Genomic DNA, 44,601 nt, shown 5'->3' with positions numbered 1-44,601 from the left:
CCCCCCCCCCCCCCCCCCCCGCGTCCCGACCTCAGCGGACCAGGACGCCCGCGTCGCGCATGTGCGCCTTGACGTCACCGATCGTCAGGGTCCGGAAGTGGAAGACGCTCGCCGCGAGGACCGCGTCCGCCCCCGCCTGCGCCGCCTGCGCGAAGTGCTCCGGGGTGCCCGCCCCGCCGCTCGCGATGAGCGGGACGCTCACCTCGGGACGCACGGCCGCGAACATCTCCAGGTCGAACCCGCTCGTCATGCCGTCGGCGTCCATCGAGTTCAGCAGGATCTCCCCCGCACCCAGCCCCGCCGCGCGCGCGGCCCACTCGACCGCGTCGATGCCCGTGCCGCGGCGACCACCGTGCGTGGTCACCTCGTAGCCCGACTCGGTGCGGGTCTCGCCGCTCACGCGACGCGCGTCGACCGAGAGCACGAGCACCTGGCTGCCGAACCGGTCCGCGATCTCCGCGATGAGCTCGGGGCGGGCGATCGCGGCCGTGTTGACGCCCACCTTGTCCGCGCCCGCGCGCAGGAGCTTGTCCACGTCGTCGGTGGTCCGCACGCCGCCCCCGACCGTGAGCGGCACGAAGACCTGCTCGGCCGTGCGCCGCACCACGTCGTACGTGGTCTCACGGTTGCCCGACGAGGCAGAGACGTCGAGGAACGTCAGCTCGTCGGCCCCTTCGGCGTCGTAGCGGGCCGCGAGCTCGACCGGGTCGCCCGCGTCCCGCAGGTTCTCGAAGTTGACCCCCTTGACGACGCGACCTGCGTCGACGTCCAGGCAGGGGATGACACGGACCGTGACCGACATGAGCTATTGACCTTCCGTCTGACCTTCGGAACCCGGGGTCTCGTCGACCACCGGGAAGTGTGCGTCCAGGATGTCCACGACGTAGACCAGCGTCTCGTCCGCGAACGGCTTGGCGGTCCCCGCGTAGGCGAGCGACGGGGGGACGACCAGCAGCACCTGGCTGCCGACGCTCTGCTCGAGAAGCCCTTGTTCCCACCCCTCGATGATCTGGCCGATGCCGACCATGGTCGAGGCGGGCAGGGACCCGGGCGCCCAGTTCGAGTCGACGACCTCGCCCGTGGACCACGCGACGCCCGTGAAGCGGACCGTGATGACCTGGCCCGCCTCGATCTGCACGCCGGCGCCCCGCACGAGCGGCTGGACGATCAGGTCGCCCGGTGGGGCCGTGTCCGCGGGCACCTCGACCGACGGGACGCCGTCGGCGTCGAGCGTCACGACCGGGAGCCCCTCGACCGGTGCCACGGCCTCGCCGGTCGCCCGGGAGGGCAGCACGTCGATCACGAGCACGACCGGGACGTCGTCCGCCTCTTCGAGGAACAGGACCCGGGCACCGACGCGCTGGCCCACCAGGGCGTCGACGACCTCCGAGCCGAGGGACTCGGCGGTGAGCCGGTGCGCCGCAGGAGCGTCGACGAAGGTGCTCTGGATCACCGACCCGTCGCGCCCGTCGACCCCGTACATGTTCAGGAGGACCGGCTGTCCCTCGACCAGGGCCTCGCCCGTCCCCGGTACGAGGACCTCGGAGCGGGTCTCGGGAATCGTCAGAGGCTGGTCGAACGTGACCACGGGGGGCTCGCCGAGCAGCCCGGAGACCGCGACCTGCGTGTTGGCGGGAGCCGCGTTCCCCGTCGGTTCTGCGCAGCCGACGGCGGACACCGCGACCACCAGGGCCAGGACGACGGCCGCAGGCCGGCGGGACACACGACGCACGACGCTCCTCGGGCAAGACGGGACAGGGAGCCACCACCTTAACGGTGGAGGCTCCCCGGTCACTGCTCGGTCCGGCCCGCGGGCGGGAGTCCCGTCACATCGACTCGATGAGCCGCTCGACCCTCTCGTCGACGTTCTGGAACGGGTCCTTGCACAGCACCGTGCGCTGCGCCTGGTCGTTGAGCTTGAGGTGCACCCAGTCGACCGTGTAGTCGCGGCGGGCCTCCTGCGCCTTGCGCACGAAGTCGCCCCGCAGCTTGGCACGTGTCGTCTGCGGCGGGACGGCCGTGGACTCGAACACCTCGAGGTCGGTCGTGATCCGCTCGACCATGCCGCGCGCCGCGAGCATGTTGTACAGGCCCTCGGTGCGCGAGATGTCGTGGTACGCGAGGTCGAGGCGCGCGATGCGCGGGTCGTCGAGCTCCAGCCCGTGCTTCTCCTGGTAGCGCCTCAGGATCTTGAGCTTGATGACCCAGTCCAGCTCGCGGTCGACGAGCGAGAGGTCGTCGGTCTCCAGCGCCCGCAGCCCGCGCTCCCACAGGTCCAGGACCTGCTTGACGACGGGCGTGGGCGTCTCGTTCGCGTCGACGTACTCCTTGACGCGCTGGAGGTACTCGCCCTGCAGGTCCACCGCGGTCACGGTGCGCCCGTTCGCCATCTGCACGGGGTGACGACCCGTCATGTCGTGGCTGATCTCGCGGATCGACCGGATGGGGTTCTCGAGCGCCATGTCCCGCATGGGCACCCCTGCCTCGATCATGCGCAGGATCAGGTCGGTCGCCCCGACCTTGAGCATGGTCGTGGTCTCGGCCATGGACGAGTCCCCGACGATCACGTGCAGACGCCGGTACTGCTCGGCGTCCGCGTGGGGCTCGTCGCGCGTGTTGATGATGGGGCGCGAGCGCGTGGTCGCGCTCGAGACGGACTCCCAGATGTGGTCCGCGCGCTGCGACAGCGCGAAGATCGCCCCGCGCGGCGTCGCGAGGATCTTGCCTGCCCCCGTGAGCACCTGGCGCGTGATGAGGAACGGCACCAGCACGTCGGAGAGCCGCGAGAAGTCGCCCTGGCGGCGCACGAGGTAGTTCTCGTGGCAGCCGTAGGAGTTGCCCGCCGAGTCGGTGTTGTTCTTGAACAGGTGGATCCGGCCGGGCAGGCCCTCGTGCTCGAGCCTCTCCTGGGCGTCCGCGACGAGCCCCTCGAGGATGCGCTCGCCGCCCCGGTCGTAGGCCACGAGCTGGCGCACGTCGTCGCACTCGGCCGTCGCGTACTCGGGGTGGGAGCCGACGTCGAGGTACAGGCGCGACCCGTTGCGCAGGAACACGTTCGACGACCGGCCCCACGCGACGACCTTGCGGAACAGGTAGCGCGCGACCTCGTCCGCGGACAGGCCGCGCCCGTCGTCGGACGCGCACGTCACGCCGTACTCGGTCTCGAGGCCGAAGATCCTACGGTCCATGCGGAGCCTCCTCTGGCTTCTCCTCGAGCAGACCGGCCAGCACCGTGCCGGTGAGCCGGCGGAACGCCCGGCGCGGGCGCGTGCGGTCGAGCACCGCGACCTCGAGCTGGCTCGCGGGGATGGCCTGCTCGCCCTCGGGAGCGTCACGTGCGTCGGCGCCGCCGAGCGTCGAGACCGCGAGGTGCAGGACCTCGGGCAGGGTCATCCCGGGACGCCACGCCTCGCCCAGGTCGCGCCCGAGCTGCTCGGCCTGACCTCCCATGACGACGAACCCGGTCTCGTCCGCGACCGACCCGTCGTAGGAGAGCCGGTAGATCTGGTCCTGCGCGGGGCTGGGCCCCACCTCGGCCACGACGAGCTCGACCTCGAGCGGCTTGGACTCGGTCGTGAAGACCGTGCCGAGCGTCTGCGCGTAGGCGTTCGCGAGCCCGCGGGCGTTGACGTCGGCCCGGTCGTAGGAGTAGCCGCGCAGGTCGGCGTAGCGCACGCCCGCGACGCGCAGGTTCTCGAACTCGTTGTACTTGCCCACGGCCGCGAACGCGATGCGGTCGTAGATCTCCGAGATCTTGTGCAGCGACCTGGACGGGTTGTGCGTCGCGAACGCGATGCCGTCGTCGTAGGCGAGCACGACGACCGAGCGACCGCGGGCGATGCCCTTGCGCGCGAAGTCCGCCCGGTCCTTCATGAGCTGCTCGGGCGAGACGTAGAACGGCATGCTCACTGTGCGTCACCTCCCTGTCCTGCGGTCCGCGGTGCCCGGGGGCGCGCGGCGCGGTTCCCGTCGGCCTGCTCGGTGCGCTCGGCGACGATCTGCGCCGCGACCGCGGCGAGCTCGTCGTCGGGCACGCGCCGGTACCCGTCGGCCGTCACCGTGACGACCACGGGCCAGATCTGCCGGACGGAGTCCGGGCCCCCCGTCGCCGAGTCGTCGTCGGCCGCGTCGTAGAGCGCCTCGACCGCGACGTGCACCGCGCCCTGGGCGTCGAGCCCCGGGTGCCAGCGCTTCTTGAGCGAGCCGCGGGCGAAGACCGATCCCGAGCCGACGCTGTGGTGGTCGCGCTCCTCGTAGCGTCCGCCCGTGACGTCGTACGAGAAGATGCGGCCCGTCCCCCGGTCCAGGTCGTACCCCGCGAACAAGGGCACCACGGCCAGGCCCTGCATCGCGAGGCCCAGGTTCTGACGGATCATGGTCGAGAGGCGGTTCGCCTTGCCGTCGAGCGACAGCAGGGCACCCTCGATCTTCTCGTAGTGCTCGAGCTCGAGCTGGAAGAGGCGCACGAGCTCGACGGCGATCCCGGCGGTACCCGCGATGCCCACCGCGGAGAACTCGTCGGCCGGGAAGACCTTCTCGATCTCCCGGTTCGCGATCATCGAGCCCATCGTGGCGCGGCGGTCGCCCGCCATGACCACGCCGACCTCACCTCCCGCGCCCGCAGGCCCGGCGTCCCCGAAGGTCAGGGCGACGATCGTGGTCGCGTGCGGCGCGAGCTGGGCCCCCGGCCCCGCCGGGGCGGCGTGCCCCGCGGCCCCCGTGGTGCCGACCCGGTGGGACGGCAGGAGGTCGGGGGCGTGGTTCGCGAGGAACTCCACGAACGACGAGGAGCCCGGGGTGGTGAAGGCGTGCGGCAGACGCCCGGAGAAGTCCATGGTCATCAGCTCCCGGCCCCTCTCGGCTACTCGCCGCCCTTCTGGACGAAGCCCCTGACGAAGGACTCGGCGTTGGACTCGAGGACCTCGTCGATCTCCTCCAGGAGCGAGTCGACCTCCGCGTCCCGGCTCTGCGCCTGCGGGGCGACGGGCGCGGGCGCCGCGTCGTCGTCGGGACGGCGGTCCTCGTGCGATGCGCTGGTGCGTTCCTGGGCCATCTTCGCCTCCTGGGTGTGTCGATCCTGCTGACGTGCCGTGCTGACGTGCGGTGCGGACCGCCGTGACGGGGACCGCGTCTTCTCGAAGCCTAGGCTCTCCGGCCGGGTCCGCGCCGGAGCGCGCCGCGCGTGCGAGTCATCGCGACGTCCCGGACAGGCGTGTGAGCAGCGCTCCGGCGTCCTTGCTCGCCTCGAGCAGCGCGCCGATGTGCGCCCGGGTCCCGCGCAGCGGGTCGAGCATGGGCACGCGCTGGAGCGAGGGGGCGCCGGCGACGTCGAAGATCACCGAGTCCCAGCTCGCGGCCGAGACCTCGTCGCCGAACCGGGCCATGACCTCGCCCCGGAAGTACGCCCGGGTGTCCTCGGGCGCGTGGTGGACGGCCTGGGAGACCGCCCGCTCGTCGACGAGCCGCTCGGCGGCCCCTGCGGCGAGCAACCGGTGGTAGATGCTGCGCTCGGGGCGCACGTCGGACCACTGGAGGTCCATCGCTGCCAGCCGCGGGTGGTCCCAGTCGAGGTGGTCGCGGCGGCGCAGGCGGTCGAGCAGGCGCAGCTTGGCGACCCACTCGACTTCCCGGGCGCACGACGCCAGGTCCGTCCCGAGGCGGGCCAGGACCGAGTCCCAGCGGTCGAGGACCGCGCGGGTCTGGTCGTCGAGAGGACCCAGGTGCTCCGCGGCCCGGCGGGCCACGTCGGCGTAGGTCCGCTGCACCTCGAGCGCCGTCAGGTGACGCCCGTCCGCGAGCAGGAGCGGCGCCGTGAGGTCGAGGTCGCGGCTGACCTTCTGCACGTCGGACACCGGGTCGTGCAGGCGCAGGGCCGCGAGCTCGGCGCGCAGCGAGGCCCCGGAGGGGCCCTCGACCGCAGAGAGCGCGTCGAGCTGCTCGATCACGAACAGCACGAGGGACGTGGTGCCGAGCTTGAGGTAGGTCGCGACCTCGAAGAGGTTCGCGTCCCCGATGATCAGGTGCAGGCGACGCCAGCGCTGGCGGTCGGCGTGCGGCTCGTCACGCGTGTTGACGATGGGGCGGCGCAGCGTCGTCTCGAGGCCGACCTCGGCCTCCATGTAGTCGGCCCGCTGCGAGAGCTGGAAGCCCGGCTCCTGGCCCACCGAGCCCAGGCCGACGCGTCCTGAGCCCGTGAACACCTGCCGTGTCACGAGGAAGGGGGTGAGCAGCTCGACGAGCGTGGCGAACGGCACGGCCCGGTCCACGAGGTAGTTCTCGTGCGTGCCGTAGGACGCGCCCTTGCCGTCGACGTTGTTCTTGTAGAGCGCGACCTCCGAGCCCGGGACCGCGCCCAGCTCGCGCGAGGCCGCGAGCATGATGCGCTCGCCCGCGACGTCCCAGCACACCGCGTCGGTCGGGTTGGTCACCTCGGGCGAGGAGTACTCGGGGTGCGCGTGGTCGACGTACAGGCGCGCCCCGTTCGTCAGGATGACGTTCGCGGCGCTCGGGTCGTCGTAGTCCTCGTGCGTGGGCCGGGCGACCTCCTGGAAGGTCTCCGCGCCCTGTGCCCGGGCCGTCACGGGGCCCGACGGCGCCGGGCGGGTCGGGTCGTCCGTCAGGAGCGAGGGATGGGCCGCCGAACGCTGGAGGTGGAAGCCCCGGGCGTCCTGCAGGGGGTCCTCGTCGTCGTAGTCCCAGCGGGCCTTGCCCCGGGCCCCGTCCGCGCGGGCCGCGAGCGCCCGGTAGGTGGTCACGACCTGGCTCGACAGGAGCATCGGGTTCGCCTGCGGTCGCCCGGGCTGCAGCACGCCGTACTCGGTCTCGATCCCCATCACGCGTCGCACGGTCACGAGCACCACCCTATGCCGGGGTCCCGACGGCGGGGCGGGCTGTCCACGGCTCGGCTCCCACGGGCCGGGTTCCGCCCTGGGTGAGTCGTCCCGGACGCGCGCCAGGCCCGGCGGCGGGCTGCGCCGTCGGGCCTGGCCGTGCTGCACGGCGCCTCGCGCCGGCATCCGTGCCCGCGGGCACCTACAAGTACTGCCCCGTGCTCGTGACCGTGTCGATCGTGCGCGCCACGGCCCCCGCCCCGTCGCCCTTCTTCTGGACGATCGTGCGGATGAAGACGATGCGCTCGCCCTTCTTGCCCGAGATGCGCGCCCAGTCGTCCGGGTTGGTCGTGTTGGGCAGGTCCTCGTTCTCCTTGAACTCGTCGACGCACGCCGCGAGCAGGTGCTCGACCCGGATGCCGCGCTGACCGGTCGCCAGGAGGTCCTTGATCGCGGACTTCTTGGCGCGGTCCACGACGTTCTGGATCATGGCCCCCGAGTTGAAGTCCTTGAAGTACAGGACCTCCTTGTCGCCGCTCGCGTACGTGACCTCGAGGAACTGGTTCTCGTCCTCCTGGGAGTACATGCGCTCGACCACGCTCGTGATCATGGCGTCGATCGCACCCTGGGCGCTGCCCCCGTGCTCGGCGAGGTCCTCGGGGTGGATCGGCAGGTCGGTCGTCAGGTACTTCGCGAAGATCTCCTTGGCGCCCTCGGCGTCCGGTCGCTCGATCTTGATCTTCACGTCGAGACGACCGGGCCGCAGGATCGCGGGGTCGATCATGTCCTCACGGTTGGACGCGCCGATGACGATCACGTTGTCGAGGCGCTCGACGCCGTCGATCTCGCTCAGGAGCTGGGGCACGATCGTGGTCTCGACGTCCGAGGACAGCCCGGTGCCCCGCGTGCGGAACAGCGACTCCATCTCGTCGAAGAAGACCACGACGGGCGTGCCCTGCGAGGCCTTCTCCCGGGCACGGGCGAAGATCAGCCGGATGTGGCGCTCGGTCTCCCCCACGTACTTGTTGAGCAGCTCGGGGCCCTTGACGTTGAGGAAGTAGCTCTTGGCGCCGTCCGGGTCCGAGGTGACCTCCTCGCCCGCGAGCTCGCCCGCCGCGGCCCGCGCCTTGGCGACCGTGTGCGCGAGGGAGTTGGCCACGGCCTTGGCGATGAGCGTCTTGCCGCACCCGGGCGGCCCGTACAGCAGGACGCCCTTGGGCGGGCGCAGCCCGTGCTCGCGGAACAGGTCCGGGTGGCTGAACGGTAGCTCGACCGCGTCGCGGATCTGCTCGATCTGCGGCCCCAGCCCGCCGATGTCCGAGTAGTCGATGTCCGGGACCTCCTCGAGGACCAGCTCCTCGACCTCGGACTTGGGCACGATCTCGAACACGAAGCCGCTGCGCGTGTCGATCGTGAGCGAGTCCCCGATGCGCAGCGGCGCGTCGGCGAGCGAGCCCGCGAGACGGACCACGCGCTCCTCGTCCGAGCGCCCGACGACGAGCGCGCGGTCCGAGCCCAGGAGCTCCTTGACGGTCACGAGCTCCCCGACCTGCTCGTAGCCGCCCGCCGAGACCACGGTCATGGCCTCGTTGAGCTTGACCTCCTGGCCCGGGTGCAGCGTCGACAGGTCGAGGCTGGGGCTCGCGCCCACGTGCATCTTGCGGCCCGCGGCGGAGACGTCGACCGTCCCGTCCGGGTGGGCTCCGAGGAAGACCGCGTACGTCCCCGGCGGCTTGGCGAGCTCGTCGATCTGACGCTTGAGGTCGATGATCTGGTCCCGCGCCGCACGCAGCGCCTCCGCGAGGCGCTCGTTCTTGGCCGACAGGATCGCCTGCTGGCGTTCACTGTCACGGCTCGGGGTCTGTCCAGGTGTCAGTCCAGGTGTCTCGGTCATCCGGCTTCTCCCTCTCGCCTGGCGCCGTCAGGAGGTCGTGCGGTCGACCCCGTCACCGGCGCGTCACCGACCTCCGGCAGCCCGGTGATCGAGGCTCGACCTTACGCACAAGACCTGGGCGGCCGCTGCAGGGACACCCCTGCTGAGACCGTCGTTCCTCAATCGTTGTCGACGGCGTCCGAAACGTCCAGGGTGTCCGCGGCGCCCTCCACTGTGCCGGCGACGTCCGCGGCCTCGTCGTCGGGGACGGGCACGAGCGGCTGGCCCGTGCGCGGGTCGAGCTGCGGGCCCTGGCCGACGTCACGGCGCACGCGACGCACGCGCTTGTCGGAGACCGACCGCTCGCCCAGGTCCTCGGGCGTCCACTCCTCGGCGACGGGGTACGAGCCCTTGGCGGGGCGACGCTTGCGCAGGGGCGCGACCGTGCCGTCGGCCAGGCGGCGAGCGGTGAGCAGGAAGCCCGTGTGCCCGACCATGCGGTGCTGCGGGCGCACCGCGAGGCCCTCGAGGTGCCAGCCGCGGACAAGGGACTCCCAGGCCGAGGGCTCGGCGTAGCGCCCGTCGGCGCGCAGGTCCTCGGCGAGGCGCGAGAGCTGGGTCGCGGTCGCGACGTAGCAGATCAGCACACCGCCCGGTGCGAGCGCGTCGGCGACCGCGTCGAGGTTCTCCCACGGCGCGAGCATGTCGAGCACGACCCGGTCGATCGAGCCGTTCTCCGCGACCTGGGGCAGGACGTCGGACAGGTCCCCGACCGAGAGCTCCCACGCGGGGTGCTCCCCGCCGAAGAACAGCTCGACGTTGCCGCGCGCGATCGCGGCGAAGTCCTCGCGACGCTCGATCGAGTGCACCGAGCCCTGGTCGCCGACCGCGCGCAGGAGCGACATGGTCAGCGCGCCCGAGCCGACGCCGGCCTCGATGACGCGCGCACCGGGGTAGATGTCCGCCATCGCGACGATCTGACCCGCGTCCTTGGGGTAGACCACGGCCGCGCCGCGCGGCATCGACAGGACGTAGTCGGCCAGCAGCGGGCGCAGCGCGAGGTACTCGATGCCCGCGGTGTTGCGCACGACCGAGCCCTCGGGCAGGCCGACCAGGTCCTCGTGGTTGAGGTAGCCGCGGTGCGTGTGGAACGTGGCCCCGGTCGCGAGGGTGATGGTGTGCAGGCGACCGCGCGGGTCCGTCAGCTGGACCTTGTCACCGAGCCGCAGCGGGCCGCGGCGCACGTCGGCGCCGGTCGCCGTGGGGGCCGGCGAGGCGGGGGCGTCGCTCGGGGCGGACGGGGCGGGCGCGTCGTGCGTGGGCTCTTGGGTCACGGGCGACCATCCTAGTCGGGCTGCCCGGCGCGGGAGTCCCGTCCGTCAGCGGGGCCGGGGCCCTCAGCGTCCGCGCGCGGCCTGGAGCGCCGCGACGACGTGGCTCACGTCGAGCAGCCCGACGACGCGCCCGGCGTCCGTCACGACGAGCAGGGGTGCGTCGCGCGTCGCGGAGGCGACCGCGTCGAGCATGGCCTGGCCTGCGAGGTGCACGTCCACCTGCGCGGTGGGCGGCAGCCCGACGGCGACGGCCCCGACCGGGGTCAGCGGCGCCTGGGCGGGCGGCACGGCCGCGACGGCCGCGGGGTCGGCGTAGGCCACGGGGTGCCCGAGCGCGTCGGTGAGCACGACGTGCCCCGCGCCCGCGCGCTGGGCCGCCGCGACGGCGTCGGACACCGTGGTGGCCACGGGCACGGCGACGGCCGGGTACGCGAGCGAGGCCACCGTGAGGCCCGCGACCGCCTCGCGCGTGCGGCCGTTCGTGATCGCCGCCCCCGCCCCGGACCACAGGAACGCGCCGATCAGCGCGGCCCACGCGACCGTGAACAGGTCCACCTCGTACCCGTTGAGCAGGGGCCAGCCCAGGGCCCACGCCACGACGCCCACGGCCATGACACGCCCGACCCAGCCCGCGACGATCGTGCCCCGGGTCCGGGACCCCGTGACGGCCCAGACCGCGGACTCGAGGATCTGTCCCCCGTCGAGCGGCAGACCGGGCAGCAGGTTGAAGACCCCCACGAACGCGTTGGAGAAAGCCGCCGCGTACAGCAGCAGAGCGGGGACGGTCATGGTCGGCTGCGCCTGGAACGCGAACCAGCACACGACCGCGAGGAGCAGGTTCGTCAGCGGGCCCACGACCGAGATGAGGATCCCGTCGAGGGGACGTCGCGACGTGCCCGAGTAGGCCGTGTGCCCGCCCCAGATCGTCACCGCGAGCTCGGTGACCTCGTGCCCACGGGACTTGGCGACCACGGCGTGGGCGACCTCGTGCAGGAAGACCGAGACGAACAGCAGCAGCACGAACACGAACGAGACGAGATAGATCCCCACGCCCAGGCCGGGCGCGAAGCTGCGCACGGTCGGGGCGAACAGGAGCGTCAGGACGGCCGCGGCGAGGAACCACGAGGGCGTGAGGATGACGGGCGCACCCGACACCCGGCCGATGACCCAGCCCTTCGTCAGGCGCGGGTCTCGGGGGGCGCGACGGGCCGGTGCCGGGGTGGTCTCCACGTCGACACCCTATGTCGGTCACCTGTGCCGAACCCGTGCTGTGGGGCGTGGCGGCCGTGTGGGCGTCGACACGTAGGCTCGACGCATGACGTCCCTCGCCCCCGACCTCGTCGGCACCGACTCCACCGACATGACGGTCGAGCCCGTCGGCGACTCCCCCCGCGAGCGCCGGCGCCCGGCGCTGTCGCCGTCGCGGGCGAACGACTTCATGCAGTGCCCGTTGCTGTTCCGGTTCCGGGTCGTGGACCGGCTCCCCGAGCCGCCCAGCGCGGCGGCCGCGCGCGGCACCCTGGTCCACTCGGTGCTCGAGCGGCTGTACGACGCCCCGGTGGGCGAGCGCACGCTCGCGGCAGCCCAGGCCATGGTCCCGGGCGAGTGGGACCGCCTCCAGGAGGCCGAGCCCCGCTACGCCGAGCTCTTCGCGGACGCGGGCGGAGCGGGCAGCGCGGCGGAGGGCGCGGTCGAGGAGTGGCTCGAGGGTGCCGGGAACCTCCTGGGCACCTACTTCACGCTCGAGGACCCCAACCGCCTCGAGCCGGCCGAGCGCGAGATGTTCGTCGAGACCCAGCTCGAGGACGGGCCGCTGCTGCGCGGCATCGTGGACCGGCTGGACGTCGCCCCGAACGGCGCGATGCGGGTCGTCGACTACAAGACGGGCAAGACCCCCCGGCCCCAGTACCAGGGCTCGGCGCTGTTCCAGATGCGCTTCTACGGCCTGGTGCTGTGGCGCGAGCGGGGTGAGATCCCCAAGATGCTCCAGCTCGTCTACCTGGGCGACGGCCAGGTGCTGCGCGCCGAGCCGCAGGAGGCGGACCTCGTCGCGGTCGAGGAGCAGGTGCGGACGCTGTGGTCCTCGATCACGCAGGCCGCCCGCAGCGGGCAGTGGGCCCCGCGCAAGACCCCGCTGTGCGGGTGGTGCGCGCACCAGGCCCTGTGCCCGCAGTTCGGCGGCACGCCCCCGGAGATCCCCGAGGGTGCGATCGAGCTGGCGCTCGGGATCGCCCCGGAGGCGGCCGCTCCCTAGCCCGTCAGTCCTCGATGAGGTCGACCACGTCGCCCGCGAGGATGCGCGAGAGCGCGTCGACGTCGACGAGCGCGAGCGACGGCGTGCGGCTCAGTCCCGGCAGCACCGGGACGGGCACGACCGCCTCGACGCCGAGCGTCGCCGCGCCGGCAGCCCGCGCGGACGCGATGCCCGTGGGCGAGTCCTCGATCGCGACGCAGCGTGTCACGTCGACGCCCAACCGCTCGGCCGCCGCGAGGTACGGCTCGGGGTGCGGCTTGCCGTGCGTGACCTCGTCGCCGCACACCAGGGTCACGAACGACCCGACCGGCGCCATCTGGACGACCTGCTCGGCGAGCGATCGGTAGGACATCGTCACCAGGGCGCACGGCACGCCGCGCTCCCGGAGCTCCGCGAGGAGCTCTCGGGCTCCCGGCTGCCAGGGGACCTCGACGCGGACCTGCTCGATCACGCGCGAGATGAGGAAGTCGATGATCTGCTCGGAGGGCAGGTCGACGCCCGCGTCCTGGAGGATCTTGGCCGACTCGGTCAGGGGGTTGCCGACCATCTGCAGGGCCTGCTCGTGCGACCAGGTGCCGCCGTGCGCCTCGACGAGCTCGTGCTCGGCGGCGATCCAGTACGGCTCGGTGTCGACGAGCGTGCCGTCCATGTCCCACAGGACGGCTTGTGGCAGGGCGAGCGCCTCGCGCGGGGCGCTGTCGGTGCGGGTGAGATCGGGTGCTTCCAGGGGGTTCAACGCATTCTCCATGCTCGGGGGGACGGTTCGTGGCCGTCCCTGCCACCATAGCCCGCCCGCTCACGCGGCCTCCCCGTCGGGGGTGGTGCGCGTCGGCTGCCCCGCCCCGCCGCCTGCGCGGCCTAGGCTGGGACGATGAACGAGACCCCGGAACCGATCGACCCGGCCGACCTGCCCGAGCCGACCACCCCGGCACTACCCCCGTCGTCGGCCGACGAGCCTCGCCAGGCCGTGATGCTGGCGGCGTTCGAGGGGTGGAACGACGCGGGGGGCGCCGCGACCGCCGCGCTCCTGCACCTGCACGACGTCTGGGGCGCGGAGGAGATCGCAGCGATCGACCCCGAGGAGTACCACGACTTCCAGGTCAACCGCCCGGTCGTGACCACCTCGGACGACGGCCGCCGGGAGATCACCTGGCCCACCACGACCGTGACCGCGGTGACCGTGCCGGCCAGCGGGCGACGCGTGGTCCTGGTGCACGGGATCGAGCCGTCGATGCGCTGGCGCACGTTCTGCCGCGAGCTGCTCGACATCGCCGAGCGCGAGGGGGTCACGACCGTCGTGACGATCGGCGCGCTGCTGGCCGACGTCCCGCACACGCGCCCCATCCCCATGACGGCCACGTCGGAGAGCGTGGGGCTGCGCGCGGTCCTCGACGTCGAGCAGAGCTCGTACGAGGGCCCCACGGGGATCGTCGGCGTGCTCCAGCACGCGGCGGCCGAGCGCGGCATGCAGTCGGTGTCGCTGTGGGCGGCCGTGCCGCACTACGTCGCGAACTCGCCCTCCCCCAAGGCCACGCTCGCGATCCTGGCGCGGGTCGAGGAGCTCTTGTCGGACCCCGTCCCGCTGGGCGACCTGCCCGAGGAGGCCGTGGCCTGGCAGCACGGCGTCGACGAGCTCGCGGCCGAGGACGCCGAGATCGCGGAGTACGTCCAGCAGCTCGAGGAGGCCAAGGACACGGCCGAGCTGCCCGAGGCGAGCGGCGAGGCGATCGCGCGCGAGTTCGAGCGCTACCTGCGCCGCCGCGACAACGGGTCGGGTGGGCCGCTGCCCTAGCGAAGGGCCCGGGCAGGGCGACCCAGGACGACTGCGGCCCGCGGCGCCCCCCTCAGGGGAGGCGCCGCGGGCCGCGGCGTCCACCGGCCGGCTGCACCGGCCGTTCGACAGGTTCTAGAGACGCACCCCGAGCAGGGCGTTGACCGCCCGCGAGATCACCCCGGGGGCGCCCTCGGTGTCACCCGAGGTGTCCCGGCCCTCCGCGAGCGAGACGTCGGCCCACGCGTCGACGGCCGCGAGCGCCGTGGGCGCGTCGAGGTCGTTCGCGAGCGCCTCGCGCACCGCGGCGAGGGTCGCGTCGGCGTCGGGTCCGCCGTTGCCGGAGACGGCCGAGCGCCAGCGCTCGAGGCGCTCGACGCCGGCCGGGAGGTCCGCGTCGGTCCACTCCCACTCGGAGCGGTAGTGGTGCGCGAGGAGCGCGAGGCGGATGGCCATGGGGTCGACGCCCGTGGCGCGCAGGGCGGAGACGAACACGAGGTTCCCGCGCGACTTGCTCATCTTCTCGCCCTGGTAGGCGACAAGGCCGGCGTGCACGTGGTTGCGCGCACCGAACCCGTGGTCGAGCAGGCGGTCGTGCGAGGTCGACATCTCGTGGTGCGGGAAGAGCAGGTCGGCGCCGCCACCCTGGATGTCGAAGGGTAGGCCCAGCCCGTCACGGGCGATGACCGCGCACTCGATGTGCCAGCCGGGGCGCCCGGTGCCGAGGCTCGCACCGTCCCACGAGGGCTCGCCCACACGCTCGCGCCGCCAGAGCAGCGGGTCGAGGGGGTCCTTCTTGCCGTCGCGCTCGGGGTCTCCCCCGCGCTCGCCGAAGAGCCGCACCATGTCGTCGCGGCTGAGCCGCGAGACCGCGCCGAAGCGCGCGTCGGCGCTCAGGTCCGCGTACACGTCGCCGAGCTCGGGGGCGTCTCCGCCCGCGCCGGGCTCGACCGGGACGCGGTAGGCGAAGCCGTCCTCGATGAGCGCCTCGACGGCCTGGACCACGTCGGGGATGGCCTCGACCGCGCCGCGGTACACGTCGGGGGGCACGACGCCGAGAGCCGTCATGTCCTCGGCCAGCAGGGCCGTCTGCTCGACCGCGAGGTCCCACCAGTCCACGCCGGTCGCGGTCGCGCGCTCGAGCAGAGGGTCGTCGACGTCGGTCACGTTGGACGCGTGCGTCACGGTGTGACCCGCGTCGCGCCACGCGCGGTTGAGGAGGTCGAACCCGACGTAGGTCGCGGCGTGCCCGATGTGGGTCGCGTCGTACGGGGTGATCCCGCAGACGTACATGGTCGCGGTGTCCCCCTCCGCGGCGACGACGAGCTCCCCGGTGGTGCTGTCGTGCACCTGGATCGGGAGGCCGCGGCCGGGCAGGGACGGGATCTGGGGCATGGGCCAGGAGTGCACGCGACAACCTTAACCGCGAACGGTCCCGCGGGTTCCGCCCCGCTCGTCGGGCGAGGTGCCCGACGGCGAGGGCGCGCCCGCCCCGGTGGCGCGCCTGCGCCGTCGGGCCAGAATGCAGGGGTGAGCCAACCCACACGACCCGACGCCCCCCGCCCCACCGGAGGCCGGCCCGACGAACAGGGCGCCCCGCGCTCGGAGCCCACCCGGTACAAGGAGCTGTGGGTCGAGGGGCCCGACGGGCGCGTGACACCCGTGACGCACCCCGGGGACTGGTCGGGCCGGTGGGAGAAGGACGGCGAGGGGGCTCCGGCCGGGACCGACAGCGAGACGTCGGGCAGCGGCGGCGAGGGATCGGGCGGCAAGGGAACAGGCGGCACGCGCTGGTACGAGGTGCGCACGCTCGAGGACTTCGTGAGCGCGGCGGACGCGCTGGGCGTCGGGCTCTCGAGCCAGGTGGGCCGCGGGCACCTGCCCGTGCACGTGCGCGTCAAGCACCCCGTCGCGCACGTCGAGCACATCGGGATGGACTGGCTCCTGGTCGTCACGCCCACCGTGTCGTTCCAGGAGGAGGACCGCCAGGTCAGCACGGGCAGCTTCTGCCTCCTCGTGGGACCCGACGTGGTCGTCACGGTCGAGAAGGGCGCCGCAGGCGTCCACGACCGCATGCGCGAGCACCTGACCGGCCCGTCGCACGGACGCAGCACCGGGTTCCGCCATCTCGCCGAGGAGGCGCTGTTCGCGCTCGTCGCCACGGCCTCGGACGTCGAGCTCGCGCTCGGCGACGCGGTCGCCGAGGTCGAGAAGCTCGTGTTCGAGCGGCAACGGAACGTGGACCCGGTCGTGCCCATCTACGACCTCAAGCGGGAGATCACCGAGGCCCGCCGCGCTCTGCTGCCCATCACGGCCGAGCTCCCCGAGCTGGTCTCGGGCAGCGCCCGGTCCCGCATCACGTTCGACAAGCGGCTCATGGAGCGGCTCGTGTCGACCGTCGAACGGATCGACCGACACCTCGACGCGCACGACGACCTGCTCTCCGACATGCTCTCGGTGCACCTGTCCCAGGTGTCGGTGCGCCAGAACGAGGACATGCGCACGATCAGCGCCTGGGCAGCGATCCTCGTGTTCCCCACGATCGTGGGCGGGATCTACGGCATGAACTTCGACCACATGCCCGAGCTCCACTGGACGCTGGGCTACCCCCTGGCCATCGCGATCATGGTGGCCGGCTGCTTCGGGCTCTACGGCGCGTTCAAGAAGGTCGGCTGGATGTAGGCGCTCAGGCGAGCGGCTGGAGCACGCCCACCGTGAGCAGGATCACGACGACCGCAGCGAGCACGAGCCGGTAGATCACGAACGGCTTGTAGCTGAACGTCGAGACGATCTTGAGGAACGCGATGATCACGAGGTAGCCCACGACGAACGCGACCAGGGTCGCGATGAGGGTCGCACCGAAGCCCGGCGACCCCGGGACGGGCTCGCCCGTGACCGACTTGGCGAGCTGGTAGAACCCCGAGCCCAGGACCGCGGGGATCGCGAGCAGGAACGAGTAGCGGGCCGCGGCCTCGCGTGTGAAGCCCATGAGCAGGCCCGCCGTGATGGTGCCTCCCGACCGGGACACTCCGGGGACCAGGGCGAGCGCCTGCGCCAGCCCGAAACCGACGGCCTGGCGCGGCGTCAGCTCGTCGAGCGTGCGCGTCTTGGCACCGACCCGGTCCGCGAAGCCGAGCAGCAGGGCGAAGACGGTCAGGGTGAGGGCCGTGATGTACAGGTTGCGCAGCGACGCCTCGATCGCGTCCTGGAACGCCAGGCCCAGGACCACGATCGGGATCGAGCCGAGCGCGATGAACCATGCCATCGCGGCGTGGTGGTCGTGCTTGCCCATGCGCGAGCGCCAGTCGGTCCCGCTGTCACCGCGCAACGCCCGCCACCAGGCCGAGCAGATCGTGGCGATGTCTCGCCGGAAGTAGAGGATGACAGCCGTCTCGGTACCGATCTGGGTGATCGCCGTGAAGGCGGCCCCCGGGTCCGAGGAGCCGATCAGCTCTCCCACGATGCGCAGGTGCGCGCTCGAGGACACCGGCAAGAACTCGGTCAGGCCCTGGACGAGGCCGAGGAGGATCGCTTCCCACGCATTCACGAGCGGTCACGATACCTGCCCCGCCGCCGCCCTCCGGGACCGACAGGCGCCGCGGGGGCAACCGTCACCGAGCCGCCGCACGCCGGCCATCTCCCGGACACCGGCTGGACGCGTCGGCCCAGAGCGACGGACCTCACCCCGGCGACGCGCGCCACGTCCGGGCGGGGGGCGCCCCTGGCCGGTAATCTGCCGCGCATGGAACTTCGTCAGCTCGGTCGTACCGGCCTGCGCGTCTCACCCCTGGGCCTCGGGACCATGACGTGGGGCCGCGACACCGACGAGATCGACGCCGCGGAGCAGCTCCGCGACTTCGTCGACGCCGGGGGCAACCTCGTCGACACCGCGGCCTCCTACGGCGGCGGTGACAGCGAGTCCATGATCGGCTCGATCCTCGCGGGCAAGGTCGACCGTCGCGAGGTCCTGCTGTGCACCAAGGCGGGCATCCGGACCACGGCCGACGGCAACGCCGTGGACGCCTCGCGCGGTGCGCTGCTCGACTCGCTCGACGCCTCGCTCGAACGGCTGGGGACGGACCACGTCGACCTCTTCCTGGTCCACACCCCCGACCCGCGCACGCCGTTCACCGAGACGCTCTCGGCGCTGCGGCTCGCGGTCACGACGGGGCGTGCGCGCTACGTGGGGCTGTCCAACCACCCTGGATGGGCCGCCGCCCGCGCCGCGGCCTCGCTCGACGCGCACGGTGACGTGGGGCTCGCCGCGGTCGAGCTCGAGTACTCGCTGCTCCAGCGCGGGATCGAGCGCGACGTCGTGCCGGCCGCGACCGAGATGGGGTTCGGGGTCCTCGCGTGGTCCCCCCTGGGGCGGGGGGTCCTCACGGGCAAGTACCGCAGCTCACTGCCCGCGGACTCACGCGGTGCGTCCTCGCACCTGGCCGGGTTCGTGCAGCCCTACCTCGACGGGGCGTCGTCGGGGATCGTCGAGGCCGTGGCGACGGCCGCGAACGGCCTGGGCCGCGCACCCCTCGACGTCGCCCTGGCCTGGCTGCTCGAGCGGCCGGCCGTGTCGAGCGCGATCGTCGGGGCGCGCACCCCCGCGCAGCTGCGCGCCTCGCTCGCGGCCTGCGACCTCGAGCTGCCCGACGCGGTGCACTACGCGCTCGACGACGTCAGCGCGCTGCCGCTCGGATACCCCGAGCGCTGGTGAGGGTCAGCGGCTGACGCCGTCGCTCAGGTCGACCTGGTCGAGCTCCTCGTCCTGGTCGTCGAAGTCCTGCTCGTCGCCCTCGTCGTCGCCGTCCTCGTCACCCTCGTCGTCGTCGTCCTCGTCGTCCTCCGCGAGGTAGAACGGCGTGGCCTCGCCGTGCACCTGGGCGAGCGCCTCGTCGTACACCTCGTAGGCGTCGGCCAGCACGTAGTAGGCGTCGTCGACCGCCGGGTCGTCCTCGCCACGGCGAGCGGCGACCGCGGTGTAGTGGGCCTCGAGGGCCGCGATGAATCGATCGAGAGCGGCGCGCGGGTCAGCGGTCATACCCTGACGGTAGACCTGCGCGAGGCACAATGGCACTCGGAATCCCTCGGCGGGAGGGTGAGGTACGGCTCACCGCTCCCCCGGCTCGGAACGAACGCGTGGACGGTGACGGATGACGAGCACGACCCCTCGGCAGCGGACCGGCTGGGCCGAGAACGGCGGCCAGTACGAGTACCGGGTGCTCACGATCGACAGGTCGGTGAGCCGGCACGACGCGGTCCGCCTCCTGACCGACGAGGCCGAGCACGGCCACTGGGAGCTCGAGCGCACACGCCTGTACGTGGGCGGCGAGCGGCGCGTGTGGCTGCGCCGCAAGATCATCCGGGTGCGCTCGACCCTCTGAGCTCGCCCCGCCCTCGGCGGGGTCCGGCCGCCCCTGCCCGCCGGGCTCGTCGACGGGCAGGGCGCGGTCGCCTCAGCAGGTCCGCAGCAGGCGGTCCAGGACGCGCACGCCGAACTTCAGGGACGCGACGGGCACGCGCTCGTCGACCCCGTGGAACATGCCGGAGAAGTCCAGGTCCGCGGGGAGCTGGAGCGGCGCGAACCCGTAGCCCGTGATGCCGAGCCGCGCGAGGGACTTGTTGTCGGTCCCGCCCGAGAGCGTGTACGGCAGGACCGTGGCGCCCGGGTCCTCGGCGTGCAGCGACGCGATCATGGCGTCGACCAGGTCGCCCTCGAAGGGCACCTCGAGCGAGATGTCGCGGTGGATGGGCTCGATCCGCACGTGCTCGCCCACGAGCCCCTCGATGACCGCGAAGCCCTCGTCCTCGTGCCCGGGCAGCAGGCGCACGTCGACTGCGGCCTCTGCGCGCCCGGGGATGACGTTGGCCTTGTAGCCTGCGCCCAGCTGGGTCGGGTTGGACGTGTGACGTACGGTCGCGCCGACGAACTTCGCGGCCGGGCCGAGGGCCGCGACGAGCGCGTCGATACCGGCCTGGTCGCGAGGGTCGTAGGGCAGTCCGGTCAGGTCGGCCACGCCGCGCAGCAGCGCGTCGACCGTGGGCGTGATGGTGTACGGCCACTGGTAGGCACCGATGCGCGCGACCGCGGCCGCGAGGTGCGTCACGGCGTTGTCGGTGTTGACCTGCGAGCCGTGCCCGGCGCGGCCGTCGGCGACGAGCTTCAGCCAGGCGATGCCCTTCTCGGCGGTCTGGAGCAGATAGGCACGCTTGCCGTCGATGTCCACGGAGAACCCACCGACCTCGCTGATGGCCTCGGTCGCGCCCTCGAAGATCTCGGGGCGGTGGTCGACGGCCCAGCTCGCGCCGTACGTGCCGCCCGCCTCCTCGTCGGCGAAGAACGCCACGACGACGTCGCGTGCGGGCTTGCGGCCCTCGCGGACCATCTGGCGCACGACCGCGAGGATCATCGCGTCCATGTCCTTCATGTCGACCGCGCCGCGCCCCCACAGCAGCCCGTCCTTCTCCTCGCCCGCGAACGGGTCCACGGACCAGTCCGAGGCCTGTGCGGGGACGACGTCGAGGTGCCCGTGCAGGACGAGCGCGGGGCGCGTGGGGTCCTGACCCGGCAGGCGCACCACGACGCTCGCCCGTCCCGGTGCGGACTCGAACAGCTCGGGGCTCAGCCCGACCTCGTGGAGCGAGGCCATGACGTACTCGGCCGCGGCGCGCTCGCCCGGGCCCGACCCGTCCCCGAAGTTCGACGTGTCGATGCGCAGCAGGTCCTGGCAGATGCGCGCGACCTCCTGCTCGGCGGTCGGGTGGGCCGGGGGGTTCGCGGGGTGGGCGTGGCTCGTCATGGCCACACCGTACCCGCTGGGTTCGCCGCCCTCGAAGCGATCGCGAGGTGTCTCGCCCCGCGAACGCACGAGGCCACGACATGTGGTCAGACCTCAGCCGTGGTGTCCGGCGCCCGCGAGGTCCGCACCGTCCGTGAGGGGCGAGCGTCGCGGGCCGGTCCCACCGCGCGACGCGTCGTCGGACGTGGACGCGTGGTCGCCCTCGTGCCCGACGTCGTCGCTCACCCCCGGCAGCAGGTCGCCCGGGGCGGGGCGCCCCGCCGTACCGGGGGCTGCCGCCGGGTCGACGACCACGAACTGCCCCATCATCCCCTGGTCCTCGTGGCGGAGCAGGTGGCAGTGGAACATGTAGGGGTGCTCGGCGTCGGGAGCGGTGCCGAACGTGACCAGGAGCCGCGTGATCCTGCCGGGGCGCACGTAGACCGTGTCCTGCCACCCCTCGAGCTCGAGGGGAGGCGGCTCGCCCGAGACGTCGAGCACCTGGAACTGGGCGTCGTGGACGTGGAAGTTGTGCGGCGAGTCGTCGAGGCTCGTGACCTCCCAGACCTCGGTCGCGCCGGCGTCGACGACCTCGTCGATCCTGCGCAGGTCCATGTCCTGGCCGTTGATCGAGGTGCCCGACAGCTCGAAGCGGCGCGTGGCGACCGCGCTCGCCGCGTCCGCGGCGGGGACGTCCGCCAGGGTCGTCGGCACGGGCCCCGAGGGCTCGAGCCGGTCGGCCGCGCGCAGCTCGAGCACGTCGAGGGTGTCGTCCCCGCCGGCGAACCGCGCGGTGAAGGCGTTCACCCCGAGCTCCTGCGGGAAGCTGCGCAGCACGGTCCGTTCGCCGGGGGTGAGCGCGACCACGATCTCGGCCCGGTCGCCCGGTGAGAGCTGGATGCGGTCGGTCGTGACGGGCGCGCCGAGCAGGCCACCGTCCGAGCCGACCAGCTGGAAGTCGCGACCGTCGTCGAACCCGAGGTCGTAGACGCGCGCGTTGGACCCGTTGAGCACGCGCAGCCGGACCCGCTCGGTCGTGACGTCGAGGTACGGCTCCGGCGTCCCGTTGACCAGGACCACTGCACCGCGCACCCCCGTGCTCGACAGGAAGGGGTCGGCGTCGTCGAGCCTGCCGTCCGGGTGGAACTTCTTGTCCTGGACCACGAGGGGGACGTCGTCCACGCCGTACTCGTGCGGCAGGGCGTCCTGGACCGCGGCCTCGGGCGAGCCCGCAGGCTCGTCGAGCAGGAAGAGGCCCGCCAGGCCGCGGTAGACGTGGTCGGCCGTGCGTCCGTGCAGGTGCGGGTGGTACCAGAGCGTCGCCGCGGGCTGGGAGACCGTCCACGTCGGGGACCACGTCTGCCCGGGGTCGACCTGCTGGTGCGGGCCGCCGTCCATGACCGCGGGGAGCTTCATGCCGTGCCAGTGCAGCGTGCTCGTCTCGGACATCGAGTTCGTCACCTCGATGCGGACCTGCTCGCCGCGGGACGCGCGCAACGTCGGCCCCAGGAACGACCCGTCGACGCCGAGCGTCGGGGTGAGCCCGCCCTGACCCAGGTCGGTCTCACCCTCCTGCAGGTCGAGCGAGAACACCCGGACCCCGTCCTCGACGCTCGACCCGGCGAGCGGCGGGATCGCGAGCGGGCGCGTGAACTCGACCTCGCCCTCGGTCGAGGTCGCACCCCGGGAGAAGGCCACGGCGACACCTGCCGCGATGCCTCCGACGACGAGGGCGACGAGCACCACCACCACGACGCCCCAGCGGCGCCGACGGCGAGGCTCGGGCCGGGAAGGCCCGTCACCCTCCGCGGGGGTCCCGGGGAGGGGGGCGTCACCGTCGGGCAGCGTGGTCATGTCGGTCGCGAGGCTCCCAGGTCAGGTCGGCGCGGACGGCTCCGCGCTCGGCGAGCCACCAGGGTGGCTCGCCTCCAGGCTAGGGAGGGCGCGTCGTCGGGCACATCGGGGGTCTCCCCCACCCCTGCCCTGAACCGACCCTGGTGCGCTCCCGACGCCCGGGCGCCGAGGGGGACCCGTGCGCGGGTCCACCTCGGCACGGCGGGGACGACTACGCGTCGAGCCCGCGACGCGTCAGCAGCGGCGCGATCTCCGGGTCGCGGCCGCGCAGGTCGGCGAACGCGACCATGGGGTCGACCGAACCGCCGCGCGCGAGCAGCTTCTTGCGGAACGCGTCGCCGTTGGCCCGGTTCAGGCCGCCGTTCTCCTCGAACCAGGTCACGGTGTCGGCGTCGAGCACCTCGGACCAGATGTAGGAGTAGTACCCGGCCGAGTAGCCGCCGCCGAACACGTGGTTGAAGTACGTCGTGCGGTAGCGGGGCGGCACGGGCGCGAACCCGACGCCGGCCGCGTCGAGGGCCGCGGCCTCGAACGGCAGGACCTCGTCGACGCTCGTGGGGACCTGCTCGGGGCTCATCTGGTGCCAGGCCTGGTCGAGCAGCGCGGCCGCGAGGTACTCGGTCGTCCCGAAGCCCTCGTTGAACAGGCGCGAGGCCAGCATGGTCTCGACCCACTCGGCAGGCATGGGCTCGCCCGTGACGTGGTGCACCGCGTAGGACGTGAGGATCGCGGGCTCCCAGGCCCACATCTCGTTGACCTGCGAGGGGTACTCGACGAAGTCGCGCGGGACCTCGGTACCCGACTGCGACGGGTAGCGCACGTCCGAGAAGAGCCCGTGCAGCGCGTGGCCGAACTCGTGGAAGAGCGTGATGACCTCGTCCCACACGAGCAGCGTGGGCTCGCCCGCCGGGGGCTTGACGATGTTGAGGTTGTTCACGACGACGGGCGGCTGGTCCAGGAGGTGGTTCTGGTCGACCAGGTTGTTCATCCAGGCACCGCCGCGCTTGGACTCGCGCGTGTAGAAGTCGGCGAGGAACAGCCCCAGGCCCTTGTCCTGCTCGCCGACCGGCCCGTCGAAGACCTCGAACACGCGGACGTCCGGGTGGTAGCCCACCAGGTCGGAGCGCTCGGCGAACGAGATGCCGTAGAGCAGGTTCGCGGCCTTGAACACGCCGTCGGTCACGACGCGGTCGAGCTCGAGGTAGGGACGCAGCGCGGCGTCGTCGAGCGAGTAGCGCTCCTTGCGGACCTGCTCGGCGAGGTACGCCCAGTCGGACGCGCGCAGCTCGGCGTCGTCGCCCTCCTCGCGGGCGAGGGCGACCTCGAGGTCACCGGCCTCGCGGCGGGCGTTCGCCACGGCCGCGGGGGCCAGGCGCGAGAGCATCGCGTTGACGGCACCGGTCGTCTTGGCCGTCGCGTCCTCGGCGATGTACGCCGCGTGGTGGTCGTACCCGAGGAGGCGGGCGTGCTCGGCGCGCAGGCGCGCGAGGTCGATCACGATCTGGCGCGTGTCGTTGTCGTCGCCCGTGGCACCACGCGTCATGGACGCCTGCTGGACGCGCTCGCGGGTCTCGCGGCGCGAGAGCGACGCGATGACGCCCTGCTGCGTGGGCAGCTGCATCTCGAGGAGGTACTTGCCCTCGTGCCCGCGCGTCGCGGCCGCGGCCGCAGCCGCGGCGATGGCGTCCTCGGGCAGCCCCTCGAGCTCGGCGGCGTCGTCGACCAGGACGCTCGCGGCGTTGGCGCCCGCGAGCAGCTTGCGACCGAACGCGGCCTCGAGCGAGGTCAGCTTCCCGTTGAGCTCACGCAGGCGGTCCTGGTCCGCGGCGTCGAGCTCGATGCCCGAACGGCGGAAGTCGACGAGGAGGGTGTGCAGGAGCCAGGCCGTGTCGGCCTCGAGCGCGAGCTCGCCCGCGTCGACGGCGTCCTGGAGCGCACGGACGCGCGCGTACAGGCGTGCGTCCATGTAGATCGCATCGTGGTGCGCCGAGAGCTCGGGGGCGATGGTCTCCTCGATGTCCTCGAGACCCGGCGTCGAGTCGGAGCTCGCGACGTTGTAGAAGACCGTGACCGCACGGGTCAGGAGCTGTCCTGCGGACTCGAGCGCCTCGAGGGTGTTGGCGACCGTGGGCGCCTCGGGGTTGGTGACGATCTCCTCGATCTCCGCGCGCTCGGCGTCCATGCCGGCGCGCAGCGCGGGGAGATAGTGCTCCTCGCGGATCGTCGTGAAGTCGGGGAGCTCGTACGGGAGGGTGGACGCCGCGGCGAAGGGGTTGGCCGGGTCGAGGGTGCTCGTCATGCGTCCTATCTTCACCCGGCGGGCACCCTGCTCACGACATCAATCCCGGCGAGGTCGCCGTCCGTCTCCGCGGACGGCCACGGCTCGACCGGTTCTCGCGGGTCGCCCGCGAGGAGGGTGCCGATCCACGCGTCGCGGCGCACGCCCCGCTGGACGCCGAAGCCCCGCACCGTCCCCTCGACACGGAACCCGAGCCGCCACGCGGCGCGACGCGAGGCCCAGTTGCCCGTGAACGCGGTCCAGACCATGCGCGAGAGCCCGAGTCCCTCGTCGTCGAACGCCCAGTCGGTCACGATCCGCCCGGCCTCGGTCACGAGCCCCTCGCCGCGCGCCTCGGGAGCGAGCCAGTACCCGATCTCGGCCGAGCGCTCGGGGGTCGGCGAGGTGTCCAGCGCGAGCCCGATCATGCCGAGGACCGGCCCCTCGGGAGCCTCGGGTCGGCGGATCGCCCACGTGCTCCCGCGACCCGTGCGCCACGACTCGGGCACGACCTCCTCGATGTACGACGCCGCGTCCGCCCGCGTGTACGGGCTGGGCACGGTGGTCCACGCCGCGATCTCCGCGCCCTGGCAGAGCTCGGTGATGCGGTCGACGTCCGCTGCCGTGGGCATCGCGAGGTGGACGTGCTCGTTGGCCAGGACGAAAGGCTCCATCCGGACAGCATGCCACCGGCCGTAAGGGGCCGACAGGGCATTTCCCGCCCGGACGACCGCGTTCTGATGCGGCCGCGGGCCGCACCGCGCTCCGGCAGTGCTCCCTGACCCCCCGATCACTCCCCCAGGACGTCCTCGGCGCGCGTCCACGGCAGCCCGAGCGCGGCGCCCACCTGCTCGTTGACCAGGGTGCCGGTCACGGTCGTCAGTCCGTTGCGCAGCAGCGGGACCGTCCGGAGCGCCCGCGCCCCGCCGTCGGCGAGGAGTGCGAGGTAGGGCAGGGTCGCGCTGGTCAGGGCGAGCGTGCTCGTCACGGGCACGGCGCCGGGCATGTTCGCGACGCAGTAGAACGTCGAGCCGTGCACCCGGAACGTGGGGTCGTCATGGGTCGTGGGCCGGGTGTCCTCGAAGCAGCCGCCCTGGTCGACCGCGATGTCGACGAGCACCGACCCGGGCCGCATGCGCGCCACGAGGTCGTTCGTCACGAGCCGGGGCGCCCTGGCCCCCGCGACCAGCACGGCGCCGATCACCAGGTCGGCCGCGAGCACCTCCTGCTCGATCGCGTACGCGCTCGACGCGACGGTCCGCACGTGGCCCGCGAACTCCTGGTCGAGCGCGCGCAGCACGGGCAGCGACAGGTCGAGGATCGTGACCTCGGCACGCATCCCCACCGCGATCTCGGCCGCGTGCCGGCCGGCGGTCCCGCCACCGAGGATCACGACCCGCCCCGGCCTGCTCCCGGGAACGCCGCCGAGCAGCACGCCCGCGCCGCCCGCAGGACGCATGAGGTGATAGGCCCCGACCTGCGTCGCCATGCGCCCGGCCACCTCGCTCATGGGCGCGAGCAGCGGCAGCGAGCCGTCGGGCGCCTGGGCGGTCTCGTAGGCGACCGCGGTCGTGCCCGCGTCGAGCAGCGCGGCCGTGCCGAGGGGGTCGGCCGCCAGGTGCAGGTACGCGAAGAGCAGCAGGTCGTCACGCAGCAGCGGGTACTCGCTCGGCACGGGCTCCTTGACCTTGCACACGAGCTCGGCGCGCCCCCAGACCTCCTCAGCAGTGCCCACCACGCGTGCGCCCGCGCCCGCGAACTCCTCGTCGGAGATCGCCGAGCCCAGCCCGGCCCCGGCCTGCACCAGGACCTCGTGCCCTGCGGCGACCAGGTGGTGCGCGCCCGCGGGGGTGAGCGCGACGCGGAACTCGTTGTTCTTGACCTCGGCGGGAATCCCGATCCTCATGCCGTCAGCGTGTCGCGTGCCGGGCGATCACGCGCGCCGAGCGGCCGCGGGCCCCGTGGTCCGGGGCGTGTGCCCGCCTGCGCCGCGCCTGCCCGACGGCGGGCCGCACCCTCACGGAGAAGGTGCGGTCCGTCGTCGGGCGGGACGGGGGAAGGCCCTGGCCGTCCTCGACCGAGGCCGCCCCGACGCCCGACGGTCCGTGGACCGGTCAGTCTCCCTTGACGTTGACGATCTGCCGCAGCGTGTGACGCACCTCGACGAGGTCCGCCGCGTCCTGCATGACCCGGTCGATCGACTTGTACGCCGCCGGGATCTCGTCGATGAACGCGTCGGTGTCGCGGTACTCGATGCCCGCCATGGCCTCGCGCAGCTGCTCGTGCGTGAAGGTCCGGCGCGCCTTGCTCCGCGAGTACTCACGCCCCGCGCCGTGCGGCGCGGAGTCGAGCGCGAGCGGGTTCCCCTTGCCCACGACGACGTACGACGCCGTGCCCATGGACCCCGGGATGAGACCCGGGTCCCCCTCCCGGGCACGGATGGCCCCCTTGCGGGAGACCCACACGTCCTTGTGGAAGTGGTGCTCGAGCTCGGTGAAGTTGTGGTGGCAGTTGATGCGCTCGGCCTCCTCGACCGGCGCGAGCCCCGACCAGGCGTCGAACGCGGCCACCACGCGGTCCATCATCTCCTCGCGGTTGAGCAGCGCGAAGTGCTGGGCCCACCGCAGCTCGCGGATGTACGCCCAGAACTCGTCGGTGCCCTCGACGAGGTACGCGAGGTCCTTGTCCGGCAGGTCGATCCAGTACCGGGTCATGAGGTCGCGCGCGACCGCGATGTGGTGCTGCGCGATCTTGTTGCCGACCCCGCGCGAGCCCGAGTGCAGGAAGAACCAGACCCGGTCCTCCTCGTCGAGGCTGACCTCGATGAAATGGTTCCCGGACCCCAGCGACCCGAGCTGCAGGCGCCAGCTCCCCGCGTACCGCGCGGGATCGAAGCCGGCCTTGCCCGCGAGCGCCTCGAGCTCCGCCACGCGCGCCTCGGCGGTCTCCGTCAGGCGCTGGTTGTAGGAGCCGGCGCTCGTGGGCACGGCCTGCTCGATCGCGAGCCGCAGGTCGCGCAGCGCCGGTCCAGCGATGTCGGCAGCCGTGTACTGCGTGCGGACCGCGACCATGCCGCAGCCGATGTCCACCCCGACGGCGGCGGGGACGATCGCGCGCAGCGTGGGGATCACCGAGCCGACGGTCGCGCCCAGGCCCAGGTGGGCGTCGGGCATGAGCGCGAGGTGCGGGTAGACGAACGGCATGGTCGAGGTGCGCTCGGCCTGCTCGCGGGCGCCGTCGTCGAGGATCGAGGCCCAGCTCCAGAGGGTCTTGGTCAGGCGGGTCGCCGTGGTCTTCACGGTCGCCCGGGTGTTCGTGGTCATGGCGAGAACTGTGGCAGGCCGCCGGTGGCCGCGGCGAGGGATTTGCGCCGCTTGCCTGGGCCGAGCCGCGGAGGGCAGCCGGTCAGCAGGCGGTCGAGGGGCGGCGGCCCGCCTCGACCTCGGCCAGCCAGAGGAACAGCTCGGGCAGGGACGCGTCGGCCGCCAGGGCGTGCGTGATCCCCGGGAAGGTGTGGAGCACGACGTCCGCACCCTGCGCACAGAGCAGCCTCACGTAGCCTTCGGTGGTCGCCGGCACCACGAGCCTGTCGGCGAGCCCCTGCCCGACGAACACGGGCACGTCGATCGGCTGCCCGCCCGCGCTGTTCTCCCGCAGGAGCGTCTGCCACGGCTCGGTCGTGGCCGGGTCGGCCGTGACGTAGCCGCCCACCAGCGGGTCGGCGATCGCGTGGATCTCACGGGTCTCGGTCAGCAGGCAGAGCGCGGCCATCCTGGGCGTCGCGGCAGCGCCGGCGGGAGTCAGGATGCCGTCGATCTCGGACTTCGGGTAGCGGTCGGCGTACGCGGCCTCGTAGGCCGGGACGGCGAACGAGGCGATCGTCGTGCCCGACAGGTTGACGATGTCGTCCGACATCAGCGCGTTCAGGTTCGCGGCCGGGGCCGCCACGGCGACCCCCTCGAGAGTCAGCTCGGGTGCGTAGGACCCCGCCCGCTCGGCAGCGAACAGCGCCGCCTGACCGCCCTGCGAATGCCCCCAGAGCAGCAGGCGGTCGCCGACCCCGCCGTCCGGCAGCGCTCGCGCCGCGCGCGCGATGTCGAGGACGCTGTTCGACTCGGGCACTCCGAGCAGGTACGAGGACGCACCGTCGACACCGAGGCCCGGGTAGTCGGTCGCGGCGATCGCGTAGCCCGCCGCGAGCAGCTCGTGCAGTCCCTCGACCAGCTCGAAGGGGTCGAGCGCGAGCGAGGGCGCGCACCGTGGCGCTGCGCCCGTGGTGGGGTGCGCCCACGACACCAGGGTGCGACCGCCCTCGGGTGCGGGCCGGTCGGGCACGACGACCACCCCCGACACCGCGACGTCGTCACCCGCGAGGTCCCGCGAGTGGTAGAGGACGCGCCAGGCGAGCGATCCCTCGGGGGCGCTCGCGATCGGTTCGCTCCGGATGATCGTCCCGGGCGCCGCCTCCGCGAGGGGCGTGGGCGGCACGTAGAACGGCGCGTCGGTGGCCTGCTCCGATCGGCCCTCGACGACCCGCCGGACCGCGTCCGCGGCGAGCAGCGCGAGCACGATCGCGACGGCTGCGAGCAGCACGAGGACCGGGCGACGGACATGCGTGCGCACAGCACCCTCCTCCTCCGTGCGGGGAACGCCGCCAGGAGCCCTCCTGCCCGACGGCGTCGCTCACCTCAGGCGTCGGCCGTCGCCTCCTTGTCGTTCGTGGCCCCACCGTTCGAGGAGCGCCCACGACCGGAGAGGGCGATCTCCTTGGCCGTGGGGATCTCGTCCTCCATGGGCGGGTCCTTGCGGCGCAGCTTGCTGAAGACCGCCCAGGCGACGGCGACGAGGGGGACCGAGACCACGGCACCCAGGATCCCTGCGATGAACGTTCCGGACGTGACCGCGAGCGCGACCACGACGGGGTGCAGCGAGACCTGCTTGCCCATGACGAGCGGCTGGAGGATGTGGCCCTCGAACTGACCGATGAGCGCGATGAAGATACCGACGAGGGCTGCGTTCACGACCCCGTTCGCCGCCAGCGCGACGACCATGGCGATGACCATGGCCGCGGGCGCACCGATGAGCGGGATGAACGCGCCGATGAACACCAGGACCGCGAGCGGCGCGGCGAGGGGGACGCCCAGCACGACGAGCACGATCGCGGCGAGGATCCCGTCCGCGAGCGCGATGATGACGGTCCCCCGGGCGTAGCCCGAGAACGTGTACCAGCCCGCTCCCCCGGCCACGGTCCACGTCTCGCGCGAGCGGGCCGGCAGCTGGTTGAGGAACCAGGTCCACATGTCCTTGCCGCGGGCCAGGAAGAAGATGGTGCAGAAGATCGCGAGCGCGAGGACCGCGAAGGCCTCGAACACCGAGCCGGCGCTCGCCGCGGCCTGGCTCGCGATGTCGCCACCGTGCTCGGTGATCCACTTGCGACCGTTCTCGATCCAGGTGTCGACGTCGTCGGACGTGATCGTCACCGGCAGGGGGCCGTGCTCGAGGAAGTCGAAGATCTTCTCGATGCCGGTGTTGAACTGGCCCGCCAGCTTGTCCCACTGACCTGCGACCGACGTGATGACGTAGGTCAGCAGGCCCCCCAGCACCAGGAACGCCGAGAGCAGCGCGAGAGCCGTGGCGAGTCCTCGCGGCATGATCTTCGCGTACCAGTCCGTCACGGGGCGCAGGACCGAGGTGATGACAAGGGCCAGGAAGACCGCGATGAACACGATCTGCACCTGGGCGGTCGCGTAGAAGATCACACCGATGCCCGCGATGAGCAGCAGGAGGCGCCACGACCAGCCCGCGCTCGTCCGCAGCCAGGACGGCACCGTGTCGTCGTAGCCGACGACCGAGGGGTTCCGCCGGGCGCCCGCGACCTTGCGCGCCGCAGGGCTCGCGCCCGCGAGGTGCTTGACCGACGCCGAGGGGCGATCACCCCCGCTCCCCGTGCTCGACGCCGCAGCGCCGTCCGGTCGTGCGTCCTTGTCCTCGGCCACGAGCACCCCATCCACTGACGATCCGGTAGGCGAAACCACCCCTGACCTGCACCGACCGGTGCCCGGGGACCAGGGTCGCTCCCCAGTCTGCCCCACGGACCCGATGCACGCTTGGCGCCCGGAACGTGTTATGTTTTTCCCCGCAAGGCCCCCGGCGGGAACGCCGGGACCTGACACCTGTCCGGGTGGCGGAATGGCAGACGCGCTAGCTTGAGGTGCTAGTGCCCTTTATCGGGCGTGGGGGTTCAAGTCCCCCTCCGGACACTCGTTGAGACAGCGAACCGCGAAGCGGACCAGGGAAACCTCGGTCCGCTTCGTTGTGCGGGACCCGGTGGCGACACCGGCAGCAGGACACAGCAAGACACCCGTCCGGGTGGCGGAATGGCAGACGCGCTAGCTTGAGGTGCTAGTGCCCTTTATCGGGCGTGGGGGTTCAAGTCCCCCTCCGGACACTCGTTGAGACAGCGAACAGCGGAGCGGGTCCAGGGAAACCTGGGCCCGCTCCGCTGTTCTGTCTCGAGCCCACCACGACCAGGCCCCACCACCTGCGACGACGGCCCTTTTCCACCCTGCGTGCACGGGCCTCGGCCCGCCTGGACCGACTAGGCTGTGGACTCGATCCGCGCAGCGGTCACGACCGGAGAAGAGGGCTTGTGAGGCACACCAGCAACCGAACGCGAGGCGGTTCCGGCGGTGGTGCGGTCTCCGCGGCCTTCGGGGTGCTGGGCGAGCTGCTGATCACCCTCGGCGTGATCTTCGGCCTGTTCGTCGTGTGGCAGCTGTGGTGGACCACGGTCCAGTCGAACCAGGCCGCCCAGACGATCATGACGCAGTTCCAGGAGTCGCTTCCGGAAGCCCCTCAGGTCGCGGGCGAGCTGCGTACCGACGCTCCCCCCGTCCCGGAGGCCGTCGCCGAGGGCGAGACCATCGGCGCGCTCGTCGTGCCCGCCTGGTACGGCAAGACCGACAACACCATGCCGATCGTCCAGGGCACCACGACCGCGCTGCTCAACAAGGCCGTCGCCGGTCACTACACGCAGACCCAGCAGGTCGGCGAGGTCGGCAACTTCGCGCTCGCCGGGCACCGGCGTACGTACGGCAACTCGTTCCGCTTCGTCAACGAGCTCGTCGAGGGCGACCAGGTCATCGTCGAGACCGCGACCACCTGGTACGTGTACGAGGTCACGGGCCACGAGATCGTGCTGCCCAGCCAGGTCGACGTCATCGCCCCCGTGCCCAACCAGCCCGGCGTCGAGCCCACCGAACGGCTCCTGACCCTCACGACGTGCCACTCCCCCACGCTCGGGGAATTCGGCAACTCCCACCGATGGATCACCTACGCCAAGTTCGTCGGCTGGATGGACCGGGCCGACGGGATGCCCGAGCAAGTCCTCAACGACCCAGGAGTGCAGTGATGTACGGGTGGATCTTCCGGCACCTGCCGGGCAACCGCTTCGCCAAGGTCGTGCAGTCGCTGATCCTGGTCGCGGCCGTGGTGCTCGTGCTCTTCACATGGGTGTTCCCGTGGGTCGCCGAGACCTTCAACGTCAACGGCGACCCGAACTTCGACTGAAGCGCGTGGGGCGGGCGCTGATGATGCGAACGGTGCAGCATCCGGTGTGCCGACGGACCACCGTCACGATGTCGTGGTCTCCTGGGCGGCATGCCTCTGCGCTTCCCACGCCCCCTTCGCCCTGGTGACCGCATCGGGGTGACGAGTCCCTCGGCCGGCGTCGGCGAGCTCGGACGATCGCGCATCGACTACTCGATCGGCTGGCTCCGGGCACGAGGGTTCGAGGTGGTCGTGGGTGAGTGCATGAGCGCAGACCGGTGGATCTCCGCACCGAAGTCACAGCGGGCCGCGGAGCTGACCAGCATGCTCACCGACCCGGCGGTTCGTGCAGTCATCCCGCCGTGGGGCGGTGCTGGGACCGCGCTCGACCTGCTCGACCAGCTCGACTACGAGGCCATCGCGCAGGCAGAGCCGACGTGGGTCGTCGGCTACTCGGACTCCTGTTCGTGGATGGTGCCGCTGACGCTCCGGTCCGGGTTGGCGACGCTGCACGGCGACAACCTCGCCGACACACCGTACGAGACGCTGCCAGGTCTCGTTCACTGGCTCAACCTCGCGATGTCCGACGGCGTCGTCACGCAGTCCGACAGCGGGGTCGCAGCGAGCTGGAGCCCGCTGTCGAACGCGTCCGCGACCGAGTGGCTCGACAAGAGGCCCAGCAGCTGGGACCTGTACGGCCCCGCGCCCACCCTGGACGTCACAGGAACGCTGATCGGAGGGTGCATCGAGGTGCTGTCCGGGATCGTCGGCTCGCCTTATGGCGATGTCCGGGCGTTCGGGCGCCGGTTCGGACCACTCCTCGTCTACCTCGAAGCAGCCGAAGAATCTGCGTTCACCATCTGCCGGTATCTCCACCAGCTCCGGTACGCCGGCTGGTTCGAGAGCGCCGCCGCAGTACTCGTGGGCAGCACACGGGCACCGGGAGGGACTACCGACGGTGGACTGTCGCAGCGCGACGCCGTCGTCGACGCCCTCGCGGACCTCGACGTCCCCATCGTCTTCGACATGGAGATAGGCCATGTACCTCCGCACCTGCCGTTGCTCAACGGCGCACAGGCGCGGGTGGTGATCGACGCGGCGGAGCGGAGCATCGTCCAGTCCTGGCCGAGCACCAGTCGCTAGCCTGCGCTCGTGAGCGGTCCCTCCCGGGTGCCCGCCATCTCCGACCGGCGGAGCGGAAGGTCTGATGGGCGCCCGGCCCCGGCGTCGGCACGCTCAGTCGAGGCAGAACTCGTTGCCCTCGACGTCCTGCATCACGATGCAGGACTCCTCGTCGTCGTCGGCCGGGAGCAGGCGCACCCGGGTCGCGCCCAGCGCGACCAGCCGCGCGCACTCGGCCTCGAGCGTGGCGAGGCGCTCGGCGCCCACGAGCCCGGTGCCGACCCGCACGTCGAGGTGCACGCGGTTCTTGACGACCTTGCTCTCCGGGACGCGCTGGAAGTACAGGCGTGGGCCGACTCCGGTGGGGTCCTGGCAGACGAACGCGGCCCCTCGGTCGGCAGGAGGCAGGGTGTCGGCGAAGTCCTCCCACGTGGCGAACCCCTCGGGCGGCGGTGGGACGACGTACCCCAGCACCTCGCACCAGAAGAGGGCGACGCGCTCGGGTTCTGCGCAGTCGAAGGTGACCTGGAACTGCTTGACCGATGTCATCGGGCCACGATATCCGCGGGTCCTCCGTCGAGGACGCCCGGTCGCCTCGCGACACGCCAGGGGCGCAGCCCGTCACCCGGCCGTGGCCACCTCGGGCCTGCGCCGTCGCTCCCGTCGGAGACGACGCTCGGCGCGCTCGTCCCGGGTGTACTCCGCGGCGTCCTTGCTCGAGAGCGTGAGCAGCACCAGGATGTCGAGCGCCACGGTCAGCAGGGTCGTGCGGAACGTGATCTGGTCGCCGGAGACGGCCCAGCCCACGAACGAGGACGTCGTGCTGATCGCCGCCAGCACCATGACCAGGGCACGCGCCCACGTCCGGCCCTTGAAGACCCGCCAGGCCAGGAAGAGCTGGAACAGGGCGACGAGCGAGAGCAGCACAACGACCACGACCAGCAGCGGGCCCGACGCCTCGTCGATGTCCTGCTGGGTCACGTCGCCGCCCAGGAACAGCGACCTCAGCGTCTGGTCCCAGTGCAGAGCGAGGTTCGCGAGCCAGATCAGGTCCGCGACCACACCGAGCACGACCAGCAGCGCGCCGGCCGTCGTCGCGGCCGGGCGGCGAGGCTTCTGCGCAGCGGTGTCCACGACCGGCCCGGTCGGGGCAGCCACGGCACGGACGTCGACGACGGGGAGGTCGCCGTCGGTCCTGATCGCGTCGCCGCCGCCGTTGCGCGCGTGGTATCCCGTCGAGAAGTCCTCGATGACCTCCACCTCGACGCCGACGTCGGCGCCCCGGAGCGTGGCCACGACGTGGTCGCGCTCCTGGTCGGTGTCCGCCTCGATCTTGTGCGTGACCTGGAGCGTGAAGAGCGAGAACCCCACCGACCGGTCGTAGGTCCCGGCCGCGAGCCAGTCGACGCGGCGGCCTCCCGGCAGCGGCCAGTCGGGCGGGCACCGCCAGAACCGGATGTGGTGCCGTCGCGACGGGTTGCCCTCGACCTCCTGCTGGTACGCGAAGTCCTGCTGGCGCCCGAACAGGAACAGCGGGCTCACGGGAGCCTGGTCGTAGCTGCGCCTGCTCAGGGTCGCCGCGACGATGCGTCCGCTCGAAGCCAGCGTGACGTCGTCCGCGACCGTCCACCCCGCCGCCTCCAGCGCGGCACGCACCTGACCCTCCTCACCCAGCAGGGCCAGGTTGACGGGGTCGCCCAGCAGGCCGTTCGCGGTCCGGGTGCGACCGATGAAGTACTCGGGCACGTAGAGCGTCGTGAGGATGCGGTGCAGGCGCGGCAGGGCCAGGTACGCGATCACGAGCCACACCGCGACGACGTAGAGGACCGTGAACCAGCCGATGTGGATCGACTCGCTCAGCACGAGCCATGCGAGCCACACCGACGCGAGGCCTGCGAAGACGAAGAAGAAGCCGTCCCCGAGCTCGACGATCCGGTGGCTCGCACCGCGACGACGTGCCGGTCCGGCGGTCGGGACCGCGGAGCCGACGGCGTCGGGCGCGCTCTGGCGGGTCACGTTCCCACCCTAGGTCGCGGGGCCGGATCGGGCCGGGCGAACGACGGCGGCGCGCACCCGCCCGCCCGCGCAGGGGACGGGGAGCACCTCCTCGGCTGTCGCCCGGCTTCCTCGGCAGACGCCGCTACCCGACCATCGCCAGGAACTCCGCGGGCGTCACGATGCGCACGCCCAGGTCCGTGGCCTTGACGTACTTGCTCGAGGTCGAGGGCTCCGAGACGAGCAGGCTCGTCGCGGAGGACACCGACGAGGAGGCCTTGCCGCCGTTGGCCTCGACGAGCTCGGCGACCGTGGTCCGCGAGTAGCCGGGGACGGAGCCCGACACCACGACGGTCATGCCCGCGAGCGGCAGGGCCGCCGTGTCCTCCGGGTCCGGCGCGGTGCCCGTGTGGACGCCGGCCGCGGCCAGTCGTGCGAGGACCCCGCGGGTCTCGAGGTCGTCGAGCCCCTCACGGATCGCTGCGGCCCGGATCGGTCCGATCCCGTCCACGGCCGCCAGGTCCTCGACGGTCGCGGCGCGCAGCAGGTCGAGCGTGGGGATGGCCGCCGCGAGGCGTCGTCCCATGGTCCGCCCGGTCATGCGGATGCCCAGCGCCGTGATGACCCGGTTCCAGGCCGCCCCCTTGGCCCGCTCGATCTCCGCGGCGATCTTGACGGCGTTCTTGGCACCGAGCATGCGGCCCTCGCCGAGCGGTAGCGACGTGAGGGTCTCGACGTCGAGCGAGAAGAGGTCCGCCACGTCCGCGACCAGGCCCTGCTCCACGAGCGACTCGACGATCTCCGTACCGATGCCCTCGATGTCCAGGGCGTCACGGCTCACGGCGTACCGGATCGTCGCACCGACCGACAGGCTCGGGTCGGTCGAGCGCCACAGCAGCGTGCTCTTGTCCCACTCGCCGCCGTTCGGGTCGGTCGCGGGCGGGGTCCAGGGCGTCGAGTCGGCCGGGCGCTCGTCCAGGACCACGGACTCGATGTACGGGATCACGTCGTTGGCGCGCTTGACGACCACGGTGTCGCCGACCCGCACGTCCTTCTCGAGCATCCAGGTCGCGTTGTGCCCGGTCGCGAACGTGATGGTCGTGCCGCCCACGAACACGGGCTCGACCTCGACGCGGATCGCGAGACGCCCCGTGCGACCGACCCCGGTCGTGACCGCCACGACCCGGGTCACGGCGGTCTCGGCCTCGTACTTGTACGCGACCGACCACCGCGGGGTGCGCGACCCGGAACCGAGCCGTGCACGGTCGGTGTCGAGGTCCGCCTTGACGACGATCCCGTCGATGGGGAACCCGAGGTCGGGGCGACGCTCGGCGAGCGCGCCCACGGCCGAGCGCACCGCGACCGTGCCCGGCTCCCCGGTCAGGACCACGGGCTCGCCGCCCGCGAGCCACGGGGCCAGCGCACGGGCCGTGCCGACCCCGGCCTGCTCGACCACCGTGAGCCGGGCGCTGTACGACGGGTCGGCCACGATCGCCGGAGAGTCGTCCACGGGCACCACGTCGTAGGCCGCGAACGTCAGGAGACCCGCGTACGCCGCGTCGCCCTTGCGCAGGATGCCCGCGGCGGCGTTGCGCGGGTTGACGAACGGCGCCCCGCCCAGCGCGGCCCGGGCTGTCTGCGCCGCTGGGAACCGGGCGTCGGCCATGAACACCTCGCCCCGCACCTCGACCGAGAGGTCCGCTCCCACGAGCCGCGCGGGCAGCCCGTCGATCTCGAGCCGTCGGACCCGCTCGGTCACGTCCTCGCCGGTGCGTCCGTCGCCGCGCGTGGCGACCAGGTCGAGGCGTCCGGCGCGGTAGACCGCCCGGATCGCGAGCCCGTCCAGCTTGGGCTCGACCACGACGGGGCCGTCGATCGCGAGCACCAGGGCGTCGAGCGCGTCGAGCGTGGGAGCCTTGTCGAGCGAGCCCATCATCGTGGGGTGCTCGACGTCGCCTCCCGCGGACTGGCCTGCGGCCACGGCGTCGAGCAGGTCCGCGAACTGCCCCGCGAGCGAGGGGTCGGCGGCCACGGCGATGCGCAGCTGCTCGATGCCCGAGTCGTACTCGGCATCCGACATCCTGAGCTCGTCGGTGTCGTAGTAGGCGCCGGCGGCGGCGCGCAGCCCCTCGGCCAGCGCGGTCAGGTCGGTGTCGCTCATCTGCATGCCCTTCGCGTGTGCGTGCTCGCACCCTCGTGCCGGGCCGGTCGGCCCGCGGGGTGCAGTCTTGCGCACGCCACCCACGCGCGCCGGTCTCCGGTCCTCCCGGAGGGCCGCGCGCCCGACGAGCCGGGTCAGACCGAGCAGTCGCAGACCGGGTTGAACTCGACGACCTGGTCGCCGAGCTCGGGGTGCGCCCAGGCCTGGGCCTCCGCGAGGGACGCGAACCGGCGTCCGGCGAGCCGTCCGTTGGCGAACAGGACCCCGGCCTCGATCTGGTCGCGCACGTCGTCGTCCGCGTCGAGGTCCGGCACGTCCCGGTCCGGTGCGGTGTGCGTCGTGGTGCTCATGGTGCGTCCTTCCCGAGGGCCGAGGCTTCTTCCAGTATGGCTCCGGTCGCGCGGCGTCAGTAGGCGGTGTGGGTCCAGAGGTGGAACAGCGCGTAGGCACGGACCGGCGACCATGCCTCGGCCGTCCGTGCGGCCGCGCGCGCGTCGATCCCGCCGAGAGCCTTGCGGAGCACCAGGTCGCCGGGCACGAACCCGTCGCGGTCGCCCAGGACCTTGACCGAGAGGTAGTCGACCGTCCACGGCCCGATCCCGGGCAGCGCGAGCAGCCGCGCGCGGGTGTCCGCGAGCGCCGCGGGGTCGTCCGCGACGTGGGGCCCGAGCACGAGCCCGTCCGCGCAGGCGGCAGCGAGAGCGAGCAGCGTGCGGGTCCGGGCACCCGTGATCCCGACGGCGGACTGCAGCTCGGCGGCCTGGGCGCCCGCGAGCATGTCCGGGTCGGGGAACAGGCGCAGGCCGTCCGCGCCCACGACGCCCGCCTCGCGACCGTAGGCGGCCGCGAGCCGCCCCGCGAAGGTCCGGCACGCCGCGAGCGAGACCTGCTGGCCCAGGACGGTCGTGACGGCGGCCTCGAACCCCGACGGGTGCCCGACGACACGCAGTCCCGGCCGTCGGGCGAGCAGGGGCGCGAGCACCGGGTCGGCCCCCAGGACCGTGTGCACGGTCGCGAGGTCGGCGTCCGCGTCGAACCACCGGGCGACCAGGGCACAGACCTCGTCGGCGCCCGGCCCGCTCCCCCGCACACCGATCTCCTCGGGCGTCAGCCGCACCGTCACGGCCACGGCTCCCGCGCTCGTCTCGACGAGCCGCGTGACCTCACCACGCGCGAGGTCGGAGCGGTCGACGCGGTCGACGCCGGGCACGGCGTGCGCGACGAGCGTCGCGAGCGCCGAGGCCGCGTCGAAGGGCCCGACCACCGGGACGCGGCGCGTCCACGACCCGACGCCCACCTCCGGCGCGCCGGCCTGCGGGACGGTCGCGACGCCGTCGGGCAGCGAGGTCATGCCGCGCTCTCCAGCGCGAGCAGCAGACGCTTGGCCTCCGGGCCGCCCGCGTAGCTGCCGCTCGTGCCGTCCGAGCGCACGACCCGGTGGCACGGCACCACGAGCGGCAGCGGGTTCTTGGCGCACGCGGTCCCCACGGCCCGCACGGCGCGCGGGCTGCCCGCCGCCACCGCGACCTGGGCGTAGGACGCGGTGCGCCCGTAGCCGATGTCGCGCAGGTGGCTCAGCACCTCGCGCCGGAAGGGCCCCGAGGCCATGGTCAGGTCGAGCGGCAGGTCGAACGTGCGGCGCTCGCCCGCGAAGTACTCGTCGATCTCGGTCGCGAGCCGGTCGAGGCGCGCCGGGGACCGCAGGACGCGCGGGCTCACGGTGCGGGCGATGCGGTCGAGCACGGCGTCGTGCCCCTCGACGTCGAACGCGATGCGTACGACGCCCTGGTCGGTCGCGGCGAGCAGGAGCGTGCCCACGGGCGTGTCGAGCGTGCGGTAGGCGACGTCGAGCAGGCCCGACGACGCCGCGTCGGCCGCGAGGCGGTCGTGCAGCCGCGAGAGCGCGGCCCGGGAGTCGTCGTCGGGCGTGGCGCCGCGGTCGAGGTCCCTCCCGAGGGAGGCGAGCAGGTCCGTCGGACGGGGCGAGGTGTCGCTCATGAGGCACTTCCCTTCGGGGTGCGGGCGGTTGAGGAAGGACGGGCAGCCGGATACGTGCGCCGCAGCGCGCCCATGCCGTCCGAGGCGGCCCGGCGCGCGGCCTCGGGGCTGCCGCCGAGGATCGACGCGACCTCCTGGTACGGCAGGCCGGCGACGTGGTGGTATGCCACGGCCTGGCGCTGCTTGGGGGGCAGGGCCGCGAGCGCCCGCCACAGGTCGTCGTCGCCCTGCTCGATGTGCTGCCCGGGGATCCCGTCGCGGCTGGGTGCGTGGACCAGCTCGGCGACGTCCGGCACCGCGACCGGTGCACGGGCCCGGCGCCGCGTGACGTCGATCGCCTTGCGGTGCGCGATCGTCACGAGCCAGGCCTCGACGTTGGCGCCCTCGTCGAGGCGCGGGTAGGCCGTGAGGGCGGACAGGAAGGTCTCGGACCAGGCGTCGTCGGCGTCCACGGGACCGAGGACCGCGCGGCACACGCGCAGGACCGTGGCGCCGTGCTCGGCGACGACGTGTTCGAAGGGCTTCACGTCGGGTAGACGCACCGCACGCCCAGGACGTGAGGTGCCCTGTGCCACGGGATGCGAGACGCCATCAGAACAGCCGGCTCGCGCGGGTCTCGTCCGACTCCTCGAGGGCGAGCAGGAACTGCTTGCGCTCGATCCCGCCCGCGTAGCCCGTCAGGCTGCCGTCGGCGCCGACGACCCGGTGGCAGGGCACGACGATGCTCAGCGGGTTCTGGCCGTTGGCGGACCCGACCGCGCGGGCCAGGTTCTTGTCGCCGAGCGCGAGCGCGAGGTCGCCGTAGGAACGCGTCTCGCCGTAGGGGATCTGGGCGAGCAGCGCCCAGACCTTCTTCTGGAAGCCGTCGCCGACCGGGGCGAGCTCGAGGTCGAACTCGCGGCGGGTGCCGGCGAAGTACTCGCCGAGCTGGACGCGGACCTCCTCGAAGGCGTCGTCGTCGCGCTCGCCGAACGTCTCACCCGTGGGACGCCGCTTGTGGGCGTCGAAGTACAGGGCCCGGAGCCCGTCCGCGCCCCCGACCGCCGTGAGCTCTCCCACGGGCGAGCCGAAGATCCCGTGGCGGACGGTCCGCTCGGGCCGGTCAAGCAGCTGCGACACGGGAGTGCCTCCTGTCCGGTGCGTGCGTGCGGGCCTGGTGTCGGTGTGTCCCATGCACTGTAGACGCCAGGGTCTGACAGATCGTGAGGTCGGGTGTGGGTGCCCGCCGGGTAGGGTGTGCTGTCGCGCGGGACAGACCGCGCGAACCGCACGTGCGGGACGAACACGACTGACGGGACGAACGCATCATGATGGGTGGCCACCACGCCGCCTGCGGCGCGGCCGCATGGGTGGCGGTCACCTCGACCGCCCCGTACACGCTCGGCATCTACCCCGTCTCGGACGTCGGGGTCATCACCGGGGCCATCGTGTGCGCCGGCGCGGCCCTGCTGCCCGACGCAGACCACCACTCGGGGACCATCGCGCACTCGCTGCCGCCCGTGTCCGAGGGCGTCGCGAACGTCGTCGAGACCATCTCGGGCGGCCACCGCCGCGGCACGCACTCGATCCTCGGGATCGCGGTCTTCACCGGGCTCGCCTGGCTCGCCGGTCTCGTGACGATCGAGTCGGACACGTTCGGCACCGTCGCGATCGGGGCGGGCTTCGTGGCGATCCTGCTCGTGGCGTTCGCGCTCAAGGCCCTCAAGCTCACGCGCGGGGGCAGGCTCGGGCCGTGGATCGGGTCGGTCACGATCGCGGTCCTCATCGCCCTCCTGGCCCCCGAGGAGTGGAACTGGCTCCCGGTCGCGGTCGGGCTCGGCGTCACGGTCCACATCGTCGGCGACATCATGACCACGGGCGGCTGCCCGCTGCTGTGGCCCATCACGTTCAAGGCCCCCCGCTGGGTGCGGCGCACCAACGTGCTCAACGACATCTGGCGTCCGGGCGGGAACTTCGCGCTCCCGGTCCTCGGCAACGCGGGGTCGGTGCGCGAGTGGCTCCTGCTGATCCCCGTCAGCGCGTACGCCGTCGTCGGTGTCGTGTGGTCCTTGCTGACGCAGATGGGCTTCGACACGAGCGGCACGTACACGCTGCTCGTGCAGTCGTTCGCTGGCTGACCGGAAATACCGTTGCCTACCCTCGCCGCCGGGTGCGAGGGTAGGCACGTCCTCCGGAGAAGGTCCGGCGCGAGCGCGTGGCCAGAGGCCGCGAGAAGGAGAGGTGTCGTGATGACCGTCGTCGTCGTTCCCCACGCCTCCACCTTCCCGAGGAGCACCGGCCTCTGACGCCCGGCTCCTCACCTCGACCGAGGAGCCCCACCGTGCACGAGCACACCGACCTTCCCGCACTCCCCCGACCCACCGGCGCGTTCGACGCCGAGGCGTTCGCCGCCTTCCACGACGACTCGTCCGACGACGCCTACCGCCGCGCCTCCTTCCCGAGCTCCGTCCAGGAGGACGCACCCGACCTCGACCCGGACCTCGACCCCGACCAGCGCTGGTCCACGTGGTCGAGCGTCGAGAAGGGCATGCGCGGCCCCGAACCCCGCCCCGAGTGGGTCGTGACCGCCGACGCCGCGATCGACACCGACCTCGGCGTCCTCAAGACGGGCAAGGAGGCCGACGTCTTCCTGCTCGAGCGGGCCGTGCCCGACGAGCCGGACCAGTTCTCGCTGCTCGCGGCCAAGCGGTACCGCAGCTCGGAGCATCGCGCCTTCCACCGCGACTCCGCGTACGTCGAGGGACGTCAGGTCCGGCGCTCGCGCGACCGCCGCGCGATCGAGCGCAAGTCCTCGTACGGGCGCGAGGCCGCAGCCGCCCAGTGGGCCAACGCCGAGTTCGCTGCGCTGACGATGCTGTGGTCCGCCGGCGCCCCCGTCCCGTACCCGGTCCAGATCGACGGGACCGAGATCCTCATGGAGTTCGTCGGGGAGCACGCGAGCACGGGTCAGGTCGACGGGTCGCCCGCGAGCCGGGTCGCCGCCCCGCGCCTGGCACGCGTGCGGCCAGACGCCGGCACGGTCGAGGGCTACTGGGACCAGGTCCGTGGCGCGATGGGGATCCTCGCCGCCCACGGGTACGCGCACGGCGACCTGTCGCCCTACAACGTCCTGGCCCAGGGCGAGCGGATCGTCATCATCGACCTGCCGCAGGTGCTCGACCTCGTCGCCAACCCGCACGGCACCGAGCTGCTCATGCGCGACTGCCGGACCATGTGCGCGTGGTTCCGCTCGCGGGGGCTCGACGTCGACGAGGGCGAGCTGTTCGCCGAGCTCATCGCGCAGGCGTGGTGAGGTGGCGCGGCACGTGACCTGGCCCGGCGTCCGGCCTGGCCCGGGGGTCCGGGAGAATGACCGGATGACCCAGAACGTCCGTGTCGCGCTCGTCGGGCTCGACTCCTCGCACGCCGACCACTACGTGCGCCTGCTGAACGTCGAGCGGCGCTTCCCGGGCGTCCGGGTGACGGTCCTCGCGGACGGCGCACCCGAACGTGTCGAGGAGCTCGCCGCGGCGAGCGCGGCGGCGGGCACCGGGGTCCGCTCCGGCGTGCCCGACGACGTCGCGTCGGTCGACGCCGTGATCGTCGCCCACCGCGCGGGCCGGCTCCACCGCGCGGCGGCCCTGCCCTTCGTCCGGGCAGGGCTGCCCGTGCTGGTCGACAAGCCCTTCACCGCCTCGGTCGCGGACGCCCAGGAGCTCGTGACCGCGGCGCGCGCGAGCGGGGCCCTGCTCCTCTCGTGCTCGGCCCTGCGCTTCGTGCCCGACGTCGCGCGGCTGCGCACCGAGGCGGCCGCGCTCGGCGCGGTCACAGCCCTGACGGTCACGGGCCCCGCCGACCCCCGGTCGGTGCACGACGGGCTGTTCTTCCTGGGCGTCCACCTGGTCGAGGCAGCCCGGGCACTGCTGGGAGGCGACGACGGGCTCGCGTGGGGGGAACCCGCCGTCGGGCAGGACGAGGACGGCGTGACCGCGACCGTGAGCGCGACCACGGGCGGACGCGACGTCGTCGTGCGCCTGCGGTTCGTGGACCCCGCCCTGCACCCCACCCAGCCCTTCCACGCGACGGTGACCACGACGGGCGGGTCGGTCGAGGGCGAGCTGGAGGTCGGGCCGGACTACCTCGCACCGGTCCTCGCGCACTTCCTGGCGCAGGTCGCAGGAGAGGTCGCAGCGGACGGGGCGGACGAGCTGGTCGGGCCGGTCGCGCTGCTCGCCGCGATCACCGCAGGACTCGAGCAGCCCGCCCATCTCGTGCCGGGCGAGCCCACCGCGCCTACCGTGAGGGGATGACGACCCCCACCGGCGACGCGACCGCCTACGACCACGACGACGTCCAGGCCTTCCTCAACTCGTACGGCGTGGCGCTCGCCGCCGGGGACCTCGACACGATCGCGGAGACGTACGCGTTCCCCGCCCTGGTCGTGACCGACGAGGCCTCGGTCCTCATCAGCGACGCCGAGATGGTGCGCGAGTCCTTCCGCGGCGCGGCCGAGGGCTACCGCGAGCGGGGGCTCGTCGGAGCGGTCGCGCAGATCCGGTCGCTCGGGACCACGAGCGCCGGCCTGGTGTGGGTCGACGTGCGCTGGAGCTACCGCGACGAGTGGGCGGGCGAGGCCGACACCGAGAGCTTCCGCTACCTGCTGCGGCGCGGCCGGGACACGTTCCAGATCTGCGTGGTCGTGCCTGTGGACCCGTTGGCGTGAGGGGCCGCGTCGGGCCGGTGAGGCGCGGAGGAACGGGGCCGGGCCGGGAGGGGTGCTGACGAGCGAGGTCGGCTGAGCGGGAACGGTGTGGGGGGGGGGGGGGGGGGG

General features: G+C 72.7%; 42 protein-coding genes and 2 tRNA genes. 14 read left to right on the top strand and 30 right to left on the bottom strand.

Annotation, left to right across the window (positions count from 1 at the left end):
* Positions 1-31: 31 nt before the first annotated feature.
* The 10 genes from hisF to H9641_RS14050 all read right to left on the bottom strand — a co-directional run bounded on the left by hisF (position 32) and on the right by H9641_RS14050 (position 11,267).
* A complete protein-coding gene (gene hisF / locus H9641_RS14095; protein WP_191804802.1) occupies positions 32-802 on the bottom strand; it encodes an imidazole glycerol phosphate synthase subunit HisF in 771 nt (256 codons plus the stop codon).
* A gap of 3 nt (positions 803-805) precedes the next feature.
* Positions 806-1,732 carry an FKBP-type peptidyl-prolyl cis-trans isomerase gene (locus tag H9641_RS14090; RefSeq protein ID WP_318244596.1) on the bottom strand — a complete coding sequence of 309 codons (927 nt, stop codon included), beginning with the start codon at positions 1,730-1,732 and terminating at the stop codon, positions 806-808.
* Between the two features lie 94 nt (positions 1,733-1,826).
* Positions 1,827-3,188: a Pup--protein ligase gene (gene pafA, locus H9641_RS14085; RefSeq protein WP_056646915.1), complete on the bottom strand. Its 1,362-nt coding sequence runs from the start codon at positions 3,186-3,188 to the stop codon at positions 1,827-1,829.
* Positions 3,178-3,909, bottom strand: a complete 732-nt coding sequence (prcA, locus tag H9641_RS14080) for a proteasome subunit alpha (RefSeq protein ID WP_191804800.1) — start codon at positions 3,907-3,909, stop codon at positions 3,178-3,180. The genes pafA and prcA overlap by 11 nt, the downstream gene beginning before the upstream one ends.
* Positions 3,906-4,841, bottom strand: a complete 936-nt coding sequence (gene prcB, locus H9641_RS14075) for a proteasome subunit beta (protein WP_191804798.1) — start codon at positions 4,839-4,841, stop codon at positions 3,906-3,908. Before prcB ends, prcA begins: the two co-directional genes overlap by 4 nt.
* Before the next feature lie 20 nt (positions 4,842-4,861).
* On the bottom strand, positions 4,862-5,053 hold the full coding sequence (locus tag H9641_RS14070) for a ubiquitin-like protein Pup (protein ID WP_056764875.1): 192 nt from the start codon (positions 5,051-5,053) through the stop codon (positions 4,862-4,864).
* 136 nt (positions 5,054-5,189) lie between these two features.
* The gene (dop, locus tag H9641_RS14065; RefSeq protein WP_191804891.1) at positions 5,190-6,833 is read right to left on the bottom strand and encodes a depupylase/deamidase Dop; all 1,644 of its coding nucleotides are present in this window, start codon (positions 6,831-6,833) and stop codon (positions 5,190-5,192) included.
* A gap of 199 nt (positions 6,834-7,032) precedes the next feature.
* Positions 7,033-8,724, bottom strand: coding sequence for a proteasome ATPase (gene arc / locus H9641_RS14060; RefSeq protein WP_191804796.1), 1,692 nt, complete (start codon positions 8,722-8,724; stop codon positions 7,033-7,035).
* A gap of 158 nt (positions 8,725-8,882) precedes the next feature.
* Complete coding sequence (locus tag H9641_RS14055; protein ID WP_318244600.1) at positions 8,883-9,947, bottom strand: tRNA (adenine-N1)-methyltransferase; 1,065 nt, start codon at positions 9,945-9,947, stop codon at positions 8,883-8,885.
* Between the two features lie 153 nt (positions 9,948-10,100).
* Entirely contained in the window at positions 10,101-11,267 is a 1,167-nt protein-coding gene (locus H9641_RS14050) for a site-2 protease family protein (protein ID WP_318244595.1), read from the bottom strand.
* A gap of 85 nt (positions 11,268-11,352) precedes the next feature.
* Here H9641_RS14050 and H9641_RS14045 point away from each other — a divergent pair, with 85 nt between their 5' ends.
* Positions 11,353-12,291: a RecB family exonuclease gene (locus H9641_RS14045; RefSeq protein WP_404821948.1), complete on the top strand. Its 939-nt coding sequence runs from the start codon at positions 11,353-11,355 to the stop codon at positions 12,289-12,291.
* Positions 12,292-12,295: 4 nt separating this feature from the next.
* On the opposite strand, the gene H9641_RS14040 is transcribed toward H9641_RS14045, so the two are convergent.
* The gene (locus H9641_RS14040; RefSeq protein WP_191804791.1) at positions 12,296-13,039 is read right to left on the bottom strand and encodes an HAD family hydrolase; all 744 of its coding nucleotides are present in this window, start codon (positions 13,037-13,039) and stop codon (positions 12,296-12,298) included.
* A gap of 123 nt (positions 13,040-13,162) precedes the next feature.
* Between H9641_RS14040 and H9641_RS14035 the strand changes: the two genes are divergently transcribed.
* Positions 13,163-14,083: a PAC2 family protein gene (locus H9641_RS14035; protein WP_082608563.1), complete on the top strand. Its 921-nt coding sequence runs from the start codon at positions 13,163-13,165 to the stop codon at positions 14,081-14,083.
* Positions 14,084-14,197: 114 nt separating this feature from the next.
* Here the strand turns inward: H9641_RS14035 and mshC are convergent, their stop codons facing one another.
* Positions 14,198-15,472, bottom strand: coding sequence for a cysteine--1-D-myo-inosityl 2-amino-2-deoxy-alpha-D-glucopyranoside ligase (gene mshC, locus H9641_RS14030; RefSeq protein WP_191804789.1), 1,275 nt, complete (start codon positions 15,470-15,472; stop codon positions 14,198-14,200).
* 120 nt (positions 15,473-15,592) lie between these two features.
* Here mshC and H9641_RS14025 point away from each other — a divergent pair, with 120 nt between their 5' ends.
* Positions 15,593-16,744, top strand: coding sequence for a CorA family divalent cation transporter (locus H9641_RS14025; RefSeq protein ID WP_191804787.1), 1,152 nt, complete (start codon positions 15,593-15,595; stop codon positions 16,742-16,744).
* 4 nt (positions 16,745-16,748) lie between these two features.
* Here the strand turns inward: H9641_RS14025 and H9641_RS14020 are convergent, their stop codons facing one another.
* Positions 16,749-17,609: an undecaprenyl-diphosphate phosphatase gene (locus H9641_RS14020; protein ID WP_191804785.1), complete on the bottom strand. Its 861-nt coding sequence runs from the start codon at positions 17,607-17,609 to the stop codon at positions 16,749-16,751.
* Between the two features lie 195 nt (positions 17,610-17,804).
* On the opposite strand from H9641_RS14020, the gene H9641_RS14015 reads away from it, so the two are divergent.
* A complete protein-coding gene (locus H9641_RS14015; protein WP_191804783.1) occupies positions 17,805-18,773 on the top strand; it encodes an aldo/keto reductase in 969 nt (322 codons plus the stop codon).
* A gap of 3 nt (positions 18,774-18,776) precedes the next feature.
* Here the strand turns inward: H9641_RS14015 and H9641_RS14010 are convergent, their stop codons facing one another.
* Complete coding sequence (locus H9641_RS14010) at positions 18,777-19,097, bottom strand: primosomal protein (RefSeq protein WP_191804781.1); 321 nt, start codon at positions 19,095-19,097, stop codon at positions 18,777-18,779.
* 112 nt (positions 19,098-19,209) lie between these two features.
* Between H9641_RS14010 and H9641_RS14005 the strand changes: the two genes are divergently transcribed.
* Entirely contained in the window at positions 19,210-19,440 is a 231-nt protein-coding gene (locus H9641_RS14005; RefSeq protein WP_056646951.1) for a DUF5703 family protein, read from the top strand.
* Between the two features lie 72 nt (positions 19,441-19,512).
* On the opposite strand, the gene H9641_RS14000 is transcribed toward H9641_RS14005, so the two are convergent.
* The 8 genes from H9641_RS14000 to H9641_RS13965 form a co-directional block, all read right to left on the bottom strand.
* Entirely contained in the window at positions 19,513-20,856 is a 1,344-nt protein-coding gene (locus H9641_RS14000) for a M20/M25/M40 family metallo-hydrolase (protein ID WP_191804779.1), read from the bottom strand.
* 93 nt (positions 20,857-20,949) lie between these two features.
* Entirely contained in the window at positions 20,950-22,689 is a 1,740-nt protein-coding gene (locus H9641_RS13995) for a multicopper oxidase family protein (protein ID WP_191804777.1), read from the bottom strand.
* Between the two features lie 211 nt (positions 22,690-22,900).
* Entirely contained in the window at positions 22,901-24,988 is a 2,088-nt protein-coding gene (locus H9641_RS13990) for a M3 family metallopeptidase (protein WP_191804775.1), read from the bottom strand.
* 11 nt (positions 24,989-24,999) lie between these two features.
* Positions 25,000-25,641, bottom strand: a complete 642-nt coding sequence (locus H9641_RS13985) for a GNAT family N-acetyltransferase (RefSeq protein WP_191804772.1) — start codon at positions 25,639-25,641, stop codon at positions 25,000-25,002.
* Positions 25,642-25,757: 116 nt separating this feature from the next.
* Positions 25,758-26,873, bottom strand: a complete 1,116-nt coding sequence (ald, locus tag H9641_RS13980; protein ID WP_191804771.1) for an alanine dehydrogenase — start codon at positions 26,871-26,873, stop codon at positions 25,758-25,760.
* A gap of 208 nt (positions 26,874-27,081) precedes the next feature.
* On the bottom strand, positions 27,082-28,290 hold the full coding sequence (locus tag H9641_RS13975; RefSeq protein ID WP_191804769.1) for an RtcB family protein: 1,209 nt from the start codon (positions 28,288-28,290) through the stop codon (positions 27,082-27,084).
* 82 nt (positions 28,291-28,372) lie between these two features.
* Positions 28,373-29,590, bottom strand: coding sequence for an alpha/beta fold hydrolase (locus tag H9641_RS13970; RefSeq protein ID WP_191804767.1), 1,218 nt, complete (start codon positions 29,588-29,590; stop codon positions 28,373-28,375).
* A gap of 65 nt (positions 29,591-29,655) precedes the next feature.
* Complete coding sequence (locus H9641_RS13965) at positions 29,656-30,978, bottom strand: AI-2E family transporter (RefSeq protein ID WP_377616948.1); 1,323 nt, start codon at positions 30,976-30,978, stop codon at positions 29,656-29,658.
* A 164-nt stretch (positions 30,979-31,142) separates the two neighbouring features.
* Between H9641_RS13965 and H9641_RS13960 the strand changes: the two genes are divergently transcribed.
* The 5 genes from H9641_RS13960 to H9641_RS13940 all read left to right on the top strand — a co-directional run bounded on the left by H9641_RS13960 (position 31,143) and on the right by H9641_RS13940 (position 33,658).
* Positions 31,143-31,227 (top strand) — tRNA-Leu (locus H9641_RS13960).
* Between the two features lie 103 nt (positions 31,228-31,330).
* Positions 31,331-31,415 (top strand) — tRNA-Leu (locus tag H9641_RS13955).
* A gap of 201 nt (positions 31,416-31,616) precedes the next feature.
* Entirely contained in the window at positions 31,617-32,378 is a 762-nt protein-coding gene (locus H9641_RS13950) for a class E sortase (protein WP_191804765.1), read from the top strand.
* Positions 32,378-32,536 carry a hypothetical protein gene (locus H9641_RS13945; protein ID WP_169834197.1) on the top strand — a complete coding sequence of 53 codons (159 nt, stop codon included), beginning with the start codon at positions 32,378-32,380 and terminating at the stop codon, positions 32,534-32,536. Before H9641_RS13950 ends, H9641_RS13945 begins: the two co-directional genes overlap by 1 nt.
* A 138-nt stretch (positions 32,537-32,674) precedes the next feature.
* Entirely contained in the window at positions 32,675-33,658 is a 984-nt protein-coding gene (locus H9641_RS13940) for a S66 family peptidase (protein ID WP_318244594.1), read from the top strand.
* A gap of 93 nt (positions 33,659-33,751) precedes the next feature.
* On the opposite strand, the gene H9641_RS13935 is transcribed toward H9641_RS13940, so the two are convergent.
* The 8 genes from H9641_RS13935 to H9641_RS13900 form a co-directional block, all read right to left on the bottom strand.
* Positions 33,752-34,186 carry a VOC family protein gene (locus tag H9641_RS13935; RefSeq protein ID WP_191804761.1) on the bottom strand — a complete coding sequence of 145 codons (435 nt, stop codon included), beginning with the start codon at positions 34,184-34,186 and terminating at the stop codon, positions 33,752-33,754.
* Positions 34,187-34,258: 72 nt separating this feature from the next.
* Entirely contained in the window at positions 34,259-35,653 is a 1,395-nt protein-coding gene (locus tag H9641_RS13930) for an LssY C-terminal domain-containing protein (protein ID WP_318244593.1), read from the bottom strand.
* 124 nt (positions 35,654-35,777) lie between these two features.
* A complete protein-coding gene (gene ligA / locus H9641_RS13925) occupies positions 35,778-37,793 on the bottom strand; it encodes an NAD-dependent DNA ligase LigA (protein WP_191804759.1) in 2,016 nt (671 codons plus the stop codon).
* A gap of 134 nt (positions 37,794-37,927) precedes the next feature.
* Positions 37,928-38,143 carry a hypothetical protein gene (locus H9641_RS13920; protein WP_191804757.1) on the bottom strand — a complete coding sequence of 72 codons (216 nt, stop codon included), beginning with the start codon at positions 38,141-38,143 and terminating at the stop codon, positions 37,928-37,930.
* Between the two features lie 56 nt (positions 38,144-38,199).
* Complete coding sequence (locus H9641_RS13915; RefSeq protein ID WP_191804755.1) at positions 38,200-39,144, bottom strand: DNA-3-methyladenine glycosylase family protein; 945 nt, start codon at positions 39,142-39,144, stop codon at positions 38,200-38,202.
* Positions 39,141-39,791, bottom strand: a complete 651-nt coding sequence (locus H9641_RS13910; protein ID WP_191804753.1) for a methylated-DNA--[protein]-cysteine S-methyltransferase — start codon at positions 39,789-39,791, stop codon at positions 39,141-39,143. Before H9641_RS13910 ends, H9641_RS13915 begins: the two co-directional genes overlap by 4 nt.
* Complete coding sequence (locus tag H9641_RS13905; protein WP_318244592.1) at positions 39,788-40,318, bottom strand: RNA polymerase sigma factor; 531 nt, start codon at positions 40,316-40,318, stop codon at positions 39,788-39,790. Before H9641_RS13905 ends, H9641_RS13910 begins: the two co-directional genes overlap by 4 nt.
* 64 nt (positions 40,319-40,382) lie before the next feature.
* On the bottom strand, positions 40,383-40,910 hold the full coding sequence (locus tag H9641_RS13900; protein WP_318244591.1) for a methylated-DNA--[protein]-cysteine S-methyltransferase: 528 nt from the start codon (positions 40,908-40,910) through the stop codon (positions 40,383-40,385).
* A 188-nt stretch (positions 40,911-41,098) separates the two neighbouring features.
* Here H9641_RS13900 and H9641_RS13895 point away from each other — a divergent pair, with 188 nt between their 5' ends.
* The 4 genes from H9641_RS13895 to H9641_RS13880 all read left to right on the top strand — a co-directional run bounded on the left by H9641_RS13895 (position 41,099) and on the right by H9641_RS13880 (position 44,493).
* Complete coding sequence (locus H9641_RS13895; RefSeq protein WP_191804747.1) at positions 41,099-41,908, top strand: metal-dependent hydrolase; 810 nt, start codon at positions 41,099-41,101, stop codon at positions 41,906-41,908.
* Positions 41,909-42,111: 203 nt separating this feature from the next.
* The gene (locus H9641_RS13890; protein ID WP_318244590.1) at positions 42,112-43,083 is read left to right on the top strand and encodes a serine protein kinase RIO; all 972 of its coding nucleotides are present in this window, start codon (positions 42,112-42,114) and stop codon (positions 43,081-43,083) included.
* 64 nt (positions 43,084-43,147) lie between these two features.
* On the top strand, positions 43,148-44,080 hold the full coding sequence (locus H9641_RS13885) for a Gfo/Idh/MocA family protein (RefSeq protein ID WP_191804745.1): 933 nt from the start codon (positions 43,148-43,150) through the stop codon (positions 44,078-44,080).
* Positions 44,077-44,493: a hypothetical protein gene (locus tag H9641_RS13880; RefSeq protein ID WP_191804743.1), complete on the top strand. Its 417-nt coding sequence runs from the start codon at positions 44,077-44,079 to the stop codon at positions 44,491-44,493. Before H9641_RS13885 ends, H9641_RS13880 begins: the two co-directional genes overlap by 4 nt.
* Positions 44,494-44,601 lie beyond the last annotated feature (108 nt).

This window comes from Oerskovia merdavium (assembly GCF_014836755.1).
Classification (GTDB): Bacteria; Actinomycetota; Actinomycetes; order Actinomycetales; family Cellulomonadaceae; genus Oerskovia; species Oerskovia merdavium.
The sequence above is the reverse complement of the archived record's forward strand: the minus strand, read 5'-3'. Positions and strand labels throughout refer to the sequence as shown.

Excerpts from the sequence above, each read along its gene's own strand:
- H9641_RS13990 (WP_191804775.1), bottom strand. The coding sequence starts at position 24,988 with ATGACGAGCACCCTCGACCCGGCCAACCCCTTCGCCGCGGCGTCCACC.
- H9641_RS13935 (WP_191804761.1), bottom strand. The coding sequence starts at position 34,186 with ATGACATCGGTCAAGCAGTTCCAGGTCACCTTCGACTGCGCAGAACCC.
- H9641_RS14000 (WP_191804779.1), bottom strand. The coding sequence starts at position 20,856 with ATGACGAGCCACGCCCACCCCGCGAACCCCCCGGCCCACCCGACCGCC.
- H9641_RS14040 (WP_191804791.1), bottom strand. The coding sequence starts at position 13,039 with ATGGAGAATGCGTTGAACCCCCTGGAAGCACCCGATCTCACCCGCACC.
- H9641_RS13985 (WP_191804772.1), bottom strand. The coding sequence starts at position 25,641 with ATGGAGCCTTTCGTCCTGGCCAACGAGCACGTCCACCTCGCGATGCCC.
- H9641_RS14070 (WP_056764875.1), bottom strand. The coding sequence starts at position 5,053 with ATGGCCCAGGAACGCACCAGCGCATCGCACGAGGACCGCCGTCCCGAC.
- H9641_RS13945 (WP_169834197.1), top strand. The coding sequence starts at position 32,378 with ATGTACGGGTGGATCTTCCGGCACCTGCCGGGCAACCGCTTCGCCAAG.
- H9641_RS13995 (WP_191804777.1), bottom strand. The coding sequence starts at position 22,689 with ATGACCACGCTGCCCGACGGTGACGCCCCCCTCCCCGGGACCCCCGCG.
- prcB (WP_191804798.1), bottom strand. The coding sequence starts at position 4,841 with ATGACCATGGACTTCTCCGGGCGTCTGCCGCACGCCTTCACCACCCCG.
- H9641_RS13910 (WP_191804753.1), bottom strand. The coding sequence starts at position 39,791 with ATGAGCGACACCTCGCCCCGTCCGACGGACCTGCTCGCCTCCCTCGGG.
- H9641_RS14015 (WP_191804783.1), top strand. The coding sequence starts at position 17,805 with ATGGAACTTCGTCAGCTCGGTCGTACCGGCCTGCGCGTCTCACCCCTG.
- hisF (WP_191804802.1), bottom strand. The coding sequence starts at position 802 with ATGTCGGTCACGGTCCGTGTCATCCCCTGCCTGGACGTCGACGCAGGT.
- H9641_RS14005 (WP_056646951.1), top strand. The coding sequence starts at position 19,210 with ATGACGAGCACGACCCCTCGGCAGCGGACCGGCTGGGCCGAGAACGGC.
- H9641_RS13920 (WP_191804757.1), bottom strand. The coding sequence starts at position 38,143 with ATGAGCACCACGACGCACACCGCACCGGACCGGGACGTGCCGGACCTC.
- ligA (WP_191804759.1), bottom strand. The coding sequence starts at position 37,793 with ATGAGCGACACCGACCTGACCGCGCTGGCCGAGGGGCTGCGCGCCGCC.
- ald (WP_191804771.1), bottom strand. The coding sequence starts at position 26,873 with ATGAGGATCGGGATTCCCGCCGAGGTCAAGAACAACGAGTTCCGCGTC.
- H9641_RS14035 (WP_082608563.1), top strand. The coding sequence starts at position 13,163 with ATGAACGAGACCCCGGAACCGATCGACCCGGCCGACCTGCCCGAGCCG.
- H9641_RS13915 (WP_191804755.1), bottom strand. The coding sequence starts at position 39,144 with ATGACCTCGCTGCCCGACGGCGTCGCGACCGTCCCGCAGGCCGGCGCG.
- H9641_RS13885 (WP_191804745.1), top strand. The coding sequence starts at position 43,148 with ATGACCCAGAACGTCCGTGTCGCGCTCGTCGGGCTCGACTCCTCGCAC.
- pafA (WP_056646915.1), bottom strand. The coding sequence starts at position 3,188 with ATGGACCGTAGGATCTTCGGCCTCGAGACCGAGTACGGCGTGACGTGC.
- arc (WP_191804796.1), bottom strand. The coding sequence starts at position 8,724 with ATGACCGAGACACCTGGACTGACACCTGGACAGACCCCGAGCCGTGAC.
- H9641_RS13880 (WP_191804743.1), top strand. The coding sequence starts at position 44,077 with ATGACGACCCCCACCGGCGACGCGACCGCCTACGACCACGACGACGTC.
- dop (WP_191804891.1), bottom strand. The coding sequence starts at position 6,833 with ATGGGGATCGAGACCGAGTACGGCGTGCTGCAGCCCGGGCGACCGCAG.
- H9641_RS14010 (WP_191804781.1), bottom strand. The coding sequence starts at position 19,097 with ATGACCGCTGACCCGCGCGCCGCTCTCGATCGATTCATCGCGGCCCTC.
- H9641_RS13975 (WP_191804769.1), bottom strand. The coding sequence starts at position 28,290 with ATGACCACGAACACCCGGGCGACCGTGAAGACCACGGCGACCCGCCTG.
- H9641_RS14045 (WP_404821948.1), top strand. The coding sequence starts at position 11,353 with ATGACGTCCCTCGCCCCCGACCTCGTCGGCACCGACTCCACCGACATG.
- H9641_RS13895 (WP_191804747.1), top strand. The coding sequence starts at position 41,099 with ATGATGGGTGGCCACCACGCCGCCTGCGGCGCGGCCGCATGGGTGGCG.